Source organism: Clostridium gallinarum, assembly GCF_014836325.1.
In the GTDB taxonomy this organism is placed as follows: Bacteria; Bacillota; Clostridia; order Clostridiales; family Clostridiaceae; genus Clostridium; species Clostridium gallinarum.
The window spans coordinates 1-40698 of record NZ_JACSQZ010000029.1; the positions used below are offsets into that span (position 1 = coordinate 1).

41 protein-coding genes and 2 pseudogenes are annotated in these 40698 nt (G+C 28.1%); 3 read left to right on the plus strand and 40 right to left on the minus strand.

Annotated features, from left to right (window positions below; genetic code table 11):
* Positions 1-199: 199 nt before the first annotated feature.
* Positions 200-616 carry a hypothetical protein gene (locus tag H9660_RS09065; RefSeq protein ID WP_191750058.1) on the plus strand — a complete coding sequence of 139 codons (417 nt, stop codon included), beginning with the start codon at positions 200-202 and terminating at the stop codon, positions 614-616.
* A gap of 94 nt (positions 617-710) precedes the next feature.
* Here H9660_RS09065 and thiI read toward each other — a convergent pair whose 3' ends face one another.
* From thiI to H9660_RS09095, 6 genes are all read right to left on the minus strand, one after another.
* The gene (thiI, locus tag H9660_RS09070) at positions 711-1865 is read right to left on the minus strand and encodes a tRNA uracil 4-sulfurtransferase ThiI (protein ID WP_191750059.1); all 1155 of its coding nucleotides are present in this window, start codon (positions 1863-1865) and stop codon (positions 711-713) included.
* Entirely contained in the window at positions 1862-3007 is a 1146-nt protein-coding gene (locus H9660_RS09075) for a cysteine desulfurase family protein (protein ID WP_191750060.1), read from the minus strand. Before H9660_RS09075 ends, thiI begins: the two co-directional genes overlap by 4 nt.
* 154 nt (positions 3008-3161) lie before the next feature.
* Positions 3162-3599, minus strand: a complete 438-nt coding sequence (locus tag H9660_RS09080) for an ACT domain-containing protein (protein ID WP_191750061.1) — start codon at positions 3597-3599, stop codon at positions 3162-3164.
* The gene (thrB, locus tag H9660_RS09085) at positions 3589-4494 is read right to left on the minus strand and encodes a homoserine kinase (RefSeq protein ID WP_191750062.1); all 906 of its coding nucleotides are present in this window, start codon (positions 4492-4494) and stop codon (positions 3589-3591) included. Before thrB ends, H9660_RS09080 begins: the two co-directional genes overlap by 11 nt.
* Entirely contained in the window at positions 4487-5953 is a 1467-nt protein-coding gene (thrC, locus tag H9660_RS09090; RefSeq protein WP_191750063.1) for a threonine synthase, read from the minus strand. Before thrC ends, thrB begins: the two co-directional genes overlap by 8 nt.
* Before the next feature lie 138 nt (positions 5954-6091).
* On the minus strand, positions 6092-8641 hold the full coding sequence (locus tag H9660_RS09095) for a calcium-translocating P-type ATPase, SERCA-type (protein WP_191750064.1): 2550 nt from the start codon (positions 8639-8641) through the stop codon (positions 6092-6094).
* 213 nt (positions 8642-8854) lie between these two features.
* Here H9660_RS09095 and H9660_RS09100 point away from each other — a divergent pair, with 213 nt between their 5' ends.
* Positions 8855-10492, plus strand: coding sequence for a putative manganese-dependent inorganic diphosphatase (locus H9660_RS09100; protein WP_191750065.1), 1638 nt, complete (start codon positions 8855-8857; stop codon positions 10490-10492).
* Between the two features lie 162 nt (positions 10493-10654).
* Here H9660_RS09100 and H9660_RS09105 read toward each other — a convergent pair whose 3' ends face one another.
* The 31 genes and pseudogenes from H9660_RS09105 to H9660_RS09255 form a co-directional block, all read right to left on the minus strand.
* Positions 10655-11428, minus strand: coding sequence for a flagellar hook-basal body complex protein (locus tag H9660_RS09105; protein WP_191750066.1), 774 nt, complete (start codon positions 11426-11428; stop codon positions 10655-10657).
* Between the two features lie 14 nt (positions 11429-11442).
* Entirely contained in the window at positions 11443-12225 is a 783-nt protein-coding gene (locus tag H9660_RS09110) for a flagellar hook-basal body complex protein (RefSeq protein WP_191750067.1), read from the minus strand.
* Positions 12218-12382 (minus strand): hypothetical protein, encoded by a 165-nt coding sequence (locus H9660_RS09115; protein WP_191750068.1) that lies wholly within the window; start codon positions 12380-12382, stop codon positions 12218-12220. The genes H9660_RS09110 and H9660_RS09115 overlap by 8 nt, the downstream gene beginning before the upstream one ends.
* 38 nt (positions 12383-12420) lie before the next feature.
* Entirely contained in the window at positions 12421-12891 is a 471-nt protein-coding gene (locus tag H9660_RS09120) for a hypothetical protein (protein ID WP_191750069.1), read from the minus strand.
* Positions 12892-12906: 15 nt separating this feature from the next.
* Positions 12907-13632 carry a FliA/WhiG family RNA polymerase sigma factor gene (locus tag H9660_RS09125; protein WP_191750070.1) on the minus strand — a complete coding sequence of 242 codons (726 nt, stop codon included), beginning with the start codon at positions 13630-13632 and terminating at the stop codon, positions 12907-12909.
* A 15-nt stretch (positions 13633-13647) separates the two neighbouring features.
* Complete coding sequence (locus H9660_RS09130; RefSeq protein ID WP_191750071.1) at positions 13648-14280, minus strand: flagellar brake protein; 633 nt, start codon at positions 14278-14280, stop codon at positions 13648-13650.
* A 14-nt stretch (positions 14281-14294) separates the two neighbouring features.
* A complete protein-coding gene (locus H9660_RS09135) occupies positions 14295-15158 on the minus strand; it encodes a MinD/ParA family protein (protein ID WP_191750072.1) in 864 nt (287 codons plus the stop codon).
* Positions 15152-16273: a flagellar biosynthesis GTPase FlhF gene (flhF, locus tag H9660_RS09140; RefSeq protein ID WP_191750073.1), complete on the minus strand. Its 1122-nt coding sequence runs from the start codon at positions 16271-16273 to the stop codon at positions 15152-15154. Before flhF ends, H9660_RS09135 begins: the two co-directional genes overlap by 7 nt.
* Entirely contained in the window at positions 16273-18333 is a 2061-nt protein-coding gene (gene flhA, locus H9660_RS09145) for a flagellar biosynthesis protein FlhA (RefSeq protein WP_191750074.1), read from the minus strand. Before flhA ends, flhF begins: the two co-directional genes overlap by 1 nt.
* A 14-nt stretch (positions 18334-18347) precedes the next feature.
* A complete protein-coding gene (locus H9660_RS09150) occupies positions 18348-20183 on the minus strand; it encodes a fused FliR family export protein/FlhB family type III secretion system protein (protein WP_191750075.1) in 1836 nt (611 codons plus the stop codon).
* A 14-nt stretch (positions 20184-20197) separates the two neighbouring features.
* Positions 20198-20467 (minus strand): flagellar biosynthesis protein FliQ, encoded by a 270-nt coding sequence (gene fliQ / locus H9660_RS09155; RefSeq protein WP_191750076.1) that lies wholly within the window; start codon positions 20465-20467, stop codon positions 20198-20200.
* A 9-nt stretch (positions 20468-20476) separates the two neighbouring features.
* Positions 20477-21247, minus strand: coding sequence for a flagellar type III secretion system pore protein FliP (gene fliP, locus H9660_RS09160; RefSeq protein ID WP_191750077.1), 771 nt, complete (start codon positions 21245-21247; stop codon positions 20477-20479).
* Positions 21244-21627 carry a flagellar biosynthetic protein FliO gene (locus H9660_RS09165; protein ID WP_191750078.1) on the minus strand — a complete coding sequence of 128 codons (384 nt, stop codon included), beginning with the start codon at positions 21625-21627 and terminating at the stop codon, positions 21244-21246. The genes fliP and H9660_RS09165 overlap by 4 nt, the downstream gene beginning before the upstream one ends.
* Positions 21628-21644: 17 nt before the next feature.
* Positions 21645-22094, minus strand: a complete 450-nt coding sequence (locus tag H9660_RS09170; protein ID WP_191750079.1) for a flagellar basal body-associated FliL family protein — start codon at positions 22092-22094, stop codon at positions 21645-21647.
* 1 nt (position 22095) lies between these two features.
* A complete protein-coding gene (locus tag H9660_RS09175; RefSeq protein ID WP_191750080.1) occupies positions 22096-22836 on the minus strand; it encodes a flagellar motor protein MotB in 741 nt (246 codons plus the stop codon).
* On the minus strand, positions 22836-23642 hold the full coding sequence (locus H9660_RS09180; protein ID WP_191750081.1) for a motility protein A: 807 nt from the start codon (positions 23640-23642) through the stop codon (positions 22836-22838). The genes H9660_RS09175 and H9660_RS09180 overlap by 1 nt, the downstream gene beginning before the upstream one ends.
* A 16-nt stretch (positions 23643-23658) precedes the next feature.
* Positions 23659-23850, minus strand: a complete 192-nt coding sequence (locus H9660_RS09185; protein ID WP_191750082.1) for a flagellar FlbD family protein — start codon at positions 23848-23850, stop codon at positions 23659-23661.
* Between the two features lie 79 nt (positions 23851-23929).
* Complete coding sequence (locus tag H9660_RS09190) at positions 23930-26059, minus strand: flagellar hook-basal body complex protein (RefSeq protein WP_423739005.1); 2130 nt, start codon at positions 26057-26059, stop codon at positions 23930-23932.
* A gap of 6 nt (positions 26060-26065) precedes the next feature.
* A pseudogene (locus H9660_RS16670) lies at positions 26066-26566 on the minus strand (flagellar hook-basal body complex protein); the annotation flags it as partial.
* 53 nt (positions 26567-26619) lie between these two features.
* Positions 26620-27006, minus strand: a complete 387-nt coding sequence (locus H9660_RS09195) for a TIGR02530 family flagellar biosynthesis protein (RefSeq protein WP_191750084.1) — start codon at positions 27004-27006, stop codon at positions 26620-26622.
* Between the two features lie 20 nt (positions 27007-27026).
* Entirely contained in the window at positions 27027-27728 is a 702-nt protein-coding gene (locus tag H9660_RS09200; RefSeq protein ID WP_191750085.1) for a flagellar hook assembly protein FlgD, read from the minus strand.
* 11 nt (positions 27729-27739) lie between these two features.
* Positions 27740-28747, minus strand: coding sequence for a flagellar hook-length control protein FliK (locus H9660_RS09205; protein ID WP_191750086.1), 1008 nt, complete (start codon positions 28745-28747; stop codon positions 27740-27742).
* Positions 28748-29209: 462 nt separating this feature from the next.
* Complete coding sequence (gene fliJ / locus H9660_RS09215; protein ID WP_191750088.1) at positions 29210-29656, minus strand: flagellar export protein FliJ; 447 nt, start codon at positions 29654-29656, stop codon at positions 29210-29212.
* Between the two features lie 14 nt (positions 29657-29670).
* The gene (fliI, locus tag H9660_RS09220; protein ID WP_191750089.1) at positions 29671-30981 is read right to left on the minus strand and encodes a flagellar protein export ATPase FliI; all 1311 of its coding nucleotides are present in this window, start codon (positions 30979-30981) and stop codon (positions 29671-29673) included.
* Positions 30982-30991: 10 nt separating this feature from the next.
* Positions 30992-31744, minus strand: coding sequence for a FliH/SctL family protein (locus tag H9660_RS09225; RefSeq protein WP_191750090.1), 753 nt, complete (start codon positions 31742-31744; stop codon positions 30992-30994).
* The gene (gene fliG / locus H9660_RS09230; protein WP_191750091.1) at positions 31728-32744 is read right to left on the minus strand and encodes a flagellar motor switch protein FliG; all 1017 of its coding nucleotides are present in this window, start codon (positions 32742-32744) and stop codon (positions 31728-31730) included. The genes H9660_RS09225 and fliG overlap by 17 nt, the downstream gene beginning before the upstream one ends.
* Before the next feature lie 4 nt (positions 32745-32748).
* A complete protein-coding gene (gene fliF / locus H9660_RS09235; RefSeq protein WP_191750092.1) occupies positions 32749-34311 on the minus strand; it encodes a flagellar basal-body MS-ring/collar protein FliF in 1563 nt (520 codons plus the stop codon).
* A 21-nt stretch (positions 34312-34332) separates the two neighbouring features.
* The gene (gene fliE, locus H9660_RS09240; protein ID WP_191750093.1) at positions 34333-34629 is read right to left on the minus strand and encodes a flagellar hook-basal body complex protein FliE; all 297 of its coding nucleotides are present in this window, start codon (positions 34627-34629) and stop codon (positions 34333-34335) included.
* 5 nt (positions 34630-34634) lie between these two features.
* Positions 34635-35039 carry a flagellar basal body rod protein FlgC gene (gene flgC, locus H9660_RS09245; RefSeq protein WP_191750094.1) on the minus strand — a complete coding sequence of 135 codons (405 nt, stop codon included), beginning with the start codon at positions 35037-35039 and terminating at the stop codon, positions 34635-34637.
* A 5-nt stretch (positions 35040-35044) separates the two neighbouring features.
* Positions 35045-35437, minus strand: coding sequence for a flagellar basal body rod protein FlgB (gene flgB / locus H9660_RS09250; RefSeq protein ID WP_191750095.1), 393 nt, complete (start codon positions 35435-35437; stop codon positions 35045-35047).
* A gap of 332 nt (positions 35438-35769) precedes the next feature.
* Complete coding sequence (locus tag H9660_RS09255; protein WP_191750096.1) at positions 35770-36627, minus strand: flagellin N-terminal helical domain-containing protein; 858 nt, start codon at positions 36625-36627, stop codon at positions 35770-35772.
* Between the two features lie 169 nt (positions 36628-36796).
* On the opposite strand from H9660_RS09255, the gene H9660_RS09260 reads away from it, so the two are divergent.
* A complete protein-coding gene (locus H9660_RS09260) occupies positions 36797-37654 on the plus strand; it encodes an endonuclease (protein WP_191750097.1) in 858 nt (285 codons plus the stop codon).
* Positions 37655-38321: 667 nt separating this feature from the next.
* Here the strand turns inward: H9660_RS09260 and H9660_RS09265 are convergent.
* From H9660_RS09265 to fliD, 3 genes and pseudogenes are all read right to left on the minus strand, one after another.
* Positions 38322-39554, minus strand: a complete 1233-nt coding sequence (locus H9660_RS09265; RefSeq protein ID WP_191750098.1) for a flagellin N-terminal helical domain-containing protein — start codon at positions 39552-39554, stop codon at positions 38322-38324.
* Between the two features lie 148 nt (positions 39555-39702).
* Positions 39703-40032 carry a hypothetical protein gene (locus H9660_RS09270; RefSeq protein ID WP_191750099.1) on the minus strand — a complete coding sequence of 110 codons (330 nt, stop codon included), beginning with the start codon at positions 40030-40032 and terminating at the stop codon, positions 39703-39705.
* Positions 40032-40616 (minus strand): annotated as a pseudogene (gene fliD / locus H9660_RS09275) (flagellar filament capping protein FliD); the annotation flags it as partial. The gene H9660_RS09270 and the pseudogene fliD, both read right to left, overlap by 1 nt.
* Positions 40617-40698 lie beyond the last annotated feature (82 nt).

The window sequence follows — 40698 nt, forward strand, 5'->3', positions numbered from 1 at the left end:
AAAATATTATTACTATTTTAAATAGAATTATATTAGATGAAGAGCTTCACATAAAAATTTTAAAAGAAATTTATAAAAATGAAATCGATAAATAAATATTTAATTTTTTGTTTTATTAATACTTTAATTATGTTATAATGACCTTAATATTATAATTGTTTATTATACAATATTTCTTAGATATAAAGGAGTTTTAATTATGGGTTTCAAAGATAAAATGAGTAAATACTTTACAGATGCATATATGGAAAAATACGGCGATAGAATGACTAGTACAGCTGGTACTGTTTTATCTATAAAAATAGAAGAAAAGAACATATTAGGAATTATAAGAAAATTAACAGCTCATATTTTAATTAAACCAGATATGGGTAAAGGTGTAGTTAAAACTCAATATAAAGTTAAAAAATGGTTTAAAAAGCCTACTTTTATTGATGTTAAACAAGGACATAAAGTTATTATAATGGGAATTGAAGGTGAAAAAGGTAAGGCTGATTCAGAAGTAATTACTATTTCTAATATTGCTAACTTAACAACTAAAAAAGATCTTCATCCATTTGACCACAGTCAATTAAAAAAGGCAAGACAACAAGCTACAAAAATGAGAGCAAGATAGTAAGTATTTTATGTAGGACTTTAAATTTATTTAAAGTCCTATTTTATTTTTTAAAAAAAGGTTGCTATATAGCAACCTTTTTAGTTATTATAAATTAATTAAATACTACAACTTCTGTTTCTTCAATAGCTTTATTAACTAATTCTTCAATATTTAAAACTTCTTCTGATTTTCTTATCATATCTACTCTTGGTTTAGTCTTTGGATGCTTTGGTACGAATATTGTACAACAATCTTCATATGGTAATATTGATGTTTCATATGTGTCAATTTCTCTAGCTATATCCATGATATCAGTTTTATCCATAGCTATTAAAGGTCTAAATACTGGTCTATCTGCACAATCATTACTTACCATTAAACCTTCCATAGTTTGACTTGCTACTTGACCTATGCTTTCTCCTGTTGCTACAGATTGAATTCCGTACTTTTCAGCTAATGCACAAGCAACTCTCATCATAAATCTTCTCATTATTATAGTTAACTCATCTTCTCTACAGCCATTAATTATAGCCATTTGAATTTCTGTAAAAGGTACTATGTGTAAATTTACCCTTTCTGTATAGTTTGATAATATCTTAGCTAAATCTTTAACCTTATCCTTAGCTCTTTCAGAAGTATATGGATGACTATGATAATATACACAGTGTAATTCAACACCTCTTCTAGCCATTAAATATCCAGCTACTGGAGAATCTATACCACCAGATAACATAAGCATAGTACTACCATTAATTCCATATGGAAGTCCACCAACACCCTTTATCTTATCTTTAGTTGTATATATGTATGCACTTTCTCTTATTTCTATATTTACTAAGCATTCAGGATTTTTAACCTTAACTTCTAATCCATTCATATTGTATACAACAAAAGCTCCAACTTCCTTAGAAGTTTCTAAAGAATTTTTAGGGAAAGCTTTATTAGCTCTATTTGTTTCAATTTTAAAGTTTTTAGGATTAGCTTCTTTAACTTTTCTTAAAGCTTCTTCTTTAATAGCTTGCATATCTCTTGGCACTTCTGTTACTATACAAACTTCTGAAACTCCAAAAACCTTTCTTACTCTCTCAGCTGCTTCTTCTATATTATCAGCCTTTATAAAATATCTACCTTGATCTGATATTAAAGAATATTCTAATCCTTTTAATTTCTTTTTAATATTATCTCTTAATTTTTTTTCAAACTTATTTCTATTTAAGCCCTTTAAAAAAATTTCTGATGCATATTTTACTAATATTAATTTATTCATCTTTTAACTCTCCTTAAAAATGTTAGTGAACTTTTTAGTATTTCTATAACTTTATCTACTTCCTCTTTAGTATTAAATTTAGAAAATGAAAATCTTATAGCACTTTCAACTTCCTTATTATTTAATCCTAAAGCTTTAATAACATAACTTCCTTGTGCTGCACTGGTTCTAGATGTACATGCAGACCCTGTTGCTACATAAATATTACTTTCTTCTAATAAATGAAGTAATACCTCTGCTTTAACTCCAATAAATGAAACATTTAATATATAAGGAGTAAAGTCATCTCTAAATGGACTATTTATTCTTATATTATCTATTTCACCTAATCTATTTATCATATATTCTTTAATTGATTTTACATATTCAAAGCTAGACTTACTACTTTCTAAACTTAACTCTGCAGCCTTATGTAAGCCTATAATACCTGGTACATTGTGAGTACCCCCTCTTACACCACTTTCTTGACTTCCTCCATTAATCAAAGGATTTAAAACTATACCTTTTTTAATAAAAGTAAATCCTACACCCTTAGGTCCATGGATTTTATGTCCAGAAGCTGTTAGCATATCTATATTCATTTTCTTTACATCTATATCTAATTTGCAATAAGATTGTACTGCATCAACATGGAATCTTGCTCTTGAACTCTTCTCTTTAATGATTTTACCTATTTTTTCAATATCCTGAATTGCTCCCATTTCATTATTTACATGCATTATTGTCACTAAAACTGTATCTTTAGAAATAGCATTTTCTAATTCTTCCAGTGATATTTTTCCCTGTTTATCTAATTTTAAATATGTAACACGAACTCCATTCTTTTCAAGCTCTTCATAAGGCATTAAAACTGAATGATGCTCAAAACTTGTAGTAATAATATGATGTCCTGGCTTTGCAAGCCCCTTAACTATTAAATTATTACCTTCACTTCCACCTGAAGTAAAATATATTTCTTCTTTCGATGCATTTATACTTTTTGCTATAAACTCTCTTGCTTCAGTTATTTTCTTCTCAGCTTTTATTCCTATTTTATGGAGAGATGATGGATTACCGAAATATTCCTCCATTGCCTTTGCCGTTTCTTCTATAACTTCTTTATATGGTTTTGTAGTTGCACTATTGTCAAAATAAATTTCCAAAGTTTATCCCTCCCTTTAGTATTTTACAATAGGTTTAAAATTAATATATCAAATTTCTAAAAATAAATAAAGCTATTTCTATTAAATAAAGAGAAAAAGGACTATTAAAAAATAGCCCAATTTTCTTTGCGTGATATAAAATTTATTAAGGATTTTATTCCATAGCTACAAATTCAACCTTCTCTACATCATTAATCTTAGATAATCCATCCATTAATGTAGTTAAATCTCCATTTATAGCTGCTATATTAATAGTTAAACTAACATTAGCCTTTTTATTCATTGGTATACCTTGATTTATAGTAATTATACTACCACCTTCTTCAGAAATATAATTTAATATTCCTGAAAGTACACCCTTGTTATCATTTATCATCATATTTATAGTTACTTTTTGCCCTTGATCAGTTTCTACAAGTTCAAATACAGTATCTTTATATTTATAATATACACTTCTACTTATATTAACTGTTTTAGCTGCTTCAGTAATATCCTTAACTTTCCCTTCTTTAAGGAGCCTCTTAGCATCAACTACCTTCTCATAAACATCAGGCAAAGCTCTTTTGTCTACAATCAAAAAATTACCTTTCATTAGTATCACCTTTATATGATTTAGCCCCCAATTTATCTAAAGAAAGTTCTTTTACATCCCAATTTATATGTTCATTTTCTAAAAAAACTTTAATGTTTTTTATTATTTCATTATCGTCCTTCTTTATAATAGCCATTATTGTAGGTCCTGCTCCACTTAAAAAACAACTTAAAGCCCCAAGAGATATACATTTATTATATACTAAATTATAATTTTTTATTAAAGGGCTTCTATAATTTTCATGCAGTGCATCCTTACAAGCATATTTTAGAAGATCATATCTGCCATTTGAAAAAGCGGATATCATTAATGATACTCTGCTTACATTATAAATTGCATCTTTAAAATTCACTTCTTTTGGTAATACTCCCCTTGCTAAAGAAGTAGATAATTCAAATTCAGGAATTATTGCAACAAACTTAATTCCTTCTTTTACTTTTATTTCATTATATATAACATCATCTTCTTCCATCACAGATACAACCATCCCACCAAAAAAGGCCGGTGCTATATTATCTGGATGGCCTTCAATTTCAACTCCAATTTTAAAAAGTTCTTCAGTACTTAATATATTCCCCATAATATAATCTGCACCTAAAAGCCCTGCAACTATACATGTAGAGCTAGAACCAAGACCTCTTGATATTGGAATATTTTCTTCAACTAACCTTATACTTAAACCTTTTGGCTTATAGTTATACTTATTAAAACAAATCATCATAGTTTTATATACAATATTATTTTCATTAGAGAATTCTTTTTTAAATCCACTAAACAGAACCCCTTCATCCTCTTCTGAAAACTCAAATATATTATATAAATTAAAAGCTATTCCTAAGGTATCGAATCCTGGTCCCATATTCGCTGATGTTGCTGGAACTTTAACTCTAATCATTTTTTACACCTATAAAGTCTAATAGCGATTTTTTTAGTTCGTTAATTTCACATTTATTCTTATGAATTACATTCTTATTCTTAAGTCCCTTTAAATTATCAGGAACACTTACCTTTGTATACTCATATAGCTTATCAATAATATCAAAATCATCAATATTTCCAAAGTCTAATTCTAAAGCCTTTGTAACACTTCTTGGAAACTTATATGGATTTGCAGTTGAAGCAATTAAATAAGGTGTTTCATCCTTAGTTTCACTTATATATTTATTTAATGCAGCATAAGCTACTGCTGTATGTGTATCTATTAAATAGCCCTCTTTATTATACATATCACTTATTGCTTTATATACATCTTCTTTTGTAGCATAATTTCCATAAAAATCTTTTAGCCCATCTTTAATATTTTTATTTACTTTATATATGCCATTTTTACTTAACTCTTCCATTAATCTTTTTATTTCGTTACAATCCCTACCACTTGCTTCAAATAATAACCTTTCTAAATTAGAAGAAATTAATATATCCATAGAAGGTGACTCTGTTAATATAAGTTCTCTTCTTTTATCATATATTCCCTCATTAAAAAAATCAGAAAGGACGTTATTTTCATTAGACGCACATATAAACCTTGCAATAGGAAGCCCCATTTCCCTTGCATAATATGAAGCAAGTATATTCCCAAAATTACCTGTAGGAACTACTACATTTATTTTATTCCCAAATTTTATTTTTTGCTTATTTACTAATTGAAGGTAACCATAAAAATAGTAAACTATCTGTGGTATTAACCTTCCAATATTAATAGAGTTTGCTGAAGAAAGTAATATTTTACTTTTAATTAAATCTTCTTTAAACTCATTATCCCCAAAAATTTCTTTTACTCCTTTTTGAGCATCGTCAAAATTACCCCTAATTCCAACCACTCTCAAATTATTTCCTTCTTGAGTTACCATTTGCATTTCTTGAACAGAGCTTACTCCACTCATTGGATAATATACCATTACTTTAAATCCTTCTATATTACTAAATCCTTCTAATGCTGCTTTTCCTGTATCCCCTGATGTAGCAGTTAAAATAACTATATCTCCATCTACATTAAGCTTTTCCTTAGATAACTTCATAATATGTGGAAGAAATAATAATGCTGCATCTTTAAAAGCTGAAGTTGGCCCATGATATAACTCTAAGAAATTATTTTTCAGCTCTACATTAAATCTATCTTTATAAGCTTCATTTATAGCCAATTTAATTTCATCATCATTAAAATCTGTAAAATATTCCTTTATAACCTTAAATGCAATTTCTTCATAAGTTAAGCTTGTCTTATTCTTTAATTTTTCAAATATACTTGGAAAACTTGTTGGAACATATAATCCCCCGTCTTTTGCTATTCCATTTATAATTGCCTTAGAAGAAGATATATTTTTTTCTCCTCCTCTAGTACTAATAAACCTCATAAAACCACCCCAAACTTTGGTTTATTATCTTTTTATTTATATTACCATGTTTTTCATTTGTGTACAAGTGTTTCCTAATAAAACACAAATATTTTTTTCAAAAATAAATGAGCTATCTACAGATAGCTCATTTACGAATTAACTTTTAGTTTTTATAAATAAATATATACTATTTATAAAGAATATTACTCCAGAATAAAATAATACAATTCCCCATTGTCCTATATTTAATGGAACAGTATTAAATACATTTGCTAAAAATGGAATATATAAAATTGAACATACCATTATAATAGAAACTAAAACAGCTGCAACTAAATATGGATTAGTAAATACTTTAATTTCAAATATTGAATGTCTTTCCGATCTACATTCAAAAACATGTAAAAGCTGAGACATAACTAATGTAATTAAAGCAAGGGTTCTACATGTAGCTAAATCCATACCATAAAGTCTTCCTGTCATAAATGCCATTAAAGTACAAATTCCAATTAAACATCCTCTTATTACTATTTTAGACCATAACCCTCTAGCAAAGATACTTTCACCTTTTTCTCTTGGCTTATGCATCATTATATCTTTATCTGGTGGATCTACTCCAAGTGCAATTGCAGGAAGCCCATCAGTAGCTAGGTTAACAAATAATATTTGGATTGGTGTCAATGGATTTGGTAAGTAAAAAATTGATGCTAAAAACATCGTTAATACTTCTCCTAAATTACAAGATAACAAATATCTTATAAATTTTCTAATGTTATCATATATTATTCTACCTTCTTCTACTGCAGAAACTATAGTTGCAAAATTATCATCCATAAGCACCATAGATGCTGCTTCTTTAGTTACATCTGTTCCAGATATTCCCATTGCAATTCCAATATCAGCTTCTTTTATTGCTGGAGCATCATTAACTCCATCACCTGTCATTGCAACTATATTATTTTGCTTTTTAAAAGCCTTAACTATTCTAAGCTTATGATGAGGTGAAACTCTTGCAAAAACTCTAACATCTTTTACTTTTTTAAATAACTCTTCATCGCTCATTTTTTCTATTTCTTCACCTGTTACAGCTTGATCTTCCGTATTACATATATTTATTGACTTTGCTATTGCAAGTGCTGTATTTTTATGATCTCCTGTAATCATAACTGGTTGAATACCAGCTAATTTACATTTTAAAACAGCATCTCTAACTTCTAACCTTGGTGGGTCTATACTTCCTGCAACTCCTATAAAAATTAAATTATTTTCTAAATTATCATTTTTAACTAATTCATTTTCCTTATAAGCTGCCGCTATACACCTTAAAGCTCTATTAGACATAGATTCTATATAGGATGCTACTTGCCTTCTTTTTTGTGATGTTAATGGCTTTACTGTTCCATTTTCTAATATATGTGTACATTTATCTATTACTCTTTCTGGAGCACCTTTTACATAACATACTTCTTTAGTTCCTTCTCTAACTATTACACTCATCATTTTTCTATTAGAATCAAAAGGATTATCAAAAACTCTACTTGCATTTGAAACAAAAGCTTTTAGTAAATTTGTTTCATTAAAAAATGCTTTTACTAAAGCTGTTTCAGTTGGATCTCCATGTAAAGCCTTATCTATGTTTTTAACTTTAAAATCATAATTACAATCATTACAATAAATGAATGCCTTCATTAAAACTGAATGATTTTTTAATTCATCCTTATCTAAATCATATGTTCTACCATTTAGATATATTTCTTTTACAGTCATTTTGTTTTGTGTTAACGTTCCTGTCTTATCAGAACAAATTACTGATGTACATCCAAGTGTTTCTACTGCTGGTAATTTTCTAACTAAAGCATTCTTTTTAAGCATTCTAGAAACACCAAGTGCAAGTGCAACTGTTACTATAGCTGCTAAACCTTCTGGTATTGCTGCTACTGCTAAAGATACTCCAAGCAAAAACATTTCTGTAATTTCATTTCCTCTAAGTATTCCTAATACTGTTACAACACCACATATAACTAAACATAATACAACTAAAATTTTTCCTAATGAATCTAATCTTTCTCTTAATGGTGATTTTTCTTCCTCAATATTATCTAAAAGATTTGCTATTTTACCCATTTCTGTATTCATTCCAATTCCATTAATAAGTAAAATTCCTCTTCCCTTTAGTATTGTAGTTCCCATATATCCTTGGTTTTTTCCCTTTTTAGAATCTTTAAATACTCCAACTGATTCACCAGTTAAAAGAGATTCATCTACCATTACTCCAGATGCTTCAATAAATGTACCATCAGCCGGTATTCTATCTCCTGCTTCTAAAATAACTAAATCACCCATAGTAATTTCTATAGAGTTTATAACCTTTAAAACATCATCTCTAATAACTTTACAAGTTGGTGCAGCAAGTTCCTTTAATGCTTCAAGGGATTTTTCTGTTCTATACTCCTGAACAAAGCCCATAATAGCATTAACAATTACTATAATAAGTATTGTTATAGCATCTGCCATATCTCCCATTAATCCTGATATAATAGTAGCTGCTATTAATACCCAAACTATAAAATCATTAAACTGAGCTAAAAATATTATTATAGGTGATGCTTTCTTCTTATGGGATATTTCATTTAATCCATAGTGCTTTTGCCTTTTCTCTGCTTCTTTTGTAGTTAGTCCTCTAGATATTTCTCGTTCCTGTATCACCGGTTGTCCTCCTTATAATAGTTTCTATATATTATATTTAGTAAATTTAAAGATATGATGTTTTTAAAAACTTTAAGCACTTTTTATTTAACGAGAAATATTTACATCGTTTATATATACAAATTTCTACATATACTTTTACTAGATATCTTTACAAATTAAAAATATACCTATAGAATATGTATAGATAAATAAACTAAGGAGGGTAATAAATTGAAAGATGTAGTATATGTAACTGGTCATAAAAATCCAGATTCAGACTCAATATGTGCAGCATATGCATATGCTGAATTTAAAAATAAGACAGGCAATCTACCAGCTATTCCAGTTAGACTTGGAAATGTTAATAGAGAAACTCAATATATTCTTGATTATTTTGGAGTTAATGCTCCTGAACTATTAAAAACAGTAAAATTAAAGGTGGAAGATTTAGATTTTGATAAAATCACACCAGTTTCTCCTGAAATATCATTAAAGATGGCATGGACAATAATGAGAAATAAAAATATTAAAACTCTTCCTGTTGCAGATGAAAATAATCATCTTTTAGGAGTTTTAGCTATTTCAAACTTAACATCTTGCTATATGGATATTTGGGATAGTAATATTTTAGCAAAAAGTAATACTACTTTTAGTAACATAGTAGATACTTTATCTGCAAAAGAAGTTTATACAAATCCTGAAACTAATCACTTCCCTGGTAAAATAGTTGTTAGTGCTATGAAACCAGAAAGCATGAAGGATCATATAGAAGCAGGTGATATAGTAATCGTTGGTGATAGAGAAGAAGTTCAAGATGCTTTATTAGACTTAAATATTTCACTTATGATTATAACTGGAGCTCATGTTCCAACAGCTGCTATACTTGAAAAAGCTAAGAAAGCTAATATAAGTGTAATTAGTACACCTCACGATTCATTTACAACTTCAAGACTTATACTTCAAAGTATACCTGTTGGATATGTAATGATAAAAGATAAATTAGTTACTTTTTCAACTGAAGATTTAGTAGATGATGTTAAACCAGTAATGATTGAAACTAGATATAGAAGCTATCCAGTTATTGATGCAAATGGTAAAGTAGTTGGAGCTATGTCAAGATATCACTTAATATCAAACTATAGAAAGAAAATAATTCAAGTAGACCATAACGAAAGAGGACAATCAGTAGATGGATTAGAAGATGCTGATATCTTAGAAATAATCGATCACCACAGAGTTGCTGATATTCAAACAAATGGTCCACTATACTTTAGAAGTGAACCAATAGGAAGTACTTCTACTATAGTAGGAAAATGCTTCTTTGAAAATGGAATAAGACCTTCTAAACAAGCTGCTGGTCTTCTATGTGGAGCTATAATTTCCGATACATTATTATTTAGAAGTCCAACTTGCACTCCTGTAGATAAGCAAATATGCCTACAACTTGCTGAAATTGCTGGAATAAATGTAGAAGAATTTGCTAAGGAAATGTTTAAAGCAGGTACTTCACTTAAGGGAAAAACTGTTGAGGAAATCTTCAATCAAGACTTTAAACCATTTGCAATAGGCGATACTAAAGTAGGTATAGCACAAGTAAATACTATGGACATAGAAGGATTTATGCCATTAAAAGACGAAATGCTTGCTTACATGAATGCTAAAGCTAAACAAGATGGTTTAGATATGACTTTACTATTATTAACTGATATTCTTAATGAAGGATCTCAAATATTAGTAGCTGGAGACAAACCAGAAATAGCTGAAAAAGCATTTAAAGTAACTTTAACTGACAATACTGCATTCTTAGATGGTGTACTATCAAGAAAGAAACAAGTAGTTCCACCAATAACAGAAGCAATAAACTCATAAAAAAAGCTGTCTTAGGACAGCTTTTTTAATGTAAAATGAATAATGTAGAATGTAGAATTATTGATGTAATTTCTACGAAATTACTATAAATATACATTTTAAAAAACTCCCGCAGGAGTTTTTTCATTAATTTTACACTCTTAATTCTTCACTCTTAATTTCCTACCTGCTTCTCATATTGTTTATCATTCCCCACATTTCATCTGCTGTTGAAATCCCTCTTGAGCTTAATTGAAATGCTCTTTGAGTAATTATCATATCTGCAAATTCCGTAGCAATATCTACATTAGATCCTTCTAAAACTCCTTGATATAAATCAAAATCATTAGTTCTTTCCACTTGAACTCCTTCTGATGGAGTAAATAAATTATCTCCTATAGATACAAAAGCTCTATCTCCAACAGCATTGTATACAGGAATTTCTGCAACTTTAGTAAAGTTTCCTCCATCTTTAATATAAATATCACCTTTTTTATCAACTAAAAAGTTATTTTTATTAAATGTAACATTATTTTCAGAATATCCATTTAAATAGTCTAATTCTAGTTTATTCCCTCTACTATCTACAAGTGTTCCCATTGAATCTATATTAAAGGATCCATCTCTTGTATATAATTCACTTCCATCTGATGAAATTACTTTAAAGTATCCATTTCCATCAATTGAAAAATCTGTACTTAACAATGTTTCTTGTAGGTTTCCTTGTGAGTTATCTCTATACCATTCTGATGTTTTAGTTCCTGTTCCTATAATAGAATCTTTATTATTTATAGGATTTCCAAGTCTATCTAATGATTCAGATAAAAGATCTTTAAATCCAACTTCTATTTTCTTATACCCCATAGTATTAGCATTAGAAATATTATTAGATATTGCATCTAATTTATCTTGATTTGCATTCATTCCACTCTTAGCAGTCCATAAAGTTCTTAACATAAATTCTCCTCCTACTATTTAACTGATCCAATTTCATTAGCAGCTTTTCCTAAAGTTTCATCAAGAGTTTGAATTATTTTTTGATTAGTTTCAAAGCTTCTCATAGTTGTAATCATATTAACCATTTCATTAGTTATATTCACATTTGAACTTTCTAAAGCACCTTGAGTAACAGAAACTTCTGCATTAAAAATAGGACTCTCTCCTTTATAATAATTATCTCCCATTTTTTCTAATGAATTATAATCTACAAAATCTGCAGTTGCTAAAGTATGTGTAGCTCTATTTCCAATAAATATATTATTATTTGTATCTAAAACAATTCCATCTCCACCAACAAATATTGATTCTAATGTTCCTGTATTTTTATTAATTCCAAGTACTCTATCGCCACTACTAGTCATAAGATATCCATCATTTCCAATTTTAAAACTTCCATCTCTAGTATAAACTACTTCACTTCCATTATTAGTTTGTTTTTCAATAGCAAAAAAACCTCTTCCTTGAATTGCAAAGTCAGTACTTTTTTCTGTATTTTTTAATACACCTTGAGTAAATGCTGTATCTACAGTATCTATTTTAGCTCCTAAACTTAAACTACCTAACTTTTGTGTTACATTTTTACCATTCATAACTTTATCTTTATTTTGAAGAATAACTTCATCAAAACTTTTTATAGATAAATTATCACTTTTAAAACCTGTAGTATTAGCATTAGACATATTATTAGTTATGGTAGCTTGTCTATTTTCTAAAGTTATTAGTCCTGATACAGCTGTATATAAACTTCTAATCACTTATCTCATCCCCTTTAAACAATACTTTGCATTCATCATCATAATGCATTCCTAAGCCTCTTGCTTTTTCTTCTATTTTATCATTAGATATTTCCTTATTATAACTATATCCAAACATAAATATGGAAGTTAAGACCATTCCTATACCTATTCCCATAAGTATTTTTCTATCAGTGAAGAAATTTAATAAATCTATTATCTTTTTAATAAACTTTTTATTAATAATACTTCCCCCTTACCTATATTTAGTTTTTCGCATATTTCATTATCAGTTAATCCTTTATCTAAAAGAAGCTTAACTTTTTTTTGCTTTTCACTTTGAAAATTTTCTTTTTTATTACTTTCAATTTTATTTGAAAAATCTATTTCTGATATAATATCTTTATCTAAATTACTCTCATTCTTATCATTTTTATTGTAGTTTTTTATTTCTAATTTATTAGAACTATTTATAGATAGTTTTAATTCTTCTATTTCTCTTTGTAACTCTAACACTGTTTCAGCAATATCTTTTCTTATTTTTAAAATTTCAATATCATAATCTTTATTATTATTTTCTTCTTCTCTAGCTAATATTTTTTCAAAAGATTTATCCTCTTTTTTTATAGCCTTTAAATTTAAAAATATCAAAATAATTCCTATAACAATTATTAATAAAGGAAGCATAAAAATCCCTCTTTTTTATATATATTTAATTTTTTGCATCATAGCTCTTAAATTTCTAATTGCTCTACTATGAAGCTGACAAACTCTCGACTCTGATACTTCTAAAACTTGTCCAATTTCTTTCAATGTTAATCTTTCATAATAGTAAAGCTTTAATATTAATTTATCTTTTTCTTTAAGCATATCTATAGCTTTTGATAAAATTTCAAGTTTTTCTTTATCTTCTAATGAAGATTCTGGAGATATAGATTCCCTATCTTCTAAAGTTTCCATTATTGTTATATCATCATCATCAGAATAAACTACAGATTCTAAAGATATCATAGACATATAATTAATACTATTTTCAATTTTTGAAACCTCTTCTTCTGAAATATTTAAATCTATTGCAATTTCCTTCAATGAAGGTTCTCTCATTAGCTTATTTTGTAATTTCTCTACAGATTCATTGTATTTTGCTAGCTTATCCATTGCACCTTTAGATATTGGTCTATTTTTTCTTATTTCATCTATCATAGAACCCTTTATTCTTAGGGTTGCATAAGAAGAAAACTTCATTCCCTTACTAGAGTCATATCTATTTATTGCATCTAAAAGTCCAACAATCCCATAACCTACCAAATCTTCATATTCAATATACTTCATTTTTCCTATCATTATTCTAGAGGCTAAGTATTTAACTAATGGTATATATTTTTCTACTAATTTCTCTTTATGAATCATAGGACTTTTATGTTCCATACTTAAAAACCTCCCTTAAACAAGTTCTCTTTGCTTACGCATAATTTTAAAAACTGTCCTTATTATTTTTTCTCTAGTAGAATTATTAATATCCACAAATGTAATTCCACATATAAATCTTTTATCTTCAGTTTTTTCTACTCTTATTATTTTCCCTTTTATAACTATCTTTTCATCTTCATACTTTAAATTTGCAATAATAAATTCATCTTTTTCTAATTTTTCTTTAGTTTTAACCTTCATTCCACCACCACTCAAATCTAAAAGTAGTGCATTCTCATACTCTTCTTCTCTTTTAATTTCTTTTTTAAAATCACTTTCTTTTATATAATTAATAATTTGAATTAAACTTACTCTAACATAATCTCTTCTTTGAACTTTTTTAATATCATACGGCTTTGTAAGTTTGTAAAAAGGTATACCTTTTTCAGTATATCTATCTATCACTTTAGTTTTATAATTAAAAACATTTCCTTTTTCATCATAAAATATTTGCTCAATTTCTATATCCTTATTTAAAGTTAAGTAAATTCCATCTCTTACAGGAATACTTATTAAAATTTCCATATTATCAATATCTTGAATAGTTGCCTTATATATATTTTCCTCCCACAAAACATCTATCTTAGAATTTATCGTCAATTCCATAATTGCTCTCCCCTTTATGAAAAAATACTAAATAATTTCTTAAATAATCCTTCTGCTCCACCCCCTAGCTTTTCTCTTTTACTATCTATTAAACTTTTAGTTATATCTTCTATGCATTTAGAAGCATCACATTTAGGATATCCTATAATAAATGGTAGTTGATTTCTAACGGACATAACTAACTTTCTATCCTCATATACCTGTCCTAAAAAAATTACATCTAAAGATAAAAATTTATTAACTGCACTTTTAAATTTAAGAAAAGTTTTTTCACCTTCATTTTTATCTAATGCTTTATTTACTATAATATTTGCTTTATTCTTTATTTTGAAATGATTTACTGCCTTTAATAGGCTATATCCATCAGTTAAAGATGTTGGTTCTGGCGTAGTTATTAGTATTACCTCATCAGAACATGCAATAAAAGCTAACACACTTCTACTTATTCCCGCTCCTGTATCAATAAATATATAATCAAAACCTTCTAGCATTTCAATTTTTCGTAGGAATAAATCTCTTTGATTTTGTTGTAAATCTTCTATATTATTAAGACCGCTTCCACCAGGTAATAACTTAACCCCTTCAGGTCCCTCAACTATTACGTCTTCTATTAGCAATCTACCATTAACTAAATCTAATACATTGTGCTTTGGATAAATTCCCATTAAAACATCATCATTTCCCATGCCAATATCTGCATCAAAAATTAAAACTTTCTTTCCCTTTTTAACTAAATTAATAGCTAAATTAACTACTATATTACTTTTCCCTACTCCACCTTTTCCTGAGGTAATTGTTATTATTCTTGCTTTATTATGATTTTCAAAAAGCATTTCTCCATTTGCTAATTTTCTTAAACTCTCAGCTTGATCTAACATATTGTATCCTCCCCAAGAATTAATTTACAAACTTCATTTACTGAAGGTGTCCTTATATCTTCTGGAACATTTTGCCCTGTAGTTATATAAGCTATTTCTTTATTAGACTTTTTAATAATATTATAGATACATCCATAGGAAGTTGTTTCATCTAATTTAGTTATTATTATATTTTCATAGTTAACTTCACTATATCCTCTTAAAATTGTTTCTATATCCCTATTTTTAGTTGTTCCACTTATAACTAAAGAAATATTATCTGCATTTATCTTTTTAATAAATGCTCTAAGCTCAGATATTTGCATTGTATTTTTACTACTTCTCCCTGTTGTATCTATTAATACAACATCGCAATCTTCAAGTTCTTTTATAGCTTCTTCCATTTCTTTTAATGTAATTACTACTTTAAATGGAATATTCATAATTTCTGCATAGGTTTTTAATTGCTCTACAGCTCCAATCCTATAAGTATCTATAGTTATAAGTCCAACCTTCTTCTTTTCAATTAAAGCAAGTCTTCCTGCTAGCTTTGCAATTGTAGTAGTTTTACCTACTCCAGTTGGCCCTATTAGTGCAATTTTTCCCCTTAAATCCTGACTTGAAACCTTAATATCTTTTACTAGTAATTTCCTAAAACTCTCCTTGAATTTATCTATATTATCATAATCCTCTAAATCTAACTCTTCTATTACAGATTCCTCTATATCAATTTCATTTAAATAATCTTTTATTAAATTATCTTCTTTTTCTTTATTTGTATTTTGTATCACCTTATTTAATAATTGCTTTATTTCTTTAACTTCTTCCTTTAATTTATCTTCTTCTTTATCTATCTTATTTTCATCTTTAGTAATAATTTTGTTTATATTGTTTAATGATTCCTTAAAACTATCAATATTTTCCTCTTTTTCATAATTAATAGTCTTATTTTTTCTATCTAATTTATTATTTTCTAATGCTGCTGTAACTTCCATTAATTTAGGTTTAAAATACCCTTTTACACCCGCTTCTCTTATTTTTCTTTGGCTTATTATAATAGCATCTTTACCTAATTCATATCTTATTCTTGTTAAAGCCTCATTCATATTTTTAACTATGTATTTTTTAATAACCATTATAGTGATACAACTCCTTCTGTCCTTATTTCCACATCATTAGGAATTTCATTTAAAGATATAATCATAATATGTGGAAAGACCATTTCTATTAGCTTTCTAAATACTGGTCTAATATTTGGAGATACTAATATAACTGGTTGATTATTATAAAAATAAACTCTATCTATAGTATCTCTTATACAATTAAATATCTTAGTAGTTGTATCTGGATCAACTGCTGGGAATGAGCCTTGAATAGATTTTTGTGTATTTGCTGCAATTATTTCTTCTATTTGAGGTGATAATGTTACAACCGTAATACTTCTATCTTCATTTATTATTTGATTGCATATTGTTCTTGCTAATGAAAATCTAACATATTCTGTTAAAAGTTCTAAATCCTTAGTTAATCTAGAATTATCAGCTAAAGATTCCATTATAGTAACCATATCTTTTATTGGAACCTTTTCCTTTAAAAGATTCTGTAATACCTTTTGTAGTTCTCCTATAGTCATAAGATCTGGTATTAACTCTTCAACTACTGCACTATACTTTTCTTTAGTATTTTCAACTATCATCTTAACTTCTTGTCTACCAAGTAATTCATACGAATGAGATTTTATAGCTTCCGTTAAATGTGTAACCATAACAGTTGTTGGATCAACTACTGTTAATCCTTTTATTTCAGCTTCTTCTCTTTGATCCTTATTAATCCATACAGCTGGTAATTTAAATGTAGGCTCTATGGTTCTAATACCTGCTATTTGAGAATTATCTCCTGTTGGATCCATACAAAGTAGCATATTTGCCATAAGCTCTGCTGAAGCTATTACTGTCCCTCTAATCTTTATTACATACTCATTTGTTTTTAATTGTAAATTATCTCTTATCCTAATAGGCTGAACAACTATCCCCATTTCAATAGCACATTGTCTTCTTACTGATGCTATTCTTTGTAGTAAATCTCCACCTGTAGATTCATCTGCTAAAGGAATAAGACCATAACCTATTTCTACTTCCATTGGTTCTACAGAAATTAAATTCATTACATTTTCTGGCTCTTTTCTTTCTGACTCAGTATACTCTTCTTCAACTCTTGCAATTTCTTCTTCTTGACTTTTTTGTTCTTCCTTAATTAGCATATAAGTAGAAACGGATCCTGTTACTGCTGCTAATAAGAATGGAAACATTGGCATACTTGGAATTAAAGCTAAAAAAAACATAACTGCTGAAACTATTCCAAGAGCAACTGGAAATGCTGTAAGTTGCTTACTAAAGGTTGTACCAAAATTATCTCTGCTTCCAGATCTTGTTACCAATATACCTGATGCTGTTGATATTAATAAAGCTGGAATTTGGCTAACTAGTCCATCACCTATTGTAAGCTTAGTATAAGTTGCACCTGCCTGTAAAAAATCCATGCCTCCCATTACACCAATAATAATACCTGCAATTATATTTATAATTGTAATTATTATGCCTGCTATAGCATCACCTTTAACGAATTTAGATGCACCATCCATAGATCCATAAAAGTCTGCTTCAGCTTGTAAATCTTCTCTTCTTTTCCTTGCTGTCATTTCATCTATAATACCTGCATTTAAATCAGCATCTATACTCATTTGTTTTCCTGGCATAGCATCTAAAGTAAATCTTGCTGAAACTTCTGATACTCTACCTGCACCATTAGTAATAACTACAAATTGAATTATTATAATTATTAAAAATATTATTATACCAACTACATAATTTCCACCTATAACAAACTCACCAAAGGCTTCAATTATTTTTCCTGCACTTCCTTCACTTAATATAAGTCTTGTTGATGAAATATTAAGTCCTAATCTAAGTAATGTAGTTACAAGTAATAATGTTGGGAAAACTGATAATTGTAAAACATTAGTTGTAAACATTGTAATCATTATAATTACAGCTGACAATGTAATATTAAAAGCTAATAAAATATCTAAAACAGTTGCTGGAAGAGGTATTATTATCATAAGAACTATCCCTAATACCCCAAAGGCCACCAATATATCTGTATTATTTTTTAAATTAAATTTATTATTTTCAAGCAACCTTATCCCATCCTTTATTTACTACCTTTTTTGTTAAGTTTATATATCATAGCTAATACTTCTGCTACTGCTTGATACATATCTTGTGGAATTTCTTTATCTATATCTACCGTTTCATATATCATTCTAGCTAAAGGTTTATTTTCTATTATTGGAACCTTTGATTCTAAGGCCTTTTCCTTTATCTTTATAGCAATACTATCTGCTCCTTTAGCTACAACCTTAGGAGCTTCCGATTCGCCTTCTATATATTTAATAGCAATAGCTAAATGAGTTGGATTTGTAATAACTACAGTAGCATCACCAACTGATTCCATCATTCTTCTCTGTGACATTTCTCTTTGTTTTTGTTTTATTTTAGATTTTATTTGAGGATCTCCCTCCATTTGCTTATATTCTTCTTTAATTTCTTGCTTTGTCATTCTAATATCCTTTTGAAATAATATATATTGAATTACATAATCTATAATTGCTATAACTACTAAAAGTATGCATACTTTAGTAAAAATCCCTACCAGTAATGATTTCACTTCAATTCCTAAAGATGGTAAATAGATGTTTCCAACTTGCATTATTTTATCAAAATTATCTTTTACATAAGAATATGCAATATATATAACTATAGAAATTAAAATCAAGTTTTTAAAAAGCTCAACTAAAGCTTTTTTAGAAAACATATTTTTAAATCCATTAATAGGATTTAATTTCCCAAAGGATGGCTTTATTGCATCTTTAACAACTAAAAAACCTGATTGAATCAAGCTAGCTACTACCCCAGCTACCATTATAGGTAATATTATTGGCATTATTGCCATAGCTGCCTTACTTAAAAGTAAAGTATTTATTCCCTTTAAACTATTTTCAGTAAGCTCCATAGTTCCCATATCACCCAGGAAATAAATTATGTTATTTTTTAATATTGTTACTACAAATCCACTTAAGGTTATTATTACTAATGTTATAACTATCATAGTAAGTGCAAGTCCTACATCTTTACTTCTAGGAACTTGACCTTTTTTTCTAGAATCGCTCTTTTTCTTTGGAGTAGCTTCTTCTGTTTTTTCATCTGCTCCAATTAGAAAAACTAAGGGAACAGTTGTTATTATTTTTCTAAATATATCTGGTAAGTAACTTATGCTACTTATAAATAACTTAAGTATTATTGGTAAAGATATTGCTACGGCTACAATACCCACTAACATCTTTACTGGCATCCCAAGTATCATAACATTTATTTGAGGTACTGCTCTTGATATTAATCCCATAGAAATATCTGTTAATATAATTATCAATACTATTGGTATTGCTACTTTCAAACCTATTAAAAAATAGTTTGCAACTATTTCAATTATTGTCATCATATCACCATACATTAAGCCTTTTCCCATAGGAAGTGTAATAAAACTTTCTATAAGTGCTTTTATTAGCATATGATGTCCATCTACTATAAAGAAAATTACTAACGCCACATAATGGAGTAAATTTCCTGTTATAGTTGTACTTGCCTTACTATTAGGATCCATAGTACTTAACATACTAAGTCCTATATGTACATCTATTAAACTTCCTGCCATTAATAATATTTCAAAGGCTATATTAGATATTAATCCAAGTACTAATCCATTAGTAACTTCAAAAATCATATAAAGTATCAAATAATAATTACTTGTAATACCTTCTATACTTGAATAATCTATACCTCCTAATAAAGCAAATGAAAAAATCAAAGAAAACATAGCCTTTAAAGTGTTTGGTGTTCCGCTTGGAAAAAATATATTTGTAATAATAAAAAATGAAGTTACTCTTAAAAATATAAAAAATAGTGCCAAAAAGTAGGCCGTATCTATCATACTTCACCTACCTCCTAAGTAGATATTTTAATAATTAATTCAAATATTCTTTCTGTAAAACTTACTAAGGTATGTAACATAAAGCTAGCAGTCATTAATCCTACTGCTGCTATACCAATAAGTTTAGGTACAAAAGTTAAAGTTTGTTCTTGAATTTGAGTAGTTGCTTGGAAAATACTTATTATTAATCCAATTAAAATCGATACTATTAATATTGGTCCTGCTATCTTTAATGATGTATATAATGCATCTTTAACAATTCCTATAACTAAATTTTCACTCATAACTTTCCCCTACCCTCCAAAACTCATTATTAGGGATTTTACAATTAAATACCATCCATCTACCATTACAAATAATAAAAGCTTAAATGGTAATGCTACCATAACTGGTGGTACCATAAACATACCCATTGACATAAGTACACTTGCTACTACCATATCTATAATTAAAAATGGGAGAAAAAGTAAGAATCCTATTTGAAATGCAGTTTTTAATTCACTAATAGCAAAGGCTGGTATTACAACTGTTAGTGGTATATTTTCTTTTGTTATTTCAGACTCCTCTAGTTTTGATACTTCTATAAATAACTCTAAATCCTTTTGTCTTGTTTGCCTTAGCATAAACTCTCTCAATGGTTTACTACCAAATTCCATAGCTTCCTCTTGCGTTATCTCATCATCCATAAATGGTTTAAAAGCTTTATCATTTATTTCTGAGTAAACTGGCTGCATTATAAAGATAGTTAAGAATAATGCTAGTCCTATTAAAATTTGATTAGGAATTGATTGTTGAGCTCCCAATGCATTTTTTAAAAAAGAAAACACTATAATTATTCTTGTAAAAGATGTCATCATTATCATTATTGATGGTAATAACGTTAATATAGTCAATACTATTAATAGCTTTATGTTATCAACATAATTTTGAGGTGAAGTATCTTCTCCACCTACAGAAAAGTTAATGTTAGGTACATTAATAGGCTCTGCACTTACATTTTTACTAAAAGTTAATATTAACCCTATCATTATAAATGCTATTACCAAATATTTTTTCTTATTCATACAATCTTCCTCTTAGTTATTTTCTTCTTAAATCTATTTATATTACATTTAAACTTATCTAAAATTAAATCATATTGTTGATTTAATCTTTCTTTCTCTTCTTTTTTACCTTCTTCTAATAGATTTATTTCTTCTTCTGTTAAATCATCTAATTTTTCCACCTTATTACTTGTTGTACTTAATACATAACCTTTTTTACCAACTTTAACTACTGCTATAGATGAATCTTTAGATATTTGTGTTCTTTCTAAAATCTTTATATATTTACCTTCATTTAGCTTATTAAATTTATCTCCACTTAATTTAAATACTAGATACATAAGTGAAAATACAACTAAGAAAGCAAATATTAATTTAATTATTAAAAATGCTAATTCCATGCTTCTCTCAACTTTCTTTATTGAACTATAATATCGCTTATATAGATATCTTTTAAAACTCCAGTAGTTAATTTTTGATTAATTCTCGAAATTAACTCACCTTTTAAAATTACTTCATTAGAAGGTTCAAAGTCCTTTGCTTTACAAGATTTTATATAAAATATAGCAACATCTCTAATAACTACTTTCTTTTCTTCTATTTCCTTTGCTAAATCCTTGTTAGATTTATCATAACTTATAGACATATTAAGTTTTACATATCTTTTTGAGCCTTCATCACTTAAATTAACAAAAATTTCACCAACTTCTACAAAACTTTCCTGAACAATTACAGGTGAGGATGCTTTATTTTTACTCATAAAGAAGTATGCACCACCAAAAGTTCCTGCTCCTACAAATATTAAAAGTAGTAAAACTATTAATATACCATTTTTTCCTTTTTTATTTTCTTTTTTCTCTTCAGCCACTTTAATTTCCCTCCTCATCAGCCGTCACAATTAAAATATCAACCCTTCTGTTTTTAGCCATATTTTCATATGTATCATTAGGTGCTACTGGCTTAAATTCTCCATATCCTGTTGCCGAAAATCTTTTAGCATCTTGACCCATAACTTCGACAAAATATCTTACAACATTAACAGCTCTGTCTGCAGAAAGTTCCCAATTTGAAGGAAATTTAGATGTATTTATTGCTCTATTATCTGTATGACCTTCAACTAAAACAGGATTATTCATAGATTGAATTACTGATGTTAATTTACTTAATATAGCTTTACTATCTTCTCTTATATCAGAACTTGAAGTTTCAAATAATATATTATCTCTTAGCTGCATTGCAACGCCTCTTTCATCATCTATAATTTCAACCACATCTTCTAAGTTATTTTCTTTTACAAATTCTTTTATATTATTGTATAGCTTTTTTTGTTCTGTTAACTCTTCTCCTCCTTGGACAGGATTATCACTTTCCCCTCCAATTAATGGAACCTCTCCATTATACATATTAAATTCCATAATACTATCACCACTTTGACCATTCATTAAAGAATTAAATGCACCTGCTATACTTTTTGTTTTTTGTGCATCAACACTAGACATTGAATATAAAAGTACAAAGAAAGTAAGTAATAGAGTTACAGTATCAGCATAAGTAGCTAACCATTCATCACCTTTTAATCCTCCACCCTTATTTTTTTTATTTCTAGCCATTAAATAACAACTCCTTCACCATTCTCAATGCTGTTATTTAAATATTCTAACTTTTCTTTTGGAGGTAAATAAGTTATTAACTTTTCTTCTACAATTCTTGGATTTACTCCTGATTGTATTGCAAGTATACCCTCAAGCATCATTTCTCTTTCCCCTACTTCTTTTGCACTTTTTTGCTTTAAATTCGAAGCAATAGGATTGCAAAAAATATTAGCTAAAATTGATCCATAGAAAGTTGTAATTAATGCTTTTCCCATACCTGATGCTATATTAGCTACGTCTGTTAAATTAGCAAGCATTTGAATAAGTCCTATTAAAGTTCCAAGCATACCAAAGGCTGGTGCATATGCTCCCCAAGCAAGATATATTCCTGCTCCTCTATCATGCCTATTTTCCATTTCTCCAATTTCTAACTCTAATATTTCTCTAATGGTTTCTGGTTCAATACCATCTATAACCATTTGTAATCCTTTCTTTAAAAAAGGATCCTCCATATCTGCAATTTCATCTTCTAAGGATAATAATCCTTCTCTTCTAGCTTTTTTAGAAAGATTACTAAACTTAACTATTATATCTTTACCTGAGGATTTGTTTTCTTTAAAAGCTTGTATAAATAGCTTACCCATAGTTTTTACTTCATCTACTGAATATGTAATTAATAAAGCTGATATAGAACCACCTATAGTTATAATTACAGATGATAAATCCCAAAATATCTTAAGACTACTTCCTATAAGCATTCCATAAAGCATTAATACTACACCCAATATTAAACCAATTGAAGTTAATATATCTGATTTTTTCATTTAAAACTGCCTCCCATTATAATCTATAAGTAACAATCTTATTTTTATAACTTATTACTTTTTCAATTACCTCTTCTACACTTTCAAGAACTATATATTTTTTTCCATTGGTTAAAGTTATTAAAGTTTCAGGTACCTCTTCAATTTTCTCTATATGATCTGCATTTAAGACAAAGTCTTTATTATTCATAGCTGTTAAATCTATCATAATTATCTACCCTCTTTATGTTATATTTAAGAGGCTGTCTAATAAAAATAATTTATACTAAATAGACAGCCTCAAAATTCTATCTCTTTAAGTTAATAATATCTTGAAGTATTTCATCACCAGTTGTAATCATCTTTCCTGAAGCTTGGAAGGCTCTACTTGAAACTATCATATCAGTAAATTGCTCTGATAAATCTACATTAGACATTTCAAGCATTCCTTGAAGGTTATCTCCATAACCTTGAGAATTATCATCTGCTAATGTTCCTACTCCACTTTTAATAATAGACTCACCTGAGTTAACAGATGAACTATAAAGATTACCACCTAATTTTGATAAACCTTCTGGATTTTTAAATGTAGCCATTGCTATTTGACCAAGTGCTGCAACTCTACCATCTTCTAAAACCCCATTTATTATTCCATTTTTATCTATAGTATAAGTTTTTACTTTAAGTTCTGTTTCTGTACCTGGAATCTTAACCTTATCTGGTATTTTTAATGTTTTAAGTTGTCCATCATAAGATTTTAAATCCTTAGTAGCATCAACAAAATTTATACTTCCATCTTCAGTTAAACTTTCAATTGGAGTACCACCATAAGTTTCATCTGAAACAACTCCTCCAATTTCCATAGGTTTACCTTCAGCTGAAACTCCTTGCTCTATTCCCTTTGCCTCTAAAGCTCTAGTTAATGCATCTTGAATATTTTTTGCTGTTATTGCATTCGCTGTTACAAAGTCTCCATTAATAGTAATTGTTTTGCTATTAAAACTAATTTCAACTGAAGTTTTAGTTCCTGGAGTAATAGTTCCTAATTGAAATTTATATCCATTTAAAGCTGAACCTTCATTAAATGTTAATTCTATTCCAGCAACAGTAACTTTTTCTGGTGCCTTATCTTCTTCTCCCCCGTCAATTTTATCAGAGGTCAATCCTGTATATGACTTAGAAGTTCCTGATACTTTAACTTTAGGTAATTCTAAAGCATATTGGTCTGCTAAAGCTAAATTTATTTTTTCTTCTAAATCTCTTGCAGATATTTTCTTTGTGAAATCGCCTGTAATTTTTAATTTACCATCTTCATATTTAACATCTAAACTAGTGGCATTAATATCTGCAATTTCAAATTCCAAATTATTTAACAATTCACCAGCTGGAAGCTCAACATTTAACCCTGCTATATTTAAAGCTTTTGGCGAAGTTTCTGTAACACCACCACTTATAATAGCACTCTTACCAACATCTCCGGTTACTACTTTGTCACCAGTTACTTTCATCTGAGTTTTCTTGCCTTCTGATTTTAATTTATTGTTTATTGCAGTTTTAATAGTATCTGCTGTTAATTTTGAGTCCTCAGTAAAATCTCCATTAATAATTATACTTCCATTAGTAATTTCTACTGATAACTCCTTATCCTTTCCGTTCTCTCCTATAGAAATTGTATAGTCATTTAACTCAGCACCTGGTGAACTTATGCTATCATCTATTTCAAATTTGAATCCTCCAATAGAGTTTTGTTCTACTTTAGCTACTTCATTATTTTTACCAGAATTATCAGAAGAACCTTTTATATTAGATAAAGTTGCTATACTTCCTGTTACCTTAGCTTCTTGATTAAATCCTACTTCTTTTATTGCATTATTTATTTCGTCTTGTAAGTCTGATGCATTAAAAGACTTATTTAAAAAGTCACCATTAATAACTATTTTTTTAGTACCAGTTTGAACTTTAACATTTAGCATTTCAGCACTTATATCTTTAATTTCAAAACTATATCCATTTAAATTACTACCTTCATCAAATTGAACTGTAAAACCACCAATATTTATAGATTTAGGTGCTAAAGCATCTGTACCACCTGCAACTGCACTAGATCCTAATCCTTCAAAGCTTATTGGTTTTCCAGTTACAAATATTTGCTGAGAAATTCCCGCTGATGATAATCCCTTATTTATTGCAGATTCTACTTGTGCTGTAGTTAATGCTCCAGTATCAGAAAAATCTCCATTTAAAACTATTAATTTTTCAGCACTATTTACTTCTGATGAAGTTACTGTTCCAGGTCCAATTGCACCTAAAACAACTTTATAACCATTTAATTGTGAGCCTGGTCCAAATCTAAAATTTAATCCTGCTGTATTAACTGTATTTGGTGAAAGTCCAGTTGCAAGCTGTGAACTATCATCATTTGTTAACGAATAACCCATAATTCTAAATCCATCACCAGTTAAAAGATTTCCTTGCTCGTCTAATGTAAAGGATCCATCTCTTGTATACATTATTTCAGTACCAGAATTACTTAATGATTGCTCTGTTATATTATGAGAACCTGCTCTATGGTTTACTTCTAATGAATTTCCATATATTGATGAACCTTTACTTACCATAAAGAATCCATCTCCATCTATAGATACATCCAGTTGTCTGCCTGTTGGCTGAATAGTACCTTGAGTCATAACTGAATCTATACTTGCAAGCTGTACTCCAAGACCTACTTGACTAGCATTTATCCCACCTTGATTATTTGATGGTGCCATAGCATCTGAAACATTTTGACTAAGCATATCACTAAATCTAGCTCTTGAAGATTTAAATGATGTTGTATTAACATTTGATATATTATTTCCTATAACATCTAATTTTGTTTGGTTAACTTTCATTCCACTTATTCCGGAATACATTGATCTTAACATAAATTGCCTCCAACCCTTCATTTTTTCTTGTATCTGTCGTTCAACAAGAAGTAAGCCTCCTATATAGGTCCAGCTTATAAAATTACTACACTATCTATATTCGTAAAGATATTTTCCTTGGCTCTTTCTTTTTCAACAGCAGTTATTAAAGTTCTATTTTCTATACTTGCGACCAAGGCTACATTTTTATATATCATTACAGAATTTTTAGAACCTTTTTCCTCTGCTATCTTAAATCCCTTTCCTATTTCATTCATATCAGCTTCAGTAAAATTAATTTCTTTTAGCCTACTAGCTGCATGTTTAGATAAAGTGTAGCTTTCATTATTTTTATTAATTTCATTTTGTAAAATATCATTAAAGTTAGTTTTATTATCATTATTTTTATAATTTATATTTTGTTCTGGTAACTGAAAATTACCAATTGGATATGCTTGTCCATTTATAATTCTAAAGCCCAAAATATCACCTGCTTTTTACTTTAATTGTCTTCTCCAGTTTCTTTTTTAATTTCATCCTTTGTATTTGCAGCTTTTATTAATTTATCATAAGTATATTCTTGAACTTCATCTGAATCATGTAGCTTAATCTTTATCTTTACTACGCCTTGATCTTTAACAACTCCAAGAACTTCTCCAGTTATATTATTTCCATCACTATTTTTTTCACTTAATTCAACATGCTTCCCTATAAATGATGATGCTACTAAAAAAGACATATTCCCATTTATATTATTAATTGCTGGAAGTGAATAATCTTGAACATCTAATATAGTTAAAACATCACTAACATCAAAATCTTTATATACATTACTTCCATTTTCATTAACTTCTACAGATATAGTGGTTTTTGAAGAAGTAGATGTTACAGCTTTTACAACTCCAGTATAATTAGCCCCTTCACTATCAACACTTTTTAATGTTACACCTTTTCCAACTAGTGAGTTATTTGCATAACTTGACATAGTATTATTTAAATTACTCATCTGTTCCATTGATACAAACTGAGCCATTTGAGTAATATATTGTGTTGAATCATTATCTCCCATAGGATCCATATTAGATAATTCTGCAGATAAAATAGTAAGAAAAGCATTTTTATCCATATCTTCACCAGATTTTATTATTTGAGTTCCTCTGTCTGTAGCAGTTGCACCTGTATAGTTATATATTGTAATTGCCATTCTCTCACCTCCTATGCTAAGTAGTTTAAATTACTATCAATAATTAAATCCTCTAAATTTTGTTCTTCTTCAATAGTAGAATTTCTATTATTTTTATTAATAAATTCATTTGAGTTTTCTCTTGAGTTTTCTTTTCCACTAAAGAAAGTAGTGTCTTCATTGTAAATACCTATATTAACTTCTTGAATTCTAAAATTTTGATTTTCTAAAGTTTTCTTTATTTCATTTATATTTGAATTTAACAAGTTATAAGTTTCTTTTGAAGTTGCCTTTATTTCCGCTTTCATAATTCCTTCTTCTGAAAGAATTTTTATTGTCATTTCTCCAAGTTCTTTAGGATAAATTTTAACTTTTAATTCTTCTACTGAATTTGTTATCATATATTTAACATTTTTTATAAAATCTAAATTAATAGTTTCTTTATTAATTGATATAGGTTCTTTAATTATTTCTACAGTAGAATTTAATTTATTTAATTTATCATAATAAGTTAAAGTTTTAGAAAAGCTTTCATTGTTGTCATCCTCTAAGAATTTCATTAATATATCTTCTTCTTTTTTATCAATACTATCTTCTTTTTCATTAGTAATATTATTCTTAGAAGGATTTTCCTTATTTAAACTTTCTTCATTCTTATTTTCTTGTGAATTAATTTTTTCTTTATTAATATGAATATTAGTTAAATTTTCGCTATGAATATCTATTTTTTCTTTATCATCTTTAATATTATCTTTAGGCTCTAACTCCATATTTGTATTCATTATTAAAGCATTTAGTATTTCTTTAGTTGTATTAGTACTTAATTTATCTTCAATTTTCTCAATGGAATTACTTTCAGTAGTATTAATTAAAATTTTAATTTCATCTAATAAATTTGATTTTACTTCTTTTACTGTATCAAAATTGTTTAAAATTATATTAGTATCACTTTTATTTAAATACTCGTTTATTAGATTATTAATATTTTTTAGTAATTCCCCTTTATAATCATCTAATGAAATTTCATTATTATTTTTCAATATTGAACTTTTCCCTTTAAATAAAGTACTAAAATCTGTATTAGTGCTATCTAAATTAATTTCATTAACTTCACTTAAATTTATAGTATTATTTTCATTAAAATCATTTAAATTAACTTCTAAAAAATTAAGTAATAAAACTAATATATCTTCTAAATCTTCATCTTCAGAATCAATTTTAAAATCTTCATTATTTAATATTTCTTCAATTTTTTCTGAAATTTCAGAAGCTAATTCATCACTATTTAGTTTATTTTTATTATTACTATTTTCTTCTATAGGTTTATCATTACTTAATTCCTTAGATTCTATTTTTGTATTATCTTCTAGTTTTAAGTTAATCTCTTTAGATAAGCATTCTTTAAAATCACTTTTATTTTCTGTATCTTTCTCTTGACTTTTATTAATTTTCTTTAAATTCTGAATTTTGTTTTTTAAGTCAATTACTCCAAATATATCTATTTACCTCACCTCCTCTCGATGACTTCTCATATATGCATATAAGGATAATTCATCATTTAAAATTTGCTCTTTTCTATCTTCCTCTTTTGTAAATTCTATATATTGTCTCTCTTTTAAAATATCAACAGTTTTTCTTTCTATTTGCTTTTTAAGTAAATCATTTCTTTTTATATCTAATTCTTTGTTTTTTGTAAGTAAAGCTTTTTCTGTTTCTTCTATTCCTTTATCTACTGCAAAAAGATAATTTCTTTTTATTTTTTGATAAACTAATGATTCACCTTCATTAATTCCACTATATTTTTCATAGCTTTCTTTTAAGGTTGTAAGTTTTATTTCTGTTTCTTTTTTTTCTCTTTGAGTTTTAGTAAATTGTCGTTTGCTCTCTTCTTCTTTCTCTATTCTAATTTCTAAAAGCTTTTCTAATCCAAACTTAAATTTTTTCGACATTTTTACTCATCCTTTTACTTTCTAAACATTGATACTAAACTTTCTAAAGATGTGTTAAAATCAGATTTTTCATCTACCTTTTGCTTTAGGTATCCATTCAATTTATCATTATACTGAATTGCTAAATCTATTTTTTTATTACTCCCTCTAACATAAGCACCTAAATTAATTAAGTCTTCTGCATCTTTATAAGTAGCAAGTAAATCTCTTCCCATAGATGCTGCTTCCTTATGAATATCTAAAGCTATATTAGACATAAGTCTACTTATACTATTTAATATATCAATTGCAGGATAATGATTCTTATGAGCTAAATGTCTAGATAAAACTATATGTCCATCTAATATTCCCCTTACTGCATCGGCAATTGGTTCATTGAAATCATCTCCATCTACTAATACGGTATAAAAAGCCGTAATAGATCCTTTATCTGAAGTTCCTGGTCTTTCCATAAGCTTTGGTAGCTTTGCAAAAACTGATGGAGTATATCCCTTTTGAGCTGGCGGCTCACCAATAGCTAATCCAACTTCTCTTTGAGCCATAGCAAATCTAGTTACAGAATCCATCATTAAAATAACTTTTTTCCCTTGATCTCTAAAATACTCAGCAATTGCTGTTGCAGTTAATGCACCCTTTATTCTTATTAAGGCAGGTTTATCAGAAGTTGCACAAACAACTACTGATTTTTTCATTCCTTCTGGTCCTAAGTCCTTTTCAATAAACTCAAGAACTTCTCTACCTCTTTCCCCTATAAGTGATATAATATTTATATCTGCTTCTGCTTCTCTAGCTATCATACCTAAAGTTGTACTTTTCCCTACTCCAGATCCTGCAAATATCCCAATTCTTTGACCTTCTCCAACTGTTAAAAATCCATCTATAGCTCTTACCCCAGTTGGAAGTATTTCAGTAATTCTTTTTCTTTTTAATGGATCTGGTGGCTGATTTTCAAGTGGATAAGATTCTCCTTGAATTATCTCTCCCTCTTCCAAAGGATTTCCAAGTCCATCTAAAACTTTACCTAATAAATCTTCTGAGCATCTAACTTCTAATGGTCTTCTTTCTGGAACAACTCTACATCCTGGTGCTATTCCAATTAATTCACCTAATGGCATTAATAAAACAGCATCTTGCCTAAATCCAACTACTTCACATTTTATAGGCATTTCTTCTTGATTATAAATTGTACATAATTCACCAACAAAGGCTTTTACTCCTTGTACCTCAATAGTTAAACCTATAACTTCTTTAACAGTTCCCTCTAAATAATGAGTATTAACTTCTCTTATTCTTTTATTTATTAAATCAAAATCTACATTAATCATATAACACCTATTACTTAAATAATGCAGTTTCAAGTTTTTCTAAAGCTACATCTAGTCCAACTACTGCTTTACCAGTATTTTTTTCTATAATTGCATTTCCTAATTCCATTAAAGTATCCTCTAAAATGAATATGTCCCCTTTAATTGCATACGCTTTTTTATAATATTCTATTTTCTCTTCAATTCCTTTTACATGTTTAGTATTACATCTAATTATTATATTTTCCTCAGCCCTTGCTCCTTCTAAAACATCCTCCATTAAAGGAATTATTCCATCATCTTTTTGCAATTCTTTCTTAGCAATTATACTAGCCATCTTAAATGCAAGATTAATTATTTCCTCTTCTTTAAGATTTAAATACTCTAAATATTCTTTGTTAGCACTTTTTAATATTTCCTCAGCTTCATCTATTCTAACTTTTACTTTTTCATTAGTATCACTCTTAACTTTAACTAATGCTTCTTTATAACCATCTTCAAATCCATTAGATTTCCCCTGATTATAACCTTCCTCATAAGCTTTTTTTTCTATTTCTGCTGAAATAACCCTAGCTCTCATTACTATATCTTCTGCTTCTGATTTAGCTTTTTTTATTATATTAGAACCTAGTACTTCATAACTTTTTCTTATTTCTTGCTCTACATCTAATTTTTCTTTTTCAATATCTTTAGCTTCTATCCTGCTAATATAATTTGTTGCAATTGTTTTTTGTGATGATTTTAATGCCGATGTATTTTTAATTAAATTATATGATAATTGCATCTTCTCCACCTCTTGAAATAATTATTTCTTGAGCATCATCTAGCCTTCTAATAACAGAAACAATCTTTTGCTGAGCTTTTTCAACATCCATAAGCCTTACAGGACCTAAGAATTCCATATCTTCCTTTAATGCAGCAGCTGCTCTCTTAGATTGATTTCTATAAATAGCATTTGCAACTTCATCTGAGCATCCTTTAAGGGCAAGTGCAAGCTCTTTTCCATCAACTTCTCTAAGAATTCTTTGAATTGATACATCATCAAGAGTGATAATATCCTCAAATACAAACATAGAGCTTTTAACTACATCAGCAAGTTCTGCATCTTCTCTTTCTAAACTTTCAGTTATATTTCTTTCAGTAGTTCTATCAACTTGATTTAAAATATCAACTAAAGTATCTACTCCACCTAAAGATGTCATTTCACTTCTTACTACATTACTTAATTTACTTTCTAAAACTTTTTCAATTTCCTTAATTACCATTGGTGAAGTATTGCTCATAGTTGCAATTCTATATGCAACATCACTTTGAGTATCTTCTGGTAACTCTGCTAATACTTGTGCAGCCTTATCTGGTTGTAAATAGCAAAGAATTAATGCTATAGTCTGAGGATGTTCATAACTAATTACATTTAACAGTTGATGAGCATCAGCTTTTCTAGCAATTGAAAAAGGCCTATATTGTTGTGTTGCTTCCGTTACCTTGCTTAATATTTCATTTGCCCTTTGAGTTCCTAAAGCCTTTGATAGCAACGTTCTTGCATAGTCAATTCCACCTTCAATAATATAATCTCTAGCCTTATTAATTTCTAAAAACTCATCTAATATAATTTGTCTTTGCTCTGAGCTTACTGTAGAAATATTAGCTATTTCATAAGTAATTTTTTGAATTTCAGCTTCTGGTAACCTCTTTAATATTGCAGAAGATGCTTCTGGGCCAAGAGTTATAAATAATATGGCTGCCTTCTGTACTCCATTTAATTTTGCTGATTCTCTTGCCATACTATCACCTCTCATTTTCAGCTAACCAAGATTTTATTATGTCCACTACTTGATCTGGTTTTTCTGTTGCATATTTTTTTATTTCATTTTCAATATGTGCTTTTGGATTAATACTATCAAAATTAATACTAGGCATTTCTATAGTTTCATCTTGTGAAACTTTATCATCAATAACTACATCTAAAAGATTTTTCTTATCCTCATTTTTGTTTTTACTATTTTTTCTTAACAATAATAAAATCACAATAAATGCAATTATTCCTACTAACCCTAAAATTGAAAATAATATTATTTTATTTCTACTTTCTTTTGCTAAAGATTCACTTATAGAATCAAATTCTTTTTGTGCTTCCTCCTTAGTTATAGGATCAAAAGTCATTCCAACTACTGAAACACTATCCCCTCTTTCTGTTTGCAACCCTATTGCATTTGCTACTGATTTTTCTATTGCAGCTTGTACATTATCATCTATATTTCCATCTATAAATACAGAGGCTGTAAGCCTTTTAACTTCTCCTGGTGCACTTATAGTTGTAGTTTCTACCTTTCCAACCTCATAGTTAGTATTAACTTCTTCTCTTGATGATTCTCCATTATTTGTACTGTCATCTATAGTTGTTTCCATATTATTATCAACTGGACTATTTGTACTTTCAGATATTTCTCCATTATTATTTTCTTTAATGGACTGTTGACTAACTATAACTTTGTTAGGATCTATAATTGTTTCTGTTTTTTTCTTAGAATCAAAATCTAATTCTACACTAACTGAACTTTTCACCTTATCTTTACCCACTACTGGTTCCAAAAGTGAAATTATTGATTTTTCAATATCTTTTTCATATTTTTTTTCTAAATCAAATTGTTGCTGTATGCTTTCTGAACTTATTACTGAACTATTATCATCGTATAATCCCTCAGTTAATAAATTCATATTATCATCTATAACTTCTATATTTTCTTTGGGAACATTCTCTATACTACCTGAAACAAGAGAAACTATTGATTTGACTTGCTCTTTTGATAATTTATTTCCAGAATTTAATTTTAAATAAACTGCTGCCTTACCCGGCTCTTTATCTTCTACGAAGACTGAATCTTTTGACTCTGTTATATGTACTCTTGCGGTCTCGATTTGCGGAAAGCTCTTTATTGTTTTTTCTAACTCTCCTTGTTGCATTCTTAATTTCTTTAACTTGAACTCCTCGTCAGTCATACCAAATGAACTACTAGAATCCATAAGTTCATATCCCTTACTTCCATCTGAAAGTTCTGGTGCTAACTCCAATCTTAATTCATCTACTTGGTCTTTAGGAACTAATATTGTATTTCCTTCTATTTTCATATCAACTTTTTTTTCATTTAACTTAGTTGTAACAACTTGTGCATCTGTAGCCTCTAAGTTTGAAAATAAAACTTTATATTTAGTGGCTGAGTTATAAAAAAATAAAGATCCAATTGCAATAATAAAAGTAATGATAGTAGCAAATATTGCTATTTTTATCCCTTTACTAAAATTATTAAATCTTAACCACAGCTTACTAATGCTATCTTTAAGTTTTTCCATTAATAATTGCACTCCTTCATATTACAATTGCATTCTTGTTAATTCCTGCACTGCCTCTACAACCTTATTTCTCACTTGTATAGCCATTTGAAGTGACATTTTAGCTTCTTCCATTCCTAATATCATCTCATGAACTTCTACGTCTTTTCCTGCAATAAAATCATTTGTAATATTATCCGCTGCTATTTGCTTTTCATTTAATTTATCTAAGCTATCTTTTAAAACATTTTTAAAATTACTAGACGAATTGCTATTATTATTTGAACTAATACTATTTTCAAAAATATTTTCCTTGGGAACAAAATTGTTTATTATCATATTTACTACCTTCCTAATTCTAATGTTTTAGTAAACATACTTTTTGTCGCATCTAGTGTATCTGCATTGGCTTCGTAAGATCTAGATGCTGCTATCATATCTGCCATTTCATTTAGTAAATTTACGTTAGGCATAGTTACATATCCCTCTTCATTTGCATCTGGATGAGTTGGATCATATACTTCTTTTAATGGAGATTTATCATCTATTATTCCTACAGATTTAACACCATTTAACCCTTTAGCTTCATCTAAATTCTCTTGAAATACCGCTATCTTTCTCACATAAGGTTTACCATCTTCCCCCCTAGTTGTAGTTGCATTAGTAATATTAGATGTAACTGTATCCATTCTAAGCCTTTCTGCTGATAGACCACTTGCACTTATTCTCATAGTATTAAATAATCCCATAATTATTAATTACCTCCTGAAATAACACTTTTAGTCATACTAAGTTTAGAATTCGCTTGTGTTATTAAGGCATTGTACATTAATGTATTAGATGCTTGATTTACTTTTTCTAAATCAATATCTACATTATTTCCATCTGTTCTCATACTTGTACTTTTATCCTCTTTTACTGATATTATAGAATTATCTAAACTTCCACTTAAATGGTTACTATTAGTTTTTTTCAAAGTAAATTTACTTATTTCACTATTTAAATTTTCTTCAAAAGATACATAAGATTTTTTAAAATTTTCAGTGTTTACATTCGCAATATTATTAGCTATAACCTTACTTCTTGTTGCAGAAGCATCTAATCCTAATTTTATAAACTGTAATCCACTATCATTACTTATATTCATAACATTTCTCCCATTTACATTTTTAACCAATTTTCGCCATAAATTTAATAGACTTTTTTTAATTTAATTATATATATTTTCTATTAGATGAAAATTTACCCATGAATCTATTATAATTTAATATAATTTATTTTTCTATAATAATTTTCATAAAAAATATATTTTATTTATCAACCTTTTTTGTAATAATTTTATTTATTTTCAATTTATTGTTTAATATTGTATTTTGCTGTATTTTTTTCGCATTTATTTTAATTTTTATTTTATATATTATTAAAATATATAAAATAGCAAAAAAATAGAGAAGTAATTACTACTTCTCTGTCGATAAATTATTTCATATTCTCAAGTACACGTAATATTTCTTGTGGAAATTTGTTACTTTGTTGCATTAAAGCAATAGATGTTTCATTTAAAATAGCTGTTCTTGAATATTCTGCCATTTCTAAAGCCATATCAGTATCTCGAATTCGACTTTCTGTACTTACTAAATTCGAAGAACTTCCAGTTAAATTTTCAGCTGAAGTTTCCATTCTATTTTGAATAGCTCCATATTTACTTCTTACTGAAGTAACCATTTGTATTGCTCCATCAATAGAACTTAAATTCTTATCTAGATTATTTTTATCAGTAACATCTAAATTAGCTATTGAATTGCCTTCATTATCAGTAAGCATATTAGTTGTAATATTGAAAATTGGAATTTTTATATCTTCATCACTAGTAGAACCAACTTTATGATCTAAGAATTTTGGATAATCGTTATTTACCACTCTATCAGAAGTTAATAATTTTACTCCATTAAAATCAGAATTATTCACCGTATAATCAATATGTTCCTTTAACTGATTAATTTCATTTTGAATTACATCTAAATCATCTTCACTAGTAGCTCCACCAGATTTTACTGTCAATTCCTTTATTCTAGTTAAAGTTTCATTAATTGTAGATAAAGTTCCATCTACAGTTTGCATCATAGAAACACCATCTTGAATATTCTTTTCAGCCATTTGAAGACTTCTAATTTGAAGCCTAAGACCTTCGCTAACCCCAAGCTTATTAGGATTATCCTTAGCAGAATTAATTTTAGTTCCTGTACTAATCCTATTTAAAGATACTGCTTGATTAGATAAATTCTTCTTATAATTTCTATATATATTTAAAGATTCCATATTTTGATTTAATCTCATATTAAACTCTCCTATATTCCACTTCTTTACCTTAATTATCGATTAATAAAATTAAATCTTTAGATTATTTATATTTAGTTATATTCAATTCTCACCTTTACATAATTATTACTTTCAAAACTTTAGCTAATACTATCAATATAATTATTTTTAAGGAGTTAATTTTTTAATGTTAAATAACTATAGTAATAAAATTTATAACATTTCAGAAATAGAAGAAAATATAATTATAGGTAGTCTTTTAGGGGATGGAACTATTTCACTATATGGGAGAAGTAAAAATGCATATTATAGAGAACATGGTTCTGTAAAGCAATTAAATTATCGATTATGGAAGTATGAAAAACTTAAAAATTTAGATTTTAAAATAAATACTAATTATAAATACCCCAAAATCTCATCACATTGTAATATATATTTTACTACTCTATACAATAAATTTTATATAAATAAAATAAAAACTATCACAGAAGAAAATATAAAGTTACTTACTCATCCAATAGGTTTAGCTTGTTTTTATATGGATGATGGAACATTAGTTATAGATTCGGTTAAACGTAAAGATAATTCTTTTTATATTTTTCCAAGAATATCATTATACACTTTAAGTTTCTCTGAAGATGAGAATATAATTCTAAAAGATCATTTAGAAAACACCTTTGGTATTAAAACAAAGATTAAATATAGAAAAGATGGTAAAAAAACTATTCTTGAGATAAATAAAAAACAAGATGTAATTAATTTTATTGATGTTGTAAAACCATATATATCTGAAATTCCATGTATGAAATATAAAATTAATTTAGAAGAAAGATTTAAAGAAAAGAAATCTAAACTTAAAGAACTTGGTTATATTAACATTAATTCTTGGAATTCTAATATTATTAATAATTCCTACAGCATCGAAGAAGAATCTTTTATTATAAAATCAAAGGAAAATGGATTATCTACTAAAGAAATTGCTAATATTCTAAATAGGCCTTATTGGGGTATAGTAGATAAATTACGTAGAATGAAAAATATTTAGTATTTTATATTTTTAGTTATTATATTTTCTCAAATACAAAAAGCCAGAGTTTTCACCCTGGCTCTTTAATGTTAATTTTATTAATTCATCATATTTATCTAATATATTACTCATATAAAATTCATTTCAAAATTATATTAAAATCTTTATAAATATATCTACTTTTATTATATAACAACATTTTAAACTTTTATACAGAAAAAAATAAGCCAAAGCTTTCGCTTTGACTTATTTATATTCTTACTTCTTCATGAAGTAAGCGATTTACTTAATTTTAGCTAAAGCTAAAATTAGTTCTCTGCTTATCTTAATAATTGTAGTACTTGTTGAGGTTGTTGGTTTGCTTGCGTTTTATCAATAATCTTTCAATCATTGCCAGACTATATCTTCACCCAAATTTAAATCTTGGGGTTGGGCACTTCAGGAAACCTCATCCTTACGAGTTTCATCACCATACATTTTTAAAGCTTAGGTGGTATACTCTAGTCGTTGAACCTTCTCCAATCTTTCGATACAGGAGCTTGGCTGCTGATTATCCAATCTCTTTACTTTTCAATCTATCACGTTTGTCTTTTCAAACTCCGCTGTAGAGAAAGAGCTTAAGGAAGTTCCAGCAATTCACCCAATGTTTGCTTAAAGATTACTCTTTAAGAGACCCTTAAATAATCTACCTTAAAAGTTGTAATACTTGTTGTGGTTGATTATTAGCTTGAGCCAACATAGCTTGAGCAGCTTGACTAAGAATGTTATTCTTTGAGAATGTTGACATTTCTTTAGCCATATCAACGTCTCTTATTCTTGATTCAGCTGATGTTAAGTTTTCACTTGATGTTCCTAAGTTAGCTATTGTGTGCTCTAATCTGTTTGAAAATGCACCAAGTTTTGCTCTTTCTGATGATACTTTAGCCGTTGCATTATCTATAACCTTTATTGCTAAATCTGCTTGTGATTGTGTTCCTACTTGTATATTGTCAACTCCTAAAGCTTGTGAACGCATATCATTGATGTCTATATTTAAGTTTTGACCTTGGTTAGCTCCAATTTGAAGAGTTGAAGTCCCATTAGTTCTAACATCTGCTGCTGCTGTAGTTTCATTAAAAGCTGATAAAGCGTTAGTTGCTGCTGATCTAACTGTTCCTGCTGAATCTTTAACTGTTATAGTAAGACCTTGAATAGCATTTGCAGTACCTCCAGTAGTTGCTGTTGCTACCATTTTACCGTCTGCTGATACTGAGAATGTACCGTCTGCCATTGTTAAATCTGATAGCTTCGTACCTGCAGCAACAGTTTTTGTATCTGTTACTTCTGAACCATTTTTCATATAGCTAACAGTTACTGTATCTCCTTCTTTAATACCTAAACTATTTCCATTTGAATCTTTAAGAGCTGTTAATAAGTCACCCACCACTACTGGATCTGCTGCTCCTTGCAATTTAGCTCCTGTGTTTACATTAGCCACTGCTGTATTTACAGCTTTCCCCATAGAACCATCAAGTAAGTTTTTTGTATTAAACTGAGTTGTATTTCCTATTCTATCTATTTCTTCTCCAAGTTGCTTAACTTCTGTTTGAATTGCTTTTCTATCTTCAGCTGTAGCTGTATCATTCGCAGATTGAACAGATAATTCTCTCATTCTTTGAAGGATTGATGTAGTTTCATTTAATGCTCCTTCAGCAGTTTGTATCATTGAAATACCATCTTGAGCATTAGATCCAGCTTGGTCTAACCCCCTAATTTGTCCTCTCATCTTTTCTGATATAGCTAGACCCGCTGCATCATCTCCAGCCTTATTTATTCTAAGACCTGAAGAAAGCTTTTCCATAGATTTGTTTGCATTTGTAGCATTAATTCCCATTTGTCTATTAGCATTCATAGCTCCCATATTGTGATTAATTATCATTGTTTATTCCTCCTTGATTTTTGAAATTGACATCCTTGTCATAATTAGTTGAGAATTGATAGTTGAGAGTTTTTTTACTCTTACTTTCTTTTCTTTATCAACTATATTATTAATCTCGTCTGTTTTTTTTATTACTTTATAGTTTATTTTAAATTTTTTTATTGAAATTATTTATTGTATTTATACTTTTCCCATACGCTCTATTTGCATTTTTTCTTTGTGCTATTTTTCTTAGCTCTTCTTTAGTTTTTTCTCTTGCTTTATTTATTTCTTCTTTCAATAGTTTATCTAATTTATCTAGCTTTAAGTCTATATATATGTTTTTTACATCTTCTTTATTTAAAGTCTTATTTTCTAATAATTCTCTTAAAACTTTCCCTCTTTCATTCATAAGCTTTTCTGCATCTAAATCATTTTTAATATTAACTATTATAGCCTCTGTTAATTCTTTATATTGTAATAAGTAATCTTTTATCATTATGATGTACTAAGTCCTAATGCCTGTGATAAATATGTCATTTGGCTATTATAGTTATTCATTATAGTTTCTAGTTTAGAATACTTTGTATATAAAGCTTGTTCTTTATCTGCAAAAAGATCTTCCATTTCATCTATTTTCTTTTGATATTCTGTCATCTGTTTAGTTAATGTGTTATTTGCTACTGTTGTTGTTCCTTCAAAGCCTACTTTTTTTGCTAAAACTGATTTAGATGATACTGTTTCATCATACAAAATATCTTTAAGTCTCATCATTATTCCTTTTTGATTATAAACCTCTTCTTCTGATACTCCTGAAGGTGCACTTTGCATAAATAACTTAGATACTTGTTCTGTATTATTTTCTATAGCTTCTTTTAAAGTAGTTTCGTTTATTTTAAATGTTCCATCTTTAGTTCCACCATAATCTTGAACTGACGTAATACCTATATCTTCTAAGGTAAGTCCACTTCCACTTACCATTGTACTCATACCTTGTCTTAAACTATTAGCTATTCTTATAAGATCTGAATCTCTTCTTAATTGTCCTTGCTTTACCTTAGCTTCCCAAAGTTCTATTTCCTTTTCAGAATAGCGATAGGTAACTCTTTGATGTAATCTCTAAGTTTTCCCCCGCTCCACACCGTACGTGAAACTTTCGCTTCAT

Bases quoted from the DNA above. Each gene is read 5' to 3' on its own strand.
- H9660_RS09065 (WP_191750058.1), top strand. From the start codon at position 200: ATGGGTTTCAAAGATAAAATGAGTAAATACTTTACAGATGCATATATG.
- thiI (WP_191750059.1), bottom strand. From the start codon at position 1,865: ATGAATAAATTAATATTAGTAAAATATGCATCAGAAATTTTTTTAAAG.
- H9660_RS09080 (WP_191750061.1), bottom strand. From the start codon at position 3,599: ATGAAAGGTAATTTTTTGATTGTAGACAAAAGAGCTTTGCCTGATGTT.
- thrB (WP_191750062.1), bottom strand. From the start codon at position 4,494: ATGATTAGAGTTAAAGTTCCAGCAACATCAGCGAATATGGGACCAGGA.
- thrC (WP_191750063.1), bottom strand. From the start codon at position 5,953: ATGAGGTTTATTAGTACTAGAGGAGGAGAAAAAAATATATCTTCTTCT.
- H9660_RS09105 (WP_191750066.1), bottom strand. From the start codon at position 11,428: ATGTTAAGAACTTTATGGACTGCTAAGAGTGGAATGAATGCAAATCAA.
- H9660_RS09115 (WP_191750068.1), bottom strand. From the start codon at position 12,382: ATGGGAATAGGTATAGGAATGGTCTTAACTTCCATATTTATGTTTGGA.
- H9660_RS09120 (WP_191750069.1), bottom strand. From the start codon at position 12,891: ATGCTTCCTTTATTAATAATTGTTATAGGAATTATTTTGATATTTTTA.
- H9660_RS09125 (WP_191750070.1), bottom strand. From the start codon at position 13,632: ATGGAACATAAAAGTCCTATGATTCATAAAGAGAAATTAGTAGAAAAA.
- H9660_RS09130 (WP_191750071.1), bottom strand. From the start codon at position 14,280: ATGGAATTGACGATAAATTCTAAGATAGATGTTTTGTGGGAGGAAAAT.
- H9660_RS09135 (WP_191750072.1), bottom strand. From the start codon at position 15,158: ATGTTAGATCAAGCTGAGAGTTTAAGAAAATTAGCAAATGGAGAAATG.
- flhF (WP_191750073.1), bottom strand. From the start codon at position 16,273: ATGGTTATTAAAAAATACATAGTTAAAAATATGAATGAGGCTTTAACA.
- H9660_RS09150 (WP_191750075.1), bottom strand. From the start codon at position 20,183: ATGATAGATACGGCCTACTTTTTGGCACTATTTTTTATATTTTTAAGA.
- fliQ (WP_191750076.1), bottom strand. From the start codon at position 20,467: ATGAGTGAAAATTTAGTTATAGGAATTGTTAAAGATGCATTATATACA.
- fliP (WP_191750077.1), bottom strand. From the start codon at position 21,247: ATGAATAAGAAAAAATATTTGGTAATAGCATTTATAATGATAGGGTTA.
- H9660_RS09165 (WP_191750078.1), bottom strand. From the start codon at position 21,627: ATGGAATTAGCATTTTTAATAATTAAATTAATATTTGCTTTCTTAGTT.
- H9660_RS09175 (WP_191750080.1), bottom strand. From the start codon at position 22,836: ATGGCTAGAAATAAAAAAAATAAGGGTGGAGGATTAAAAGGTGATGAA.
- H9660_RS09180 (WP_191750081.1), bottom strand. From the start codon at position 23,642: ATGAAAAAATCAGATATATTAACTTCAATTGGTTTAATATTGGGTGTA.
- H9660_RS09185 (WP_191750082.1), bottom strand. From the start codon at position 23,850: ATGATAGATTTAACAGCTATGAATAATAAAGACTTTGTCTTAAATGCA.
- H9660_RS09190 (WP_423739005.1), bottom strand. From the start codon at position 26,059: ATGGGTTATTCGTTAACAAATGATGATAGTTCACAGCTTGCAACTGGA.
- H9660_RS09200 (WP_191750085.1), bottom strand. From the start codon at position 27,728: ATGGCAATTACAATATATAACTATACAGGTGCAACTGCTACAGACAGA.
- fliJ (WP_191750088.1), bottom strand. From the start codon at position 29,656: ATGTCGAAAAAATTTAAGTTTGGATTAGAAAAGCTTTTAGAAATTAGA.
- fliI (WP_191750089.1), bottom strand. From the start codon at position 30,981: ATGATTAATGTAGATTTTGATTTAATAAATAAAAGAATAAGAGAAGTT.
- H9660_RS09225 (WP_191750090.1), bottom strand. From the start codon at position 31,744: ATGCAATTATCATATAATTTAATTAAAAATACATCGGCATTAAAATCA.
- fliG (WP_191750091.1), bottom strand. From the start codon at position 32,744: ATGGCAAGAGAATCAGCAAAATTAAATGGAGTACAGAAGGCAGCCATA.
- fliF (WP_191750092.1), bottom strand. From the start codon at position 34,311: ATGGAAAAACTTAAAGATAGCATTAGTAAGCTGTGGTTAAGATTTAAT.
- fliE (WP_191750093.1), bottom strand. From the start codon at position 34,629: ATGATAATAAACAATTTTGTTCCCAAGGAAAATATTTTTGAAAATAGT.
- flgC (WP_191750094.1), bottom strand. From the start codon at position 35,039: ATGGGATTATTTAATACTATGAGAATAAGTGCAAGTGGTCTATCAGCA.
- flgB (WP_191750095.1), bottom strand. From the start codon at position 35,437: ATGAATATAAGTAATGATAGTGGATTACAGTTTATAAAATTAGGATTA.
- H9660_RS09255 (WP_191750096.1), bottom strand. From the start codon at position 36,627: ATGAGATTAAATCAAAATATGGAATCTTTAAATATATATAGAAATTAT.
- H9660_RS09260 (WP_191750097.1), top strand. From the start codon at position 36,797: ATGTTAAATAACTATAGTAATAAAATTTATAACATTTCAGAAATAGAA.
- H9660_RS09265 (WP_191750098.1), bottom strand. From the start codon at position 39,554: ATGATAATTAATCACAATATGGGAGCTATGAATGCTAATAGACAAATG.
- H9660_RS09270 (WP_191750099.1), bottom strand. From the start codon at position 40,032: ATGATAAAAGATTACTTATTACAATATAAAGAATTAACAGAGGCTATA.